The organism is Winogradskyella undariae, assembly GCF_013285155.1.
Taxonomy (GTDB): domain Bacteria; phylum Bacteroidota; class Bacteroidia; order Flavobacteriales; family Flavobacteriaceae; genus Winogradskyella; species Winogradskyella undariae.
In genome coordinates this window covers 1-57,671 of sequence record NZ_JABTEL010000015.1, presented here as the reverse complement: position 1 = coordinate 57,671, position 57,671 = coordinate 1, and the positions used below count along the sequence as shown (strand labels likewise).

Annotated in this window: 42 protein-coding genes (1 of these 42 running past the window's edge); 13 read left to right on the top strand and 29 right to left on the bottom strand. The window is 32.0% G+C overall.

Going from position 1 to position 57,671, the window contains the following annotated elements:
- The 20 genes from HSX10_RS16325 to HSX10_RS16230 form a co-directional block, all read right to left on the bottom strand.
- A protein-coding gene (locus HSX10_RS16325) for a DUF456 domain-containing protein (protein ID WP_173589322.1) crosses the window boundary here: on the bottom strand, positions 1 to 302 show its beginning. It extends 385 nt beyond the left edge of the window; only the first 302 of its 687 coding nucleotides appear in the window; its start codon is at positions 300 to 302; the stop codon falls past the left edge of the window.
- A gap of 788 nt (positions 303 to 1,090) precedes the next feature.
- On the bottom strand, positions 1,091 to 2,299 hold the full coding sequence (locus tag HSX10_RS16320) for a hypothetical protein (RefSeq protein ID WP_173589321.1): 1,209 nt from the start codon (positions 2,297 to 2,299) through the stop codon (positions 1,091 to 1,093).
- A gap of 2 nt (positions 2,300 to 2,301) precedes the next feature.
- On the bottom strand, positions 2,302 to 3,180 hold the full coding sequence (locus HSX10_RS16315; protein ID WP_173589320.1) for an HNH endonuclease family protein: 879 nt from the start codon (positions 3,178 to 3,180) through the stop codon (positions 2,302 to 2,304).
- The gene (locus HSX10_RS16310; RefSeq protein WP_173589319.1) at positions 3,180 to 5,426 is read right to left on the bottom strand and encodes an AAA family ATPase; all 2,247 of its coding nucleotides are present in this window, start codon (positions 5,424 to 5,426) and stop codon (positions 3,180 to 3,182) included. Before HSX10_RS16310 ends, HSX10_RS16315 begins: the two co-directional genes overlap by 1 nt.
- 7 nt (positions 5,427 to 5,433) lie before the next feature.
- Positions 5,434 to 7,230 carry a hypothetical protein gene (locus HSX10_RS16305; RefSeq protein WP_173589318.1) on the bottom strand — a complete coding sequence of 599 codons (1,797 nt, stop codon included), beginning with the start codon at positions 7,228 to 7,230 and terminating at the stop codon, positions 5,434 to 5,436.
- 8 nt (positions 7,231 to 7,238) lie between these two features.
- Positions 7,239 to 8,993, bottom strand: a complete 1,755-nt coding sequence (locus HSX10_RS16300) for a hypothetical protein (protein ID WP_173589317.1) — start codon at positions 8,991 to 8,993, stop codon at positions 7,239 to 7,241.
- A gap of 24 nt (positions 8,994 to 9,017) precedes the next feature.
- Positions 9,018 to 9,419, bottom strand: coding sequence for a hypothetical protein (locus HSX10_RS16295; RefSeq protein WP_173589316.1), 402 nt, complete (start codon positions 9,417 to 9,419; stop codon positions 9,018 to 9,020).
- A gap of 34 nt (positions 9,420 to 9,453) precedes the next feature.
- Positions 9,454 to 10,062, bottom strand: a complete 609-nt coding sequence (locus tag HSX10_RS16290; protein ID WP_173589315.1) for an N-acetylmuramoyl-L-alanine amidase — start codon at positions 10,060 to 10,062, stop codon at positions 9,454 to 9,456.
- Positions 10,063 to 10,152: 90 nt separating this feature from the next.
- A complete protein-coding gene (locus HSX10_RS16285) occupies positions 10,153 to 10,845 on the bottom strand; it encodes a hypothetical protein (protein WP_173589314.1) in 693 nt (230 codons plus the stop codon).
- Positions 10,846 to 10,885: 40 nt separating this feature from the next.
- Entirely contained in the window at positions 10,886 to 17,689 is a 6,804-nt protein-coding gene (locus HSX10_RS16280) for an Ig-like domain-containing protein (RefSeq protein ID WP_173589313.1), read from the bottom strand.
- Positions 17,690 to 17,697: 8 nt separating this feature from the next.
- Entirely contained in the window at positions 17,698 to 24,540 is a 6,843-nt protein-coding gene (locus tag HSX10_RS16275; RefSeq protein ID WP_173589312.1) for a hypothetical protein, read from the bottom strand.
- A 14-nt stretch (positions 24,541 to 24,554) separates the two neighbouring features.
- Positions 24,555 to 26,525 carry a hypothetical protein gene (locus tag HSX10_RS16270; protein WP_173589311.1) on the bottom strand — a complete coding sequence of 657 codons (1,971 nt, stop codon included), beginning with the start codon at positions 26,523 to 26,525 and terminating at the stop codon, positions 24,555 to 24,557.
- On the bottom strand, positions 26,518 to 29,676 hold the full coding sequence (locus tag HSX10_RS16265) for a hypothetical protein (protein WP_173589310.1): 3,159 nt from the start codon (positions 29,674 to 29,676) through the stop codon (positions 26,518 to 26,520). The genes HSX10_RS16270 and HSX10_RS16265 overlap by 8 nt, the downstream gene beginning before the upstream one ends.
- Before the next feature lie 31 nt (positions 29,677 to 29,707).
- A complete protein-coding gene (locus HSX10_RS16260) occupies positions 29,708 to 30,193 on the bottom strand; it encodes a hypothetical protein (RefSeq protein WP_173589309.1) in 486 nt (161 codons plus the stop codon).
- Positions 30,194 to 30,436: 243 nt separating this feature from the next.
- The gene (locus tag HSX10_RS16255; RefSeq protein ID WP_173589308.1) at positions 30,437 to 32,038 is read right to left on the bottom strand and encodes a TIGR04141 family sporadically distributed protein; all 1,602 of its coding nucleotides are present in this window, start codon (positions 32,036 to 32,038) and stop codon (positions 30,437 to 30,439) included.
- A gap of 91 nt (positions 32,039 to 32,129) precedes the next feature.
- The gene (locus tag HSX10_RS16250) at positions 32,130 to 32,801 is read right to left on the bottom strand and encodes a response regulator (protein WP_173589307.1); all 672 of its coding nucleotides are present in this window, start codon (positions 32,799 to 32,801) and stop codon (positions 32,130 to 32,132) included.
- Entirely contained in the window at positions 32,802 to 34,805 is a 2,004-nt protein-coding gene (locus HSX10_RS16245; RefSeq protein WP_173589306.1) for a tetratricopeptide repeat-containing sensor histidine kinase, read from the bottom strand.
- Positions 34,806 to 34,871: 66 nt separating this feature from the next.
- Positions 34,872 to 35,033, bottom strand: a complete 162-nt coding sequence (locus HSX10_RS16240; RefSeq protein ID WP_173589305.1) for a hypothetical protein — start codon at positions 35,031 to 35,033, stop codon at positions 34,872 to 34,874.
- Between the two features lie 210 nt (positions 35,034 to 35,243).
- A complete protein-coding gene (locus HSX10_RS16235) occupies positions 35,244 to 36,014 on the bottom strand; it encodes a LytR/AlgR family response regulator transcription factor (RefSeq protein WP_173589304.1) in 771 nt (256 codons plus the stop codon).
- Between the two features lie 233 nt (positions 36,015 to 36,247).
- Positions 36,248 to 36,901, bottom strand: coding sequence for an N-acetylmuramoyl-L-alanine amidase family protein (locus HSX10_RS16230; RefSeq protein WP_254453257.1), 654 nt, complete (start codon positions 36,899 to 36,901; stop codon positions 36,248 to 36,250).
- A 188-nt stretch (positions 36,902 to 37,089) separates the two neighbouring features.
- Here HSX10_RS16230 and HSX10_RS16225 point away from each other — a divergent pair, with 188 nt between their 5' ends.
- The 7 genes from HSX10_RS16225 (at position 37,090) to HSX10_RS16195 (ending at position 43,979) form a co-directional block, all read left to right on the top strand.
- Positions 37,090 to 37,377, top strand: a complete 288-nt coding sequence (locus HSX10_RS16225) for a hypothetical protein (protein ID WP_173589303.1) — start codon at positions 37,090 to 37,092, stop codon at positions 37,375 to 37,377.
- Between the two features lie 270 nt (positions 37,378 to 37,647).
- Entirely contained in the window at positions 37,648 to 40,050 is a 2,403-nt protein-coding gene (locus HSX10_RS16220) for a TraG family conjugative transposon ATPase (protein WP_173589302.1), read from the top strand.
- Between the two features lie 4 nt (positions 40,051 to 40,054).
- Positions 40,055 to 40,693 carry a conjugal transfer protein gene (locus HSX10_RS16215; protein ID WP_173589301.1) on the top strand — a complete coding sequence of 213 codons (639 nt, stop codon included), beginning with the start codon at positions 40,055 to 40,057 and terminating at the stop codon, positions 40,691 to 40,693.
- 2 nt (positions 40,694 to 40,695) lie between these two features.
- A complete protein-coding gene (locus HSX10_RS16210; RefSeq protein ID WP_173589300.1) occupies positions 40,696 to 41,538 on the top strand; it encodes a hypothetical protein in 843 nt (280 codons plus the stop codon).
- 11 nt (positions 41,539 to 41,549) lie between these two features.
- On the top strand, positions 41,550 to 42,164 hold the full coding sequence (locus HSX10_RS16205; RefSeq protein WP_173589299.1) for a conjugal transfer protein TraK: 615 nt from the start codon (positions 41,550 to 41,552) through the stop codon (positions 42,162 to 42,164).
- 20 nt (positions 42,165 to 42,184) lie between these two features.
- Positions 42,185 to 43,114 carry a conjugative transposon protein TraM gene (gene traM / locus HSX10_RS16200; protein WP_173589298.1) on the top strand — a complete coding sequence of 310 codons (930 nt, stop codon included), beginning with the start codon at positions 42,185 to 42,187 and terminating at the stop codon, positions 43,112 to 43,114.
- Positions 43,115 to 43,145: 31 nt separating this feature from the next.
- Complete coding sequence (locus HSX10_RS16195; RefSeq protein ID WP_173589297.1) at positions 43,146 to 43,979, top strand: DUF4138 domain-containing protein; 834 nt, start codon at positions 43,146 to 43,148, stop codon at positions 43,977 to 43,979.
- A 125-nt stretch (positions 43,980 to 44,104) separates the two neighbouring features.
- Here HSX10_RS16195 and HSX10_RS16190 read toward each other — a convergent pair whose 3' ends face one another.
- From HSX10_RS16190 to HSX10_RS16150, 9 genes are all read right to left on the bottom strand, one after another.
- Positions 44,105 to 45,355, bottom strand: coding sequence for a type II toxin-antitoxin system HipA family toxin (locus HSX10_RS16190; RefSeq protein WP_173589296.1), 1,251 nt, complete (start codon positions 45,353 to 45,355; stop codon positions 44,105 to 44,107).
- Positions 45,356 to 45,360: 5 nt separating this feature from the next.
- A complete protein-coding gene (locus HSX10_RS16185) occupies positions 45,361 to 45,648 on the bottom strand; it encodes a helix-turn-helix domain-containing protein (RefSeq protein ID WP_092470001.1) in 288 nt (95 codons plus the stop codon).
- 75 nt (positions 45,649 to 45,723) lie between these two features.
- Positions 45,724 to 47,310, bottom strand: a complete 1,587-nt coding sequence (locus HSX10_RS16180) for a type IV secretory system conjugative DNA transfer family protein (RefSeq protein ID WP_173589295.1) — start codon at positions 47,308 to 47,310, stop codon at positions 45,724 to 45,726.
- 1 nt (position 47,311) lies between these two features.
- Positions 47,312 to 48,340, bottom strand: a complete 1,029-nt coding sequence (gene mobB / locus HSX10_RS16175) for a MobB family relaxase (RefSeq protein ID WP_173589294.1) — start codon at positions 48,338 to 48,340, stop codon at positions 47,312 to 47,314.
- A 4-nt stretch (positions 48,341 to 48,344) separates the two neighbouring features.
- Entirely contained in the window at positions 48,345 to 48,737 is a 393-nt protein-coding gene (locus tag HSX10_RS16170; RefSeq protein ID WP_173589293.1) for a BfmA/BtgA family mobilization protein, read from the bottom strand.
- Between the two features lie 390 nt (positions 48,738 to 49,127).
- Complete coding sequence (locus HSX10_RS16165) at positions 49,128 to 49,331, bottom strand: hypothetical protein (RefSeq protein ID WP_173589292.1); 204 nt, start codon at positions 49,329 to 49,331, stop codon at positions 49,128 to 49,130.
- 10 nt (positions 49,332 to 49,341) lie between these two features.
- Complete coding sequence (locus HSX10_RS16160; RefSeq protein ID WP_173589291.1) at positions 49,342 to 49,722, bottom strand: DUF6876 family protein; 381 nt, start codon at positions 49,720 to 49,722, stop codon at positions 49,342 to 49,344.
- A 78-nt stretch (positions 49,723 to 49,800) separates the two neighbouring features.
- A complete protein-coding gene (locus HSX10_RS16155; RefSeq protein WP_173589290.1) occupies positions 49,801 to 50,154 on the bottom strand; it encodes a single-stranded DNA-binding protein in 354 nt (117 codons plus the stop codon).
- A 964-nt stretch (positions 50,155 to 51,118) separates the two neighbouring features.
- Positions 51,119 to 51,502, bottom strand: coding sequence for a hypothetical protein (locus tag HSX10_RS16150; protein WP_173589289.1), 384 nt, complete (start codon positions 51,500 to 51,502; stop codon positions 51,119 to 51,121).
- Between the two features lie 93 nt (positions 51,503 to 51,595).
- On the opposite strand from HSX10_RS16150, the gene xerA reads away from it, so the two are divergent.
- The 6 genes from xerA (at position 51,596) to HSX10_RS16120 (ending at position 57,462) form a co-directional block, all read left to right on the top strand.
- Positions 51,596 to 52,726: a site-specific tyrosine recombinase/integron integrase gene (gene xerA / locus HSX10_RS16145; RefSeq protein WP_173589288.1), complete on the top strand. Its 1,131-nt coding sequence runs from the start codon at positions 51,596 to 51,598 to the stop codon at positions 52,724 to 52,726.
- 113 nt (positions 52,727 to 52,839) lie between these two features.
- The gene (locus HSX10_RS16140; protein WP_173589287.1) at positions 52,840 to 53,637 is read left to right on the top strand and encodes a DUF6090 family protein; all 798 of its coding nucleotides are present in this window, start codon (positions 52,840 to 52,842) and stop codon (positions 53,635 to 53,637) included.
- Positions 53,638 to 53,793: 156 nt separating this feature from the next.
- Positions 53,794 to 54,540, top strand: a complete 747-nt coding sequence (locus HSX10_RS16135; protein ID WP_173589286.1) for a DUF6794 domain-containing protein — start codon at positions 53,794 to 53,796, stop codon at positions 54,538 to 54,540.
- Positions 54,541 to 55,181: 641 nt separating this feature from the next.
- On the top strand, positions 55,182 to 55,730 hold the full coding sequence (locus tag HSX10_RS16130) for a hypothetical protein (protein WP_173589285.1): 549 nt from the start codon (positions 55,182 to 55,184) through the stop codon (positions 55,728 to 55,730).
- Positions 55,731 to 55,891: 161 nt separating this feature from the next.
- Positions 55,892 to 56,794, top strand: a complete 903-nt coding sequence (locus HSX10_RS16125; RefSeq protein WP_173589284.1) for an ATP-grasp domain-containing protein — start codon at positions 55,892 to 55,894, stop codon at positions 56,792 to 56,794.
- A gap of 128 nt (positions 56,795 to 56,922) precedes the next feature.
- Complete coding sequence (locus tag HSX10_RS16120) at positions 56,923 to 57,462, top strand: hypothetical protein (RefSeq protein ID WP_173589283.1); 540 nt, start codon at positions 56,923 to 56,925, stop codon at positions 57,460 to 57,462.
- Positions 57,463 to 57,671 lie beyond the last annotated feature (209 nt).

Genomic DNA, 57,671 nt, shown 5'->3' with positions numbered 1-57,671 from the left:
GTAAACTCCCCTTTATCATACCCAGCTGCTACTGCGTATTGGTCAACTAATTCTTGGGTTATTTCAACGCCATTAATTTGCTTTTCTTGAAAGCTATTCTGCAACTCACTATTTACTAATCGTATTGCATCAGCTATTTGCTTGGCAGAACCTTCATATTTTTGGGCAATTTGATCATAAGTGGCATTTTCTTCAAATTCGTTTGTTAATTTATCGGTCGTACAAGAATACATTGTAGGAAACAAAAAAACGATTGTTAATGCATAAGCAATTTTTGATTTAAATTTTTTAATAATTTTCATGTGATTAATTTTATTATTAATGAATTTTTCGAAACCATAATTTTATTTATCAAGTTTTAAACTCGGTCATTTTCATTTCACTCTTGGCTACTCTTTTTTTATTTATAGTTAGATTTTCGCTTTCACATACTCTAACTTAATATGGGTGGCTAGCCCGTTTGTCACCGTCATGTTGTTTTTAATGTGCTATAATAGTGTGGCCTTCTCCATAAACTTGCTTTTTAGGCCATTATTTATACCACATAATGTCTGCTGTTTTATTTTAATTTTTATAGAAATTGAATTCGAAAATTAATGAACATAAATACCTTTATATAATTACACTACAGGTAAGATTTGATTCATAATCTTTTGTTTTTTCTTAAATTTTGCCTACTTGATAAAATTAAAACATAGATTTGAGACAGAACTAAGGGTTCCCATTACTCTTTGTAAGGGGAACCCTATTCAACTTTTTGTTCGCGTTAAAATGGAGATAACGAACCTTTATTTAAAAGAAAATACTTAGGTGATATTTCGTAGAATATTTTTGACTTTCACTTTATAAAGCCTTGTTCAATAAAACTTTCGAGAGTTAGTCTAAAATTTATAAAACTAAAAAAGGTAACGCATCTATAAAAGAGCTGTCTTTTTTACCTATTAAGGCAAATGTAATTGTATTAAAGTAATATCGTCTTCAAGATTAATGGATATATCTGATAAAAGTCTAAAATTTTTGACTTGTACATTTTTAATTTTCATGTTTTTTTTAATATTATAATTAGGACGTTTCTAATGTATTTACACTTTTAAATTTTGTTATTCTTTTCCACTAGCATATTCAAACAACTCGATGAATCAACACCTTTACCCCAAAAAAGCTTATGTGCTCTAATTCCTATTACACCAATATGACTCCAGAAATTCAGTGATTTCGGGTTAATGATGTTAAAGAAAATATTTTGTGTTTCGATATCGGAATTTAAAAGTTTAAAACTGCCATTTTCCTTTTTATCATCTGGTCTAAAGTTTGATGATAAAATGTCTATTTCGGAATATATATTGTACCACTCCTTTAAACTTGAATTATTAGGTAAAGCTCGTTCAGAAAAATAATTTGGATAATAGGTACTTATAAAGTCATGAGGACAACCAATTGTGACTATTCTTTTTACTTCTTTAGTTAACCTTAGTGCTGGCTTATTCCCATAGGGAAATATAGCATCAATTAAAACAATAGTACCAAAGCTATAACCATGAATTTCTACGACATCATAATCATCATTTTCTGAAATTCTTTCTATTAAGGCTTCAAGTTTTCCTATAATTTCTAACTTATTATCGCTTATTGTTAAATAATAATCAAGGCATAAAAATTCTGTAGCTGTATTTGAAATAAAACTTCTAAAATTAGGAATAATGGTGGTTAATAATGCTGTTATTGTCGTAATCCAATAAGAAAAAACCACCCAAGAATCTAAATTGATTACGGACTGACTTAATTGAAAAGCATCATTGGTAATTACCTGATTTAACAATCCCGTAAAAGAGGTCAAAATTGCTGGAAATAAAATAACCGCAAATATTGCAATAAGGCTCAAAATGGTAAAAAAATAAACAGCTTCAATTCTCTTTTTAATATTTAAAAATTGACTTCTAACGAATGTTTTTATCAAGACAATTGATTTACTAAATAATGTAAATAATATCAAAACCAGTTTTAATATTATGTTCTTACTATTAAATTTTTCTGTTAGACTATCTGCATAATAGAATTCATGAATTCGATGAGTCTCCTTCTTATCTTCAATATTAGAATCATATTCATAAATAGATGTTATTTGAGAAATTATATCATTCTGAAATCCATACTTCAACTCTTTTTTTTCCAGTAAATATTTTATGTTTTTATCTGGATTCATTTTATCCATTGATGACATATATCTCTCTGCATAATTATAACCGGAAACATCAGAGTAATCATAACCTAGACCAGGTAAGTAAACAATAATTTTCATGGCTATAAAGATATTTGGAAATTCGCTTCTAAGAATTTATTGATTATTTGTTTAGCTAAGCCTAAATATTCTTCATTTGGTGATAAGAATTGCTTTAACTTTTTAAGCTCCTTTTTTAAAATTTTATCGAAGTATATTTTTTTAATACTAGAACTGTTATCTGCAAAATCACTCACATTTTTTATCGCCTCTTTTACGCGTTGGATCTGCGCTAATATTTGTATTGCCTTTCGTTCTCTTGCCTGAACTAATGGCACTCTTTGTAAAACATATACTCTTATAGACTCCTCTGCCATTTTCTTTTCTTTTCTGGTAGTGGGTTTCGGGACAATTACTCCAGATTCTATATCATATTTAAAAAAGTCTTCTGGATTTTCTCTACATGGATTAATTAATAATCTAAAAGGCTCTTCTTCTGAAATATCCTTTTTGTGATTTTGTATATGAACTCCTCCATCATCTAATGGAAATTGATCCATTTTACCCATTGTCTCCTTTTCTGTTTTTCCAACAGTAAGGTGCTTTAACTTTTGATTACAATTTCTACAAGACAGTAGTAAATTATCCCAATTTGATGCTAACCAATAATAACCAGGTTTGGGATTAGGAGCTTCTGCAATTTGTCCTTTGGGTCTAAAATGTTCTACATCTCCAGAATAAACATGCAAAAACTTACTTTCACAATAAGCGCATTTTTCTTTAAAGAGTTTTATTAAAGTGTCCTTTACTTCAGAATTTGAATAAACAGTAAACTTCATTGGTTTACTAACATTTGCTTTTGAATAATACTCAATAGCCCTACTTGTTTCTTTTACACCGCGACCATTTGGATTGGTTAGTATATCTGGAGGCTGAATTACATTTCTATCGACTTTTATCATTAGTTATCATTTTCAGACATAAACTCCCAAATATTCTTTACTCTATCTAATGCCTCTTGTTTTATACTATCATCGATAATTTTAAATCCTTCTTTTTTTACTTGTTTTGCTAACAATTCGTCAATTACATAATATACTAACTCATCTCTTATATCATCTCCAATATGTTTTTTATTGGGTAGTAATTGATTTAGTTCTGAAACTCTATTTTGCTCTTCGTCAGTCCTATTCTCTTTCGCTAAAAGATTATAATATTCCTTAAAAAGAGCTTCTGTCTCAAAGTCAAGTGTACTATTTAGCCCAAAATATTCGGAAGTAAGTAATTGGTCTACTCTGAAATCTGAAGGATTGGGTAATTTATTTAAGGAAATTATTTTCCCTTCATCATTTCTCTTTAAAACTAAAACCTCATTACTCTCTAAACCTCTTAGGCATAAAGGCTCATGAGTCGTAACAATAAATTGTATTTTGGGAAATGTTTTTCTGAGCCTGCTTACAACTTCCATTTTCCAACGTGGATGAAGATGTGTTCCAATCTCATCAATAAGGACAATTGCTTCAGCTGTTTCAAATGCTAAATTATCTTTTGACAATGTATTAATGATATCCACCGTTATTGCAAAAATGGATTTATAGCCATCACTTAATTCATCGACATCTATTCTATTTTTTGTTTTGGCATAACTTATATATAAAGCATTTTTTGATTTACTTCTCTTAATAACATCGTCTTGGTCTAACATTAGCAAATCTTTTAATGAGAGTGCTACTTGATTAAACATCTTAGATGGTATTTCTAACAACCATTGTCGTGCATCAGAAAGAGAAATCGAATAATCAAAAAGGTTTTTTGTTTTAACATACTCAACATCAGACTCTGGCATTAGATTTCCTTTTGGCAGAAGTCTAGTTGAACCATAACCCAATAGATAGCAAGGTGGCTCTTTAATATTTGAAGTTAGATGTTTAGAGTCTTTGTTAAATGTAATTTCAAAGAACTCATCTTTTTTTGAGCCATATACTTTTATATATCCAGACCATTTCCCATATTTAAGAATCTTACTCGCATCAAGGTTCAAAGAATTCAAATAATTTTGTCCCATTAAAGCTAAAGCGACTGCTTTAATTAATGAGCTTTTTCCAACTCCATTTTCTCCTAAAAACACCAACCAAGGTTCTTTGTCGGTTACGGTGTTTTTTGAGAGGTCTATTTTTAATGAATCAAAACATTTGTAGTTTTTAAGTTCAATCTTATCGATATAAACGTTTTTTAATAATTTTTTTATTTCAAGTAATTCTTTATTCTTGGAGTAAGGGTTTGTTTTTTTTACAAAGTCACTATCTTCAATTGTAGGCCTTTCAAATGACTTTAATTCACCAGAAGGACGATTTACCTGACTAAACGAAATTGACTCTTTAAAAAGTGGTTTTTCTTTTGAATTAATAGCGAGTTCGAATGCTGTTTTTATCTCTAAATTATTATTTAAATTATCATTTAGAAATGCTCTTCTTGCTCCAACAAATTCTTTTTTAGAAGAATAATTTAATAGTTCAACCCAATGATTAGTATTTCTATCCTCTATTATTTTTTTTGTTTTCCTATATTGATTTGATATACGTTCCCAACTATCAAACTCCTCTTTTATTGCAGATAATCTTCCGCTAACAAGCCTTCGTCTATTTAGTTTAAGGATTTCGATAGTAGTTTCACCTTTTTTATCTAAAGGAATAATGTTACCTGTCTTAAAATCATAACCTATATGTTCTACAATTTCCTCGTAACAAGGGTCAATCAGTAAATTATTTTCCTGTGTAACAATTTCAGGAAAATTAGTTATTGGCATTACTCTTTTACCTTCAACAGGAAACCAAGTGGATTTGAATTTCTTACACTCCAAACAGCTAAGATACATGTTATTCCAGTGGTACATTAGCCACCAATAATGATCTAAATCTGTTTGATCTTTATTAAAACCTTTTGCGTTATTTCTTGGTCTAAAATGGTCAAGAAAATCATTAGATTTATCCAAAATAATTTTAGATTCACAATAAGCACATTTACCATTAAACAGTTCATTTAAAGCCTCTATAATACCAAAAGGAGCGTAGTATTCTACAAATCTTTTTTGCGCTCTTTTGGATCTAGGAATTTGATAGAATTCTGTCAATTCAGATATCTTCGTTTCGCATTCTTTTGAATAAAAGAATTTTGGTTTTTCAACTTTATTTCTATCTACGTAAATCATAAAATGTTTAAGGCATCATATTTCTGTTCGCAAAATCTTTTTCCATCGTTTTTATGACGCTATTTACAATTCGTTTCGTGACATTACCTTTAACAATTTTCAGTGCATTTCGCAACAACCATTTTTTTTCAAATCTTGTATTAATTTCGAAACACAGAATTTTACCCACTCTATTTTTTAAACTTGGTTTAATACTATCAAAATATCCCTTTTGTAGTTTAGGAAATTCATCAATTGTATAATAATAGGGGTTGGTATGACCAACGTCTTTATCTGATATAAGATTTAGATCAGGTATAATTGGAAGATATAGGGTGTCTACTCCGTCGTTATTTTTAACTTTCCTTCTAAAAAGATCAATTGCTTCTTGATTTAAATTTCTAAATAAAGGATGGAGATTGTTTTCATCATATTCAAGCATAAAAAAAGCTCTCAAAAAGTTTCTAGCATTATTTCTACCTAAAAAGAAATCATGTTTTCTAAATTCAATATCTAAAAATCCACCAAACCCACCTAAAGCAGAACAAGCCAAGGGAGGGTGGTCTTTAAGTACACCATTTTGTTCCCATTTTACAGGAAAAACTAGAAGTCTTAAATAATCCTTGTAAAACGAACCACTATGTTTGACTCTTACTTGCTCTCTAAATGTTGTGTAGGCTTTAGGAATTACACTCCAAAAGTTTTTTTGAAAAAATGAACCATTAAAAGGGTCTTCAATTGGTGCTGCCTCATCCTGATTATAAAAGTTAGGAAATGGATCTATCATTATGGTTCCAAACAATGGAAGTTCAGGGTTATAATTTGGAGAAATTTCTTCTAAAACTTGAACTACCTCAGAATAGGGCTCGTTATTTATTGTTCCACCATCAATATTTGTAAAATCAAAGTTTTCATCATCAATTTTAATATCAATCGCGGATTTATTTTCTTCACTAATATCTAAGTTTCTTAAAATGCAATTTTTTATATATTCTGTTGATAATTTCCCTTTAAAGTGTCTTGCTGCAAGACCTATAGGGAAAGCGCCTGTGCCTTTTGTACATAATTTAAGTAACGCCTCTGAGTCCTTATCATAAGGGTCAAATTTTAAATAAATATCCTTGTCTAGGTCTTCATCATACTTTATTTTAAAATGTGCCACTATCATATGCTCATTCATTCTGTGACCAGGTGTATGAGGAAAGTGAGATGATAGCATATTTTCAAAATTAAGTTCAAATGGCACTCCTCTTAAACTACAAAGCGTTATTAAGACTCTTAAATCTTCTGATATATATTTAGGCCTTTCTCTTTTCTGGTCTTTTGGTACGAGCTCATCGAAAACCTTATCAGCTATTCTATCTATAGACTTTGAATTGAGTAGAGATGGAACGCCATCATCATTATTTTCAAAATCATCTGTATAAAGCATTTTTTGAAAGGTCGCTACTTTATTTTCTATACTAGTGTCGATATCATCATCAAGCAAAACCCAACTATCATATAAAATATTTCCCGTTTTATCATTTGTTGGTTGTTTTACAGAAGGCATTTTTGAGTATGTGGAAAGTGCTGTTATCATTCCAACCATTCCACCTGCCGAGGCTCCACCTAAAACATTAATACAAACATCGTGCAGTGGAACCTTTTTCTCATATTTACTTAATGGTTCATTTTTGGCTAACTTTTCTCGGATTATAGTTTTTTGATCTTCCCAAAGTTCCAAAGCCTCGATAAGATAATCTATAAAACCCGCAGTATAAGCTCCCGCTGATACTGCACCAGCCATAGTAATTCCTAAGTGAAATGTGTTTTTTTCTTCCATAATTTTAATTAATCAACTTTATTAATAGGAATTCCAGGTAAAGTAAAGGGTAGGTTGATACCGAAAGACCAGTATGGCGTATCTAGTGTAACATTATAATTAATGCCAACACTCAAAATATCTTTAAATGCAGTAAGCATAAGACCTGCACCAAACTCAGGAGTGCCATCGGTATCAAAATCTGGTGTTGAAATTGCCAAACCAAATCCAAAATCTATAAAGTCATTGTATAAGTTAGAATTACGAGAACCAATCTTTAATAGCAAGGCAGCGGAAGGAGCATATAAAAAGCGTTTATCTTCTATTGGTAGAAAATTATTCTCATTGAAGGAATCTGCCATTATAATACCAACAGCAGTTTCAGAACGTAATCCAATGAGTTGCATGGTAAGTGTTCTTTTCTCTAGTATTCGTTTTTTTTGTTCATCGACCTTATCATCACCAGATTTAGGCGTAATTACTAATTGTATCTCTAGACCATCACCATTGTCTCTTTTCCCTGAACCTTCAAGGTTAATATATCCTGTGTCTGGTAAATTATCGAATGAAAATTTATAAACCTCCTCGCCAATAGTCTCATTAGCTATATATCTAGTCTGCTCGAGTTTTAAGGTTTCCAATAGCTTAATTAAGTATTCAACACCTGACTGTATTTCTCCCTCACATTTATTTAGCTTATCAACTAGGGTACTAACTTCATTTTTAATATCTGTAATAGCCAAACCTGTAAACTGAAATCCAGAAATCAAAGTCGGTATATCATCCTTAAAATCATTTAGTCTTTTAACTTCTTCAATAATATCAAAGGGTCTTGTAATACTCCAACTAGAAATATCCTCTTTTGATATTGACAATAAATCAAAAATCCCATTATACTTTTTTTGTAATACCTCAATATCTTTGGTCAAAGCGTCCGTGATATTACTTTCTACATTAGAGTCATCTAAAAAAGTTTTTATATCATATTTTAAGCTAGTAGCACACTCCAAATTAGGAATATAATTTTCTATATCTGACTTTAAACTATCAAAAAAACTTGCTGCACTTTCATTTAAGGTATTGGCTTTTTTAGCAATAGCTTCGAGCTCTTTTTTTTGTTCAGGAGAAATATTGGTAACCCATCTTTGAACTCTATGAAATTCTCGCTCTGAATAAGAGTCAAAATTCTCAATATGAACTCTGTCACCTCCTTGCTTATTTTTTAAAAAAGCCAAAATACTAATGTCAAAGCTTTGTCCTGTATGGTTTGATAAAGATTTACCTAAATTTTTATTATAAGCATTAAACTTTCTGAGAATGTAGAGCTCGTAACCAACTTTTTTATCATCATTATCATCACTTAATGTATCCCATTCATAATATAAACTATTATATCTATTCTCTAAATCAGTATCCTCAATTTCACTCATAAAATCAAAAACATAGTCATTAAGAGATTTATCTTGAGCAGCAGTCCTAATATTTTTCTCTAGTACAGTATATATCTTTTCTTGATTCTCTAAAGCTTTATTTAAAAGATTAATTCTATTCTTAAGTTCTATTTGTTCAGCAAATGATGGGTAATCGTTTTCGATTCTTTTAAGAAGCTCTTCCTTGGATATTTTAACTTCTAAATTTCCGTTTATATCAACAATATTTTTTACAACTTTAACTCCTCCGTTAACGTCCTCCGAAACCTTTAAAATTTTTTGTTTATTTTGAGTCCATCCTATTGAAATAATAAGAAATAAAAAAAAGAAAATTGAGTGTTTTTTAGTCTTCATGTTATGAATTTTTGAACTTGTATATTAACTATTTTTTATGGCCTCTCTAAAAAGTTTGGTAAGTCTAAAAGGGCTCAATGAGCCATTCAGATGGATTCTGGTATTTACCTTTCTTGGATGTTTGGTAAAACAAAATGCTTTAATTTCTTTATAGGGTGTATCTACTTGTATAATATCAGCCGTTTTTAATATTGGCTCTAATTCATTTTTCAAAGTAGTGTGGTTTCCTATCCACATTACCACTAAGGTCTCGTTTGTCGTAATTTGTCTAGTCAATTTATCTGCTAGAATAAGTCCTTTTTGTATGGAACTAGAATCGCCTAGAATAACCATAATTATTTTATCACTGTCAATCAGTTGTTGGTACATTCGGAGCGCTAGCGCATCATCATTTAATGGGATTTCGGTAGTATTTTGTAATGACATAGATTTATTGCGTTATTTTAATTAATATTCTCGTTCAAGGAAAACTTTCTTTAAAGATTTCCACTTTAGTTCTTATGATAGCGCTGACATGAAAATCAATTATTTTTTGCCTTCCCTCTTTTGTGTTTAAGATGGAGTCAAACTCTTCAAAATTGTCCATGAAGAAGTTTTCTGTTAGAATAGCGGGCATTTTTGTTTTAGTAAGCACATAAAAACGACGTTCTTTGTCTAGGTCACCATCCGAAAAGTCAGTTCTTAATATTCTATTTGGAAATACCTTATGATACTCTTCTCCAAAAGCTGTAGCTATTTTGTCACTCTTAGTATCGCCTGGAGATGTGAAAACCTCACTTCCTTTTCCACCACCAGCATTGCTATGAATGCTTAGATAGAAACAGTTGTTTGAAGGGAATTTATTGGCACGTTTAACACGCGTTTCTAAACGCACGTCCCAATATTCTGGTGCTATGTTTACGTAAGGAATTTTATAGTAAGTAAGTTGCTCAATAATACCATTTACAATGGCTCTATTAAATTCTCCTTCATAAATAATTCCTTTATCCAGCCAGTCTTTTCTCTTGCCAGCAGTTTGATATTTACCGTTTATTAAAGCACCATGCCCATTGTCTAATAATACAATCATCTCAATTTTAATTATCAAGAGATTAAATTACAAAAAAGGCTTTCCATTGAAGTAATGGAAAGCCTTAGAATTAATAAGGTGTTTTATTATTTAATCCGTTAGAAACGAAATTCCAGAGATGCTAGTCATAGTAGAGTTGTAAGAATAACATATAACATCTCCAGTAGGATAAACATCTGTTCGAAATACACCATTCGCTCTATAAGAATTAAAGATTATTCGCTTACTTGGTCTATATCCATTCGGAAGTTTAAAAATTGTAACTGTACCTGATGCTGTACCGCCTTTAACGACTCCCTCTATATAAACCACATCATTCTTCTTCCTATATCTAGCGCCATGATAAGTTGAACTATGATTAGTTATACTATTTAACAATGTAGGTGTTTGCCAACCTGTATCAAAATCTGTAATTACCTCACCAGTAAGACCGTTAACACTTTGAACTGGCGCAGCTGCAGGAGCAAAGTTTGCAATGGCATTTTTAGTACCAACTGGAGTCACATAGGCATCTACATTTGCACCATTCAGTTCTTCAACAAGTGTTGATTTCCTCACAATACCTCGATTCGAGGTCGTTGAATTTGGAACATGTGTCTGAACAGCTTTCAAAGTAGTTGCTGGTGTCATATATTTATCATCATCTGTACCCTCCTGAGCATCAGATAAATTTGCCTTATCTTCACTAATATTTAACGAACTATCAATTAAATCTTCATATTCTAGTTGAGTCGGTTTTTTTCCTGTTTGGAAATAAATCTTTAAGTCGCTTCTATTTGACATATCTATTCTTTTTTTGTTAACTAATTTATCTTGGCGTTATCTAATTATCTTGGTCTTCGTCTTCTCTAACTATATTTGTGTTCTCTATTATCATATCTCCAACACCCTCATTCTCTGCTATACTATTTACGTTAGGAATGGTTAGTATTTTATCTTCTGTACTTAACATACTTGCAGAATTTTCGGAAACAACTTTAAAATGATGGTAAATAGGATTACTATCTTCATTTTCAATAATAAGTGAACCATTGTTTAAGGACGTGTCTGCTAATAAAAGTTGCAACTCAATCTCATTGGAAGTAAGCGTATGGACATTAACCCAATTACCTTGGTTATTCATTTTATATACATGGTATTTGCCATTGTGCACTTTTTTATACCACTTAAGAATTACATGGTTTATTACATTCGAATCTTCCGTATCGAGATCAAAATTATAATGTAGTATTGGAGATTCTGGATTCGCATTTTCTACAATACTACTTATTAAGAGTTTAGAAGCTTCTGAAGGTGCATATTCTGTTATTAAAGAATTATTATCACCTACGGTATTACTACCATCAACATACTGAATCTCTCTTAACGAAGTTACTCTATAATAGAGTGGATCTCCATAAGGAACATATCCTAAGTCCGTGAACTCATCTTTTATTTTCCAAATATTATTAAGCAATTGATTATCTGCATCTAAATCAATTGTTTGTATTAAATCCATTGTCCTTACTGATAAGGCATTCTTTGGATTCAACGTTCTATACAACTTTAATTGCTTGATGTTTTGAATTTTTGGATAAGCATTCACCTCAACTGTTACACTCGGAAGAATATTTAAATTGGCATTTTTTAAAATTGGAAGCACTCTTTTAATTTCTGGAGTTTGCGGTGGTTTAGTATTAACCAGCTTAATAGGCCCTAATATTGGACTGTAATCTCCTAATTGCATGGTGTTACCCATTTCCCTAATGGCATAGAAGTAAAGATTATCAGAAGTGCCATCTAGATTAAAATCTGTAAACAACACTCCAGTCTCCATATTAGGAAATTCTGCTTGCAAATCTTGAATGGTTTCTTGAGACATTAGTTTTGCCATTGGTGCCATATCAAACTTAGAATCTGTAGGTGACAACAATGTGCCATTATCATCACGAACAACCTGTTTTTTAGGTATTGGTTGATAATTAGACTCATTAATATTATCATATACTATCGGAATCTCTGTCAATGGAGTAAACACATTGAAGATTACCGATTTTATATAATCTTTAAATGTAACAGAATCATCAATTCCTTCTAATTCTAGTGATGGGATAACAATTTCTGTTAAACTTAATGTCCCAATATCCCCATTAATGGTGTCATTATCTGGATCACCTAAGTCATATAAATCATAGCTTGTGCCATAATTATTGTTTCTATATTCTAAAATATCATTTATAGATTTATATAGTTGGTATTTATCTGGATTAGGAAAACGATAGCCGTCTTCATTTTCAGGGTATTCAAAGAATTCATTATCTGTTTGAAATGTTTCGTCATACTCAAAATCAAAGCCAAGTAAATTTTGCCAGCGTTTAACCAAGTGAAATTTCGGGTCAATATCTTCCTTTAATTTTGCTTTAATTTTTAACACGGTAGCAGAATTATACAATGCATTTAAAATTGCATCATCATTACTTCTGTAAAATTGAACACCATGTGGTATGTGCGTAAATCCTGGTTTTAATGTAAAAGTAGACTTACCAAAGGTATCAGGTCTTGTTGCATATACAAATTCTTCACCGTTAGACATTAGTGGTGTTTGAGGTCTAATAATTTCTTGCGCGAAAAACTGTGCTGGTTGACTAATTTTAGATCTATACCATCCATTGCTATTTACAGCATCATCAGGATGCGATGGGTCTTCTGTTTGTAATCCAAAAATTGAATATTTCAACCCTTCACCTGCGCTTGGTAAAATAGCATCCTCTGTTAAATGGTGTGCTACATCATGATATAAATATAATCTATAACCTGGATAAAAGTTTACCTCTTGTTCTCCAATTAAAATTGGATCAAATCCATCGACTAAATTAACATCAGCGACATTTACAGGATATTGCGGATCTATAGCATAAATCACCAAGTCTTCACCAACACCGATATTTTCTATTTTAACAACTTCTAAAATTTTACGTTTTTTAGTAGGATTATTTTGGGTATGTATCCTTACAATTCCTTGATACCAATCTACATTATGGGACATATATTGTGGATGATGGGCTAAATCATATCCAGGAAATGTAATCTTATACATTCCAACATGCCGCATTTCAGTAATGACATTGCCCTCATTATCAAATTCTTCTGGTAATTTAGTTTGCAATCTTAATTCTTCAGTAATGATTGCTGCATCCCACCATATACCTCTAGATTTTTCAAGAATCTGCTCAGGGACACCACTAATACTTTCTTCTTCAAGTATTTCTCTATGGATATCACTTAAAGAATCATAACCTATATCAATTTGAAAATCTAATTTATTAATTGCCGTCGATGAGCCTACTTGCCAATTACTATCAGTCAGCATGTTTTCAACCGCATTAAACATAGTAATACCATTGAATACTGGCAAAGCTAAGGGTAATGTTGGGTCAGGATCAGTACCATTCAACATCGCTTCTGACACTAATTGTTTGTAAACATTAAAAATTGGACCTTCTCCAGAAATATTAGATTCTATTACTTCATGAACAATATATTTAATAGTGTTAAACATAAAAATACTTCCCACATAATGTGATAATTGACTCGTTTCAATATTAGGGTTGATCGTTTCTCCTGTACTATTTAAAACATAGGATTCTGTTCTGATTACTGCTAAAGCATTATTAGTGTGTTCTTGTATAGATTTTATCTTTCCTGCAACTGTCGCTGGTGGTCTATTTCTAAAGAAAAGATTAATTTTATCCGCAAAAACCTCCCGACTATCTTTAAATATTGAATCTTTATCTTCTACTGGATCAGAATAACCACCCATAGATTCATCATTAATTTGATAAACAAGTCTATCTTGATTTATATGATGATCGAAAGTCAGTCTAATTAAGGTTTTATCTATAGCTTCAGCTTCGACTAAAGTATTATGCATTTCCTGTTCATTTGCAGAGGTTAACATCAAAGGACTTTCTTCAACTACCAAACAAGCCTTAATATTACTTGGAGGCAATAGTCTATTTTGAGGCTTAAAAAGGGTTTCTAAATCCCAAAAAACAGTACTCATTTGTGATCTACCAAACCAATTTATTCCGTACGAGCCATAGCGATGCCAGCCTTCCTCTCTTTCTCTATGAAGAAATAAGGTTTCATTAGCATCTGGTAACATTAAAGGTACAGTTTCATAACTCGCTGAAGTTAAAGGATCATCAGTTGAATAATTATAAAACTCAGAATTGTTAGAAAGTTCTGGTTTTCTCCAACTAGCAGCATCAGGGTTTCCTAATTCAAAGCGCTTATACTCTATACCAGCATAAACTGGTTCTGTAAACTCAGAAGTACTAAATTGATTTTCAGTTTCGTAGAAAGCTACGTTGGTTTGACTGTCCAAAAGTTCCTCATTAATCAGACTAATAAAACGCTGTTTGCCATCATATAAATACCCTTCTTCATCTAATAAGTTTGATATATTATTATCTGAATTGGTAGTACCTAAAATAGGTTCTAACAAATTCACAGGCATTGGTAATCTTTCATTTACCATAGCTGTTGGGAGAGACAGGTATAAGTGTTGTATTTCATCATTATTAGTTTGACCATTTGAAAGATCACTTATTGTAAAATACTCCGCTACATAGATATATTTCTCTTCAATTTGGCTAAGATTTATTGCGCGATCTATATGTCCTAAACCTAATATTCTAGCCAAATGAAAATCCATTGAAGCCAATTGAATTAAAGTTAAATTAGAAATATTTTGCATGTCATCTTCTTGCTCAACCCCTTCTGGTAAAATATCACTGAAAGGAATGGCTTCTTCTGCAATAGGGTTATTAGGGTCGTCATCACTTATCTCAATAAAACGTCTAACAACTGTTTTTAAACGTCGATCATAATATTCGAAATACTCAGGATCAAGCACATATGATTCTACTTCTTGTCCATTCCATCTATCTAAGTAATTAGCTTTATTAACGGTTTCTCCATCATTAAATCTTGGCCAGTGCCCATTAATTGGTGCTGAACCTGATAGATCTTCTAATCTATTTATTGCTTCACTATCACTTGTTGTTAAAGCATAAGCTCCTAATGAAGTCCATTTATCTTGTGATGTGTAATATTCTAAAGAATCTGCATACAACTCAAATCTTATTCTCTTTATATTATTAGATTTTGTTTTAAATCTAATAGTTCTAATATTTTCTTCAACAAAACGCCCTGTACCAGTAAAGGTTCTTCTTGCTGTCAGATATTTTATTGCACTTAAGTTATTATTTTCTACACTTAAAGTTTCTGCCTCAATAATGGTTGAAGGAGAAGAAGGTTCTAACTCAACCGCAAAAGACAGCGTTGTTTTATGATCTATTTCAATAAGTTCTTTTCCATAAGCCTGTATAAAACTATAACTTGAAGTTAATGGATTAATAGATGCTTTAACTTCGTTATATTTTTGCAAATTCTTAAAATATACATAAAATGGATTTCCGCTAATATGGTATATCCAAAGCTGATTGTTATTATCAACTACGTTAGGACTAGCTTCCTGAAAATCTAAGTCTAAATATTGAGGCACATAAAGAGCTCTGTAGATTCGCACAAAATCATCCGTCTTATTGAAATTATTATTGTTAGTCGCATGATTACCTTTTGGTAAATGCGTATTTCCTAAATAACCTTTAAGAATCCATCTTAAGTGCATACCACTAAGACTTCCGTCATTCCCCTTTGAACCAGCAGCTTGCATATATAAATTTGTAGATTGCAACCTACTAGTTGGACTTATAAAAAAGCGTTTATATATATCAACTGTTGCAGTGTTTCCAATAGCTTCGTTAGATCCAACTTTAAAACTAAGAATAACGTTTTCTTGATTATTGCTTGATGATTGTAAAACAGCAGTGTACACACCACCACCTTCATCTTGCCCATTACTTACAAAAATAGCCGAATAATTATTACCATTGGCAAATACAATAGTCACCGTTTGGTTAGTAGTCACTGGATTTCCGTTACTATCCAATAAGTTAACAGTAATCGTAGAAGTGGAAATCCCATTTGCCAGTATTTGAGTCGGATTGGCATAAATAGTACTGACACCTAAATCTACATCACCATTATTATCATCACAATTTTTAGAAATTGTTACATTAGCTGTTTGTGCTGCACTATTACCATTTACATTAAAGCTTAATGTTGCTATACCGATACCTGTAGCCATTAAAATCGCAGAATAGGTGCCATCATTATTATTAGTAGTAGCACTAATATTACCCAAGGAGGTACTAATTAAAACTGTATTACTTCCATTGGTAACCAAATTACCATTTAGATCAATTAACTGCACATTTACAGTAGATTGACCTCCAGAAGGTAAAATACAATCTGGATTAGCGATAATTTCACTCTTTTTTAAATCTACAATTGTAGTAGGACAATACTCTATTTTATTTGATTCTATTCCATTCTTACTTGGTTCCGTATTAATAATTTCATAGTTGGTATCTTCTAAAATAATATCAATCTTCTTTAAATCATTTTTTTCATTTACAGTGATTGGTGTTTTTAGCACTTTTGTTAGGCAGCTATCCAAAGCTTCATTGGTTAAGCAAATAGAGGTTTGGATAGAGCGGTTATAGATGACACAGTTAATTTGTTGAGTTTCTATATTATTATTAATAGAATTCACCTGAGTAGTTCCATCTGCATCAAAAGATTTTACCCAATTAAGTGTAAGACTCTCATCAAAATGATATAAAACATCACCTGAACTTGATGAGGAAATTCCAAGCACATAAAACCCATTCTTACTAGACATCAGTCCATTTGTATATACCTCTTGTGATTGAAATTTTTTAATTGTTAATGAAGTCAAATTATCAATCAATGAAATGTATAGACTATTTTGCTTTTTAGCGTAACCTGAAATTAAAATTTTACCGTCCAAATCTAGAATATCGGAAATATAAATATCAGGGTTAGTAACAAATACAGTTCTAGGTAATTGTTTCAAATCATTATTTAAATCTATAATTATAGCATTCTGATGTCCTATTTTTTCTTTTTTGATACTACCTGCAAGAATAACTCCATCTTTATTAGCTGTTAAACTCGTTAACAAAAAATCATTTTCTTTATCAATATCAATAGATTTCCCTTTCAATAAATTTCCGACTTTATCGAAAATTCCAATATAATTATCTGCAATATTGGAAGCTGTTACAGCACCTAATTTTGAAAATGCAAAATAAAAGCCAGATAAATCTTTTAGTGGTTCTAGAAAGAGTTCATAATTACCATCAAATTTAAAATTGCCTTGTTTTGACCAAAGAATATTACCTAACACGTCAATACTAACAAAGAAAACATTAGTAGAGTCTTGCACTAAAATAATATATTGGAAAGCACCTTTATCTAACTTATCGCTATTAATTTGAATTATTTGCTTGAACGAATTTTGATCTACACCTTTTTGCCAATATACATTTTCCCAGATAGCATCTCCAGTAATACTATCAATGCATGTAACCAAACCTTTTTGTTCAGAGTCTGTACCAATTGCTAAAACAAACCTTTTTCCGTTTTCAATAAACTCCTTACTGAAAGCGTATCGATTTTCTACTTTATCTCTACTATATCTATTTATAAATGTCATTTGGACTTTTAGTTTTCAGGGTTTAATATTAAATTCACAGTAACAGGAGGATCAACAATATCATATTTATTTCCATCCCACAGCTTATATTGAAAGCGAATATCCAAACTATCAGTTGTTAATTTTTTACTCGAATGCATAATTAATGCTTGAGAATAATCTTTTGAATATAGAACTGTATATGCCAAATCCCTCTGAGACTCATTTAACGCAACCGCAATAGTACCTTGCTCTTCAATAGCTTGAGAATTATCAATACCTCTAATAATTTCTAACGGAATTTTAGGATCATTAAATGGTTCAGGATTCCTTATTAATAACCCAATAGCTTCATTATTATTTTGATTTCTTATTACATTAAATTCTGTAGTAACTGGTGGGTCTAATGGAGGCATTCGTAATACCCCAACTAACACTCGATCTAAATAATCAATGTATTGAGATTCTAAATCATCATTAGTAGTATTTTGGCCTCCAACTATAGCAAACACATCATCAATTATCAGACTTGTAAGGTCAAGATTGACATTAAACAATGCTTGGGTTGTTGGAATCCCATTCTCATCTGCTTCTAGAACATAACTGTTTATCTGCTCATCAAAATTCAAATAACGTGAGGTTTGGAAAACATAATTATGAATCTGTTTTGTGACGTCTTCAAATGTATTTGTGAAAATAGCCGTGTACATTTTACGTGGCTTTAAGTTGTGTAAATTAACAGTTGTGTATTGACTTGCCGGTTTTATAACTTCACCAGGATTAAAATTACAGTTACCTCCTTGAGCCTCTACAAAATGTTGCATATACTGAAGCATTAAGGGCATCGGCGGAGCAGTATCAACATCCCATTGCTCAACAGTTTGAGGAATGTTATCCACAATGACTTCTGGTGGCATTGGGTGCTCCATAAGAATATTTGTCACAGGATCTTGAATGAATACTTTTAATGCTTGCAATCCATTTGTGTTAGTAATTGTCGGTAAATGATAATTTCCATCAACATCTTCTGTTCCGTAACCATTCCAAATGTCTTTCAACATATGCGCTACGTAAGGCTTTATATAGAACAATAATAATTTGGCATAATCTTGACTGTAAAATAATGGTTTTGACTGAAGTAAATTACCATCAGCATTTGGATATGAACGTCTATAGTCTATATATTGCTCTATTGATGTTAAAGCATATTGATCTGGGTTGGTTAACTTACCATTCTCATCTCTATTAATTATTTCATTAGTACTCGTATCGTACTGATTTCCATAGACAACATTTGGTGCATTATGATAATGACCAATGGTACCTGCAGTTTTAAATCCATAATGATATTTAAACGTTTCTAGACTTTCATCATCATTTACAATATCCTTGACTTCAAACGCGATGTAATACCTTGTATTTGGTCTCCAAATTGGATCAACTACTTGATTAATACCTGCAACCATGGCCTCATAATCTAGTTGTATCGCAGCTTGGTCTGGTATATTTAGGTTATAAGTCCAATCTTCTACAGATTTCCAACAAATTGAGTGTAAAAGTGTATTGCACCTTAATTGCGGTTCATTCGCTTGATCTTCACAATTACAATTTCCTAATTGACTTATCAGGGAAACGATTACTTGTGTATATATAACAGCAACGTTATTGTAAAGCGTTAAGGCTTGTGACTCTGTTAAATCACTATTCCCTTCAAAATAACTTATTAATGTAGCATAGGTATTAGATAAATATGTAAGATTTTGAGCAAGATAATCTTCAATATCCATAGCACTAATAGTAGGGTGTTGATATTCCGTATCAAAAGTTTTTACACTCTCAATAATAGTACCGATACAACTAAGATTACTTTGGACCTCATTAATAGTAGATGCAGGTTGAATACAATCTGTATAAACAGTATTTAAGGCCTCATAATAATTACAAAGTATATCATCCTCGTCACAATCAACATTATTTTGAGAACAATCACAATTACCTAAAACATTCAGTTTGTTAATAATAATCTCTGCTTTTTCTCGCATTTGATAATATCTATCTACATCTGGATTTTCTGAAATAGCTTCTAAAAGTGTACTGTATTCGTTTAATGTTGGTTGGAGATTAGCTTCTATAAATTCTTGGGGGAGACCACTATGTATGTTTTCTACAAATAATTTATACTGAGATATAAAATCCCTGATTTCATCCCTAGAATCTATTTGTTCAGGAAAACTTCTTTTAAAAATTTCAAATAAGAGATCGTATAGCCCACATATTTTTTCATCTTTTTTACAATCCCCTTCTACAGGCACACAACTTTGGTGTTGTATCGTTTCTAACTGATTTAATAAATGAAAATAGTTTGCTGCATCCAATGGCACCTCTACATTTGCACCCTCGGGAGTGCCACTACCTAATTGTTCATAGGTGTCATTAAACAGCTGCTCTATTTGTTCATAGATACCATCTATATCAGCTTGTATAGCACCTAAAACTGGTTTAATCTCTATTTTACTTATAGGGATCATCTCTTCGTTAATATATGTGACTCCATCATTATTATTAGATAATTGGGACTGAGAATAGGTAATTGATTCAACCACTTCATATTCGATTAAATAGCCACCTTCAGGAAGAAAAGATTTATAATAAGTCACTTCAACTGATTGAGCATTAGTACTTATTTTAAACGAAATTTCAACGGAGGGCTGTGGGAATTTAAACTCTAAAGTACTCGAATTAGGAAACTGTAAGGATTGACTAAAACCAAAAGTATTAGCGTCATTAACTACAGTAGCAACCGAACTCATTTCGATACCATTGACATTTGATGACTCCCCTTGAGATATATCAAAGAACAAATCTTGATGGGAATGGAAATATGGGAAATGATTAACGGTATTATAACTAGTGTTTAATGGTATATTTAACCAATTAGCACATTGGGCTGTTCTTTCTTCTCCTTCACAGAAAAATGTGGCATTTGTTAAACCTAATTGTTCTGGAATAAACCAACCTGGCTCCCCTTGTTCTGCATAAGAAAAAGGAGACGTTGCTAAAATTCTTATCGCATTATATTCTTTACTCGATTTTTGCCAATGACCTATACGTAAATTAGAAAGATCCAATCCTACTGGAGCTGTTTCTGCATTAATAATCGCTTCATAAGGATGATATGGCTCCCAAGCATTTCCTTCTTCATTAGCGGCCATAATGCTTATGTTAGTGATCTGATAGCGGTGTTTTACTTGTCGTAATTCATTACCTTTAATCACTTTTACTGGTGGAATTAAATCCTCGTAATTTTCTGGTGGGTTGTTATAGCTCCCAATAATTTCAGATATTTCACCAGGTAATACTGCTTTATCAAATTTGATATCTATATAAGTATCTAAAGGTATAATTGCACCATCTAATAAATCAGTAGTAGCAGGTGGCTCTTCTCCAAAATTAATGAGTTCAAAACTCTCTCCAGTAAGCATATTTATACCTTTCACCGCTTGATCTCTTAACGCTTCTGCTATAGCTGGGATAGTTTTAGTATCAACTTCTCTACTCTTCTCCCATTTCATTTTAACGGTAGCACATACTTTAATCTTAATGAAAGCTATTTTAATGCGACCACATACTCTAATCTCGGCATATATTAAAAATGGTTTTGCTGCTTCTGCTGCAAAGTGCACAAAGAAGGATACTCCTACCGTAATAATTCCAAATAAATCAACTTTAGCACCAGCATCAACGGTCATAAAACCACCTATTTGTGGTCTTTCAAAACTAATGAAACCACCAACTTCAGCTAATAGCCACGCTTTAACGCCAATAGGTCCAAAACGTTCTTCAATATCAAATGAAATCCTAGCACCTGCTTCGATACCACTTGCAGACAGCATTAAAAAGCTCTCCATCTCCACAAGGGTTAATACCTTCGCTGTTATTGGATCTTCACGAGTTCCCATATTGAGAAACCATCCTGAAGGATTATCCCAAAAATACCCAGCTTGCATATACACATGGAGGTCTATAATTTCACCGCTATCTTGTGGTAATTTAAAATCAACACCTGCACCAATCTCTATACCGTTTTCGGCTAAAATCATATAAGCAAAAAACGGTGGCTCTCCTGTATCGTCTAATCCCCATTCTTTACTTAGAATACTTGCTCTCCCATCAATCATTAACATACTTGGAATAGACAATAACACCATTACTCTTAGCGATATAACATCGCTGGCTCCCATAGTCGCAATAGTAACACCTGCACCTATACTAAATGCATTTGTTGCATTTTCTGATTTGTCTGGTCCATTAAATTTATTAACATTAATACCACGCTCGGGATGTGTGTAATAATCATACCACTTATCATCATGAGAATGTAAACCAACAGCTTCTTTTTCAGCGACATACCTAAAACCTGCTATACCTCTAAACCCTGTAATCCCTAATCCTGTGGATGCTAATGGAATTGGTATAGGAATATCTAAATAGGCATCTATTAAAAATGCTGGTGGTTTTGGTTGTAAGCGCATATCTGCACCACCTGCCATTTTAAGTTTTGGTAATTTAAGTGATACACCACCTGCGTATTCTACTTCGTTAATGGATAACCAACCTTTAATAATTGCTGTTGCAGCAGATGCTGTTGCATTGCCAGGAATGGTTAAATCTACTTCTATAGTTTCTATTCTAATGTAAGAATGAGCTTCTTTTGCTGCTTGGTAGCCTGCATCTCCTTCATTGCCTACTGCTGGTCCATTATCTACCGTATAAAAATATTTTACACCTTCTCCACGTGCCTCTACACCAATATTCCCTAAACTAATGCCACCATCAAATCCAAAATAATTATAGCGACGCATTACGCCATTGTGCTCTTCTTGAAAAGAACCAAAATTGATACCAGTAATAGAAACCTCTACTGGTCCAAGTTTTAATGTAAAGTTGGTTGGCACAGAAATCGCACCTCCAACAATTTCAAAACTACCATCGCTATAAATACGTAGTCGTTCTATTTTTATTGATTGGTCTCCTATAAACTTTTTGATAACTTCATTAGTGAATGTAATATCACAGGCTGTACCAATATAAAATGGATCGTCACTACTTTCCCTACCCACTTCTAAAGAATTAACCTGAATATTTAAAACTTCTGGTATAATTATAGGTCGAAAGCCATCTTGTTCTGATGCCGTAACATTAAAACCGCCATCATCATCTATATGACCAAAAATATCAATATTAGCAATTTCACCAGTTGAATCTTTTAGCTTAGGAATTTTTAAACCTCCTTGAATGTTGGACTCTACAATATGACCTTGCTGAAACGTCATATCGAAACTTGTAAACCAAATCTCGAAACCGTTGTCGCCAATGCGCTTACTTAAACGTGGTCTATTATTTTCATCGCTATCATCGTAAAGTATATTTAAATAGGAATAATAATCTGATACATTTTCAAAAATTGTTGGTTCCGTTTCTCCAACTTTAGTAAGGCTCAATGGAAATACAAACTGCGTAGCGTTATGTGTCTCTAATTGGCTTTTTAATTCTGTATGATTATTAATTGGTGTAACTACTAGGTTTTCTGCATCATTATGTGTGGTTTTTATCGGATAGACAAATTCAAAATAGTCTTGGTAATAATTAAGTATTGTACCATCTGTATTTCTAAACGTTTGGGTTTCTAAAGCTACAGTTCCAGAAACACCACCAGTACCTATTAGCATGTTGTAACCAGCTACTTTTGCGGTAATACCGCCTACAACTTCATCATCATTAAACCATGTTGGTGGTAACGTAATAGCAGCATATTCAACATAAACTCCCTTAAATGTATCTGGTCTTCCATCTGCTGTTGCTTCTGGTACGTTTTTGTCTGTTCGGAAATCAAACTTTAGGTTTTGGATTTCTATTATAAGACCTGTATTACCTATTTGAGATGGTGTTAAATTAAATGAATCTAATTGATTGAATTCAAAACCATATTCAGAACTAAATGCTAAACTACCAGCATTATACGTTATCATAGATTTAATAGACTCATCTTCAACAACTTCTAATGTTGCAGGATTAATTGGTTGTAACCATGTTCTTGGAAATTCGAGCGCTAAAAACAAATTGGTAAGAGACGCATAGAATTTCGGTAATAGGAAATGAGATAGGTTATCAACATTAAATTGTCCGAAAAATGAATAAAAGATTCGTTCTATTTTATAACCAATGGATCCAAAATCATCATCTGCTAAAAAGTAATCATTCAAAATGAATTCAAAAACACTATAGTCATTTCCATTAGAAGACAGTTGCAATATTAAATCTTCTATAATTTCAATTTGACCATTTAGCTCATTAAACACTAATGGTGTTGGAGGATTGTTATTAGCATTAAAATCATCAACAAATTTCTGAAGTGGTTCTTCAGTGCCATCTTCACTATAATCTGGATAAAATGTATCTATCACACTATTAAAAAGTTGATTTTCATCTATATCACCTATATCAAGAAGTAAATAGAAGATTGATGAAAATGAAAAATCAAAGCTGCTTATATCAAAGCCATTAATATATTTTAATAGTGGCCAACTGTAAGTAATATACATAGGGAAATCTGACGTTTCTCCATCTACAAAGCTAGGATTTAGCACTAAAGCAAATCCATCATCACCACCAAGGTTTAATGCTAATCTAGTTTTACTAACAATTTTTATATTGTAATGTGCCTCTTCACTATAGTAGCTTTTTTTTGAATAGAAGTCTCTAAAATAGAGTTGAGAAAATACAGTATCCAATCCACTTTCAATAAACCCCAAATTTGATGGTAGTTTATCTAAAGAAATTAAAACTGAAAGAGGTGGTAAATATCTTGACATAATATGATACTGTATTATTGTTTAATGACATTAATTTTTCCATCTAACGACACTTTTATTATATGGGTTTTGCTAATGCCAATTTTATTTTTATTATCGTATTCGAAGGCTTCATTTTTATAGCCTTGATATATCTCAATTTGATTGTTTGTATTGATGTTAAAAAAACGAAAGTTACCATCACTATAATCATTTAAAACGTTTATTATGTTGGCCAAATGAGTCCTTGGATCATATAAGATCAAGACCCCTTTTAATATTCCATAATCATTATAAATACTGAGGTAAACCTCGTAATTCTTTATTTCAGGCAATTTAAAGTCGTTAATATCATCGCTGTCAATTTCTATGTTTGAGCAAATCCATGATTTTTGTAGATTTTGCAAAAGCCCTTTATCCCAATATTCTACGTAACCAAGATTGATTTTATTGAGGTTACTAGTAATTGGAAGCGTATAAAAACTATGCTTTCTCTCTTTATTTCCTGGAAACTGATAAAACTTAAGTGTAGAGTCTAATAACTTTAAATTATCTTTAAAGGCACTCAATTCCTTTAAAGCAGGTGAACCAAATGGATAAGTTGAAACCAATGGCTGTATTTTATTGAAAACACTATCTCTTTTGGTTGAAAATTCTTCTTCATTGTGTTTAAATCTTAGGCTTACGGAATTAAGCCCATCCTTATTATATTTTTCTTTATCAATGGCATCGTCTAAAACACATTCTTCATTTACGACCACAATGCCATTGCTTAATATTTCAATAGTGAATGCATTTACCAACCAACTATTTGATCCTCTATAAATGTAAATTTTATTGTCATTGATATAAAAAAACTGAGTGTTTAAAAGATAACCTTGCCCTCCACTTTTCAATACAAACCCAGGTATAATAACACTGTGCTGTTCTAATCTATCATACAACATAATATAACCTGTACTCTCACAATAGTAGTCTTCACCGAAACAACAATTGTCTGCTTTTTTTAGATGGACACTACATTCAGAAGGGTAATTTGTAGCTGTTGTCGTATAATACACTTCATATTTTCCTATATTAGAAATGCGCGTTTGAAAGCCAACATATCGAGGATTAATCATTTGATACTCGCTCTCTATATCTATACCTAAATTGAGATATTCATAAGTACTCACAGGAGGCGCTAACTTTTCTACATAGTTTTCGCTCAAATCTTCACCTGCAGGAGGATGAAGCTTTAAAAAATACATCCAAGTATCATAAATGGTTTTTCGAGCTCTAATGTTTCTAGTATCATTAGTGAGATCTTGATTTGTACTAAATGAAACTTCGTTTTGATTATTTGCAATGAGCTGTCCTAATGCTTTAGGTCCAAAAGGCAATATGGAGTCTATTGGGTTTACTATACCTTGTAAACTATCTTTTCGTTTAATATAAGCAGTCCAATTAGTTGTGCTGTCTTTTTGATGTCGACTAAATGCTAGCTCTTTGTAATAAATGCTATCGGTGAATTCTCCTTTTATTAGTTTTTGAATCTCATCCATATCAAGAAAATGGGAATAATTTACAAGACTACTTATTTTATCTCTTCGTGATTTGTATAATTCATTATAGATAATCCAATCTGATAGGGAATCTTTATTAAATTTTAACACCTCATTAGGTAGTAAATAATATTTGAATGAGCTAGGTATATTTTGTTTGTAGGTGTTTAAATTTCTTTTGAGTATAGTGATTTCTTTTTTTCTATTTTGAGTTATTAAAATGTAGTTTTTTCGATAATCAATACTATCTTTGAATTTGTCAAAGTTATTTATTAGAGAATCTACTTCTTCTGGCAAGAGGTACCATAAGTAAAGGCTGTATTCATTATACAATTCTTTTTTTAAAGAATCTTTCTCTGAAAGTACAACATCATTAGAGGTTGACTTTGTGTTATTACAAGAAAAAAACAAGCAGCAAAACACTAATGTTAACAAGTCTATATGTAGATGTAATCTATTCATTATTCCTAGGCCTTAATAAAGGTATAAATCTCTGCGCATGAATATGATCTTCATGATGTGGAAACCTTGTCCCTCTATAATCATCTTCCAAAGTATTAATATAATTTGCTGAAGTTCCGTATATTGCACCGCCATTTTGTCCTATTAAAAAACTATTAAAGCCATAAAACCATAAAGCATTCATCAACTCACCGTCCTCTTGAATAGCTTCTTCTTCTGTCAAATCTAGAGAGCCTCTAAGATCTAAAGAACCTTTATATGACATATCAAACGCAAGACCATTGACATGTGCTCTACTTGGGTAAGATGAACCATCTGGATATGCAAACCCTTGAGATTCAACAAAACTAGCATCTTCATTAAGTTCAAAAAAACGTATTAGACCACCCATTACAGCAGCAGCCAACAAAGTATTTGCATACAATCTTACAGTAGCAGCATAGCGCATATCAATATTAAGGTCATCATTTGTAAAACGAAATGGGTCATATAGTGCATCATTTAATCCATGATAATTTCTTTCCCCATTTGTACAGTTCCAAATCTCACCATTTCCGTTATTTGTAACCATTCGTACCATAAAAATTTTTCTTATTCTGTCTGATGAGGATTTATCCTGAGAATATCGTTTCGTACCATAAGGTCTATTACAAGGTACGGTAGTTGGACCAACAACAATATCACCAGTTGTATTGTTTTTTTGTACCAACCCAGCACTAACACCATCAATTCGATTACCAGCATCATTGTAATTTATAACCTCAGTATATCCAGTTGGATGGCTACCCAAATTATTACCGATATATTTCATCTTATCAGCCATCACAAATTCAAGATTACATATGTCAGTTATATTTGCTTCTTCAACTGTTGCAACCGTATTAGCAGCATTATAATACTTATAATATATATTTGTAGAATTGGTACCGTCTGCATTTAATAATAGTGCTAAGTCTATATTATCGCTAATCTTGATAACGCCATCATTATAAATATGAAACTCTGGTCTATTAGAACCTGGAGTAATTTCTTCATCAGCAGAAAATTCTGCCGAATGGAAAAACTGATTATCTCTACTGTATAGAACGATATTATTAGCTTGATAGCTCGGATTTTCAATGTCTCTCATACCATTCTCATCTAAGCCTTCCAACCTAAGTAAATATTTGTAATATCTATATTGGATATCATCATCATCTGCCTCAGTAGTATGATATGGTGTATTTGCCGTAAAATCTATCATTAATTCTAATTTGATGAATCTTTGATGCACACTATTTAAACCCGTTTCCTGAATAGCTGCCAACTGATCTCTACTAAGCCCTAAAAGCATGCAATTTTCCTTATGGTTTTCCCCCGAACTTCCTCCTCCTGCCAAACCTCCACTGTCAAAAAAATTAATTCCAATAATATTAATAGTTTCATCGGCTTCTATTTCATAGGGCTTACAGATAAATTTAAGTCGGTTCCGATGATAATTGAACTCAGTTGTTTCAAAATTTAAATTGTGGTCATAGGTGTTGAGATATTCTTTTTCAGATGTTTCAGCTGAATTCTCATAATCTAAACGAGCATACATTAACACTCGTTCATCATCCCAATAAGCGCCATTAATCATATTGAGTTGAAAATTGCCTGTTCCATCATTGTTGTAGGGCTCTCTCACATAGATTGGGTTGGCACTTTCTACCCATCGACGTTTATTGGCAATATTACCTATAGTAGGAATATCTATAGAACAAAAGGTAGAATCATAATAATGTTGATTTCTTAATACGGTATTAGGTGCTGCATTAGCTCCACCAATTTCAGTGTTATACTTGGTTTTAAAGTAATAAAGTTTACAATAATTACTAATATAATTCCTAGTACTACCATCTTGAGTATTTGGAAATCTTAGTCTAAACTCATTAGTCCAATCTAAACGGTCATTATCATCATCATCATCTGGATTATCAATAAGTGTCTTTGTTTTAATGTAATTACTGGTAGGTTCCGTCATTTTGGTTGTTACTGGATTAGCAGCTGTTCCTCTAATGTTAACCTTCTCCATGTACAGAATTGGCTTTAGATTATCATTAATACGTAACTTTAAACGCAAAGAGTTTTCATTACCTGTGGCATGCTCACTTTCTAAGATCAATATGGGCCATTCATCTGTTAAATATTCTTGTATAATATAAGGATTAGACGTTCCAGGATTAACCTTTACTTGAACGTTATTATCATTATTTTCAGCTGTATCCCTATAATTTTGATACAAATTATAAGAATATCCTTTTTCGCTTCGTATATCTAAATACAATTTATTTTTTGTAAAAAATTTAGAAATTAGTTTAGTATATATAAATGTTTCTTCATCTGTTGGATCGGTATCTGTCTCAGAAGTATTGTCAGTACCATCAGTATCGTAATAACTCACTTTTTCCATGAAATACATTCCGAAAAAAGCTGCTGGATCTATAAAGTGTAATATTTCCTCTCTTTTCACTCTTTCATTATATCCCGCTAGTCCATTTACATCAATTTCATAACTACCAACACTGGCATACTCATGTGAAGCGACAAACCTATTATTGTTCAAAAGTATTTCAAAACCTATATCAAAATCTTTAGTGAATGTCCCAAACCATTCACCTTCATTAATATAACAAGGCACTACATCCGGAACATCTTCATCAAAAATTCTATCAATACTATCAAAATCTGCAGGAATATTATTGTTATCTAAATAACCTAAGTTTTCATTAGCTGGGTAGATATCTGGTAATGACCAAATCCTGTTTATTAAAGTGTTATTATCGTCTGAAGCATCAATAACATTATTATCACCGCCAACCAACGAATCTCTTTTTATGCCTCTATAGATATAATACTTAACATCTAAAGGCAAGTCAATACTATTACTTGGTTTTAAAATAACATTGACGAGGGATGCATCTTCTAAAGATTGTACAATGGCAATACTCCCATTTTGGCAAGCAAATGCTCGAGCCTCATTAGTAAGCTTAAATTTGGATGTAATGTTATATTTTAATGTTGCATCAACACCACTTTGCGTGCCATCACTATTTAACACTATGCTTACTGGACCATAAGAATGGTATTCGTTTTGTAAAGTTAAGTTAGAAGGATCAATAAAAAAATACATAAAAAAGCGTTGAGTTTATTAATAATTAATTCTATTCTATTCCATAAGCTTTAAACTCACCATTCTCTATAGTAATAGTTGTGTCGTCATCATTGGTTACTGTAGCTGTGAATGTGCCTTCTATATACTCACCAGTAGTTTGAGTTAAATTCATTGTGCCACTTTCTGCAAAATCGAAGTCGAAATTTAAAGCATCTGATGTAAATGACACTTGGTATTCAGCAGTGAATGAATCTTCTACATCAAAAGCGCCATTAGATATAGCCAATGGCATCCAAAGTGCTATTTGTGTATCTCCTGGATCTGTAAGACCAGCACCATTATTACCATTAAGTGTAATAACACCAGATTCCGCAGTAAGGATATCTGTAAAGTTGTAAGCTGTACCATCAATTGTAAATTTTATATAAGTGTCTGGATTTTGATTTCCAGAACTATCATCGTCCGAGCTACAAGATGAAAGTACAAGACCAAGAATAACAATTAGGCTAAGTAAATTGAATTTTAAAATTTTCATAATAATAAAGTTTAAGAACTTCACGAATCCATATACCTTTATATGATTACGTTACAGTTAAGATTTGGTTAATATATTTTTCTATTTTGTAGATGTTTTCTACTTGATGAAGTTAAAACAAAAATTTCAAAGACAAATAATGGTTAACCTTACTCTTTGTAAGGGTTGCAAAATTTAACTATAATTTAGCTTTATATTAATGTTTAAATTGTGAAGTAAACTCCTTAGCTTGAAGTTAAATACTTAGGTGTTATTTCTTAGAATATTTTTGACTTTCACTTTAAAGCCTTGTTCAATAAGACTTTCGAGAGTTAGTCTAAAATTTATTAAACTAAAAAAAGGTAACGCATCTATAAAAGAGCGGTCTTTTTTATCTATTAAGGCAAATGTAATTGTGTATTCACTTGGTTTTAATTGCTTTCTATCTAATGGTACAATATTTCTTGTGGCTTTCATTTTACCTAGTCGTGCTCTAAAATTCTTTCTAAAGCTATCGTCTCTTAAGATTGCTGTTGATGAAATTCTGCCCTGAGCAAACAAGTGACTTAATGTTGATGAACTCGACCTTGGTTTAACATGAATAAACTCCTTATTAGAGATAGATAAAACATCGCAGACCTCTATATTAGATCGATTGTAATAATCTGATTTCACTAAGTTTTTATCAAACAATAGATAATCTTTATTAGATGCTGCAAGAAGCTCGTTATACTCACCTTCGCTAGCGTCTTTAGCACATGGAATGTAATTTAATTGTGATTCTTCGATTCCTTTTACATAATTACGAATATCATCTACATAATTCTTATTAATTTGATACCATTTACCTAAAGTGAATAGATAAATAGCATCTTTATATTCGACTTCAAAATTAATAAACCTCCAAAAAGGAGCAGAGGCACGAATTTCGTTATTTACATATTTTAAATAGATTGAAAGTCGCTTTATGACATCCCAATTTAGATCTTGTAATTTATCAGCTTTGTATAAATAGAAGTCTGAGATATCTAAATCCATTTTTAAATCATCATTTACCGATGAATATGCATAACCTTCATAGTTTTCCCAATTAATTATGTTAGGAGATGCTAAATGGATATTTGTTGTGTCTTCATTTTTTAAAGCTTCAATTAGCAAATCTCTTAATTGATCTATTAATTTAGGATTTTTCTCTTCTTTTAAATTATCAATCCAGTCAAAATTCTCTTTGTATTTTTCACTTTCGTAAGCTTTTATGAGCTTTTTTAATTTGTCTGGAATATCAAAAAAATTAATTTTTGGAGATAAATAGACACCTTCATTACCTGTAATAATGCTTCCTAAATCATTTGAACTTTTACTAATACCAGCTGTAACACCTCTTAACAAATCACTTATAACATCTAAATTAAAAGCTTCTGGTCTCGATTTTCTACTAGACTGCATTTTTGTGAGAAGTGCCATATCACTAAGATTAGCTTTATCTATACTTATAAATTTTTCTGAATCGAGTAAGTTTAGTGCAGTGCGTAATCCAAAATCTCTTTCTATAAGTTCTTCCTTAATAATATGCTTTCCGTAACCAAAAGCTATGGCAAAAACTCTTCCTTTAACTTTAAAGAATAGAACAGCTCTATTTGAAGCGTTTTTTAGTGACGTAATTTTAGTTTGAGAACCTTCTTGCAGTAATTGTTCCCATGAAGGCGGATTGGTTCTTGTGATCCCAATTATAATTAATCCTTCCGCATTTGCCTGAGTTTTAATTTTATGTTCTTCGTAATCATTGAATCCTTCTTTTAAAGCATTGGTAAAGTCTTTTAAGTAAGATTTTAATAAAAAAACACTAAGCTTATGATTTTTCTTCATTGATGGAGGTCTTGTTATTACAAAACCACAACTTAAAACAAATTAAAATCGATCCAGTAATGACAAACCTTACTAATAATAAGGCAAATAATCATATAAAACCTTTCTCTTTAGCAATAGCAATTAATACCTTATCTTCTCCTCCAGACACATCAAACACATCTTTTAATTGTCGCTTTCTCCTTTCTATTCCTCCAATAGACATATTGAGAATATCAGGAAGTTCAATCATTTTTGTCCCAATAGATAGCTGATATAACAACTGTCTATCAATATAGTCAATACTAATATCGTTTGTTGCCAACTTGCGGAGCAATCGTTTTACCGTTTTAGTATAGGCAGGAATATCTTCTAAAACTTCTTCGATAGCATTTACTAAGGCTTTTGGTGTTAAATCATTTTTTATAAGTAGCCCTTCTGGGTTTAAACTTTTAAAAATATTATTGATTCGATGATTGTCGTTGTACGTCGTAGCAACTACAATTTTAGATTTCGGAGCGTGTTTTCTAATTTCCAATCCCAAATCTTCACCAGACAGCAATTTATTATCTGAAGACTTAGGGAGCTTAATATCTAGAAGAATGACATCGAAATAGAAGTCTTTTGATTGTAATATAAGATTATTAGCGCTATCGATTGTAGTTACTTCAGTTATAGTAAAATCATAGCGATTGCCTCCCTTGGCAATTTTCTCAAAGGCTAATTTAAAAGATTCAGCAATTTGCGGATGATCATCGACTATTAGTATATTTAAATTTTCCATTTATATGTTGTATGGTATTTTTATCTCAATGACTGTTCCATTATTTGGTTCTGACATGATTTTTACTTTTCCACGCAGGCTCTCCGTTCTAGATTTAATATTCATCAACCCAATTCCCTTCTTAGCATTTGTTATGTTAAACCCTACACCATCATCCCTTATAACAACGACTAAGTTCTCATTATTATATTTAAAAAGCAAAGAGACCTGATTTGCTTTTGAGTACTTTATGATATTCTGGAGTGCTTCTTGGACAATTCTATATATATTAATTTTTATGGTTTCGTTGCTATCATTCCAAAAAAAAGAATCCTCACTATCTATAAAATATTCAAAATTTCCCAAGACGCTTTTTTCTTCAACTAAGTCTTTGATCAGAGATATATAATCAGCATTTGAAGATAAAATTTCATTTTTCAACTCATGCGAAATATCTCTAATCTCTTCTTCTATTTCTCGTAGATTGTGAATGTATTTCTGATGTTTTTCCAAATCGTGTGACTCTCCATTTAATTCTAAAAAACCAAGCCCCATTCTTGTTCCAAAAATTTTACCTAAAACACCATCGTGTAATTCTTCAGATACTCTATGTCTTTCCTTTAGGCGCCCTTCTTCTAATTTAGACTGTTGCTTTAACATTAATTTATAGATTTGCTCATTAGCTTGTTGTTGTAACTGTTCTTGTTGCAACTCTTTATTCTTAGATCGTTGTACTTTTATCAAATACAACAATATTAAAATTGATACAATAGCAAAACCAAAAGTTAAAATCAACGTTTTTTGTAGTGCTAATTTTTCACTCTTTTCTATATACTCATCCGTTTCAAATTGTATTCTTGCAAATTTATTTTTTAATGTTCGCTCGTATCTTTGTAGGCTTTCAGTTAACTCTACGTGCTTTTTTAAGTAATGACTGGAGTTTACTTTATCAATTCTAGAAAGCAGTAAAAGCGAGGTCAAAATGTCATTATTATTCTTTGATTTATTAGCTAGCTCATTGGCACTATCAGCATACTCAAGTGCGTGTAAAGTATCACCGATTTTGAAATAATACTTGGCAAGATGAATTTTATTAATAGTAATGCCTGAAATATTATTTAAACTGTCTCTAATTTTTAGGGCTTCCATTAAATCCTTCTCAATACCTAAAGTATCTCCGTTAAGCAATTTTGAATAGGCTAAATTATCAATTAACCTTGCATATAGATGTATGTCTAGTATTTTTAAATTACTATTATTAAGGGCTTTATCAAAAGTTTGTATTGAAGATGGATATTCTTTTTTAGTTTGATAAAGCAGGCCTATGTCATTCAAACTGCGCTCATAATAAGATTTCTTATTCTCTAGATTCTGAAGAACTTTGATAGATTTATTATGATATTCAATTGAATTTTCAAAATCCCCTAACTCTGAGTAATTATTACCGAGTGCGTTGTAACATCTATATAGTGCTAAATTTTTCCCTAGCCGCTTATAGGTAGAGATAGCTTGAAAAAGTTTGGATTCACTACTCGTGTAATCTTTTAATCTGCTCTGTATAAATGCCATATTATAAAGCATTTTGGCAGCATAATTTTCAGATTCAATCAGTGAATAATATTTATGAGCTTGGAAATAATGATAATATGCAGAATCTAACTTTTCTTGTCTAGCATAAAACGAACCAGAATTCCAATGCGTTTCAGCAATACCCATAGAATCCTCAAGTTTAACAGACAGTTTTACAGCTTCTTCATTTGCCGTTTTAAAAAGTAATGAATCAGAGTTTTTAAAAGCCTGAAAAGCTATTTTTAAAACATTTACTTTTTTTAGTGAGTCATTATGAATTAAATCATTTAAAGCCTTTGCCTTAGACAAATTCTTATTATGTTTAAGATAATAATTGATACTATCATTTGTTGACTCAATACCATTTTGATTTGGTAAGTTTTGATTACATGAAATCAAAGCAACCCAAAAAAAGCAAGTTAATAATAGTATCCTGTTTTTATTCTTTTTCAACATAAAACAAATGTAAAGAAAAAGCCCTTAAATATTATTTAAGAGCTTAAATCAATAGTGATAGAGAAATTAGTTATCTCTATCATTATCTATTTCACCAGAGCTATTATCACCAGTGGCATAAATATCCTCAGTAGCTACAGGTTCTTCATCTAAAAGACTTTCTGGAGTACAAGAGAAAAATAATATTGTAGATAATAATAAAACGAATAGATTTTTTGGATTCTTCATAATTTAAAATGTTAGGTTATACAAATAGGCCACCCTTTGAAATTAGGTGTGACCTGTTATGCATTGAGACTTATTTAATTCTCAATACATTATGAAGAAGCTTCTTATATGATAAACCTAAGTAAGAAAACTATTATAAGAATGACTTTTGAATCACATTAAGTGAACGATAGGGTTCCGAGGGTGAATAGCGCCTATAGAAGAGCGAAATTAATTTAAATTAGAAATAGAAATATCAGACAATGACTCTTTTATGAATTCAATATTATCAATATATGTTTTCGTAAAGGGTAGCTTATGTGTTGTATTGGTAACTGTACATTTTGACTTACCATAGTTGATTCTCGATACATAATTCTTATTTATTATATAACTCTTATGAATTCGAAAGAAATTATTAGGTAAAGTACTCTCAAATACTTTTAATGTCTTAAATGCACTAACTACAGTACCATCTATCATATAAAAGTCAGTTGTATTATTATCTGCTTTTAAAAATAATATAGTGTCTGTATTTATATACCGAAAGTCTTTATAAGATTGTAAACAAAGATTTTTATTAGTTTGAAGCTTTTGTTTTTTTTTAAATTTCATTAATAGCTTTCTAAGCTCTAATTCCAAAATGGATTCCATTAAGTAATCCTTAAAATCATGTTTTAGCGCTTTATACGCGAATTCAAAAGAGGTGGAGATTCCGACAAATTCTGGAAGAATTTCAAAACAACTATTTAGTTCATTAACAAACTCGAAAGGATTCTCTAATGCGTCGTCAAAATTGATGAAAATCAAGTCAGGTTTTCTTTTGAGAATAATTGTCATCGCATCATTGTAAGACGTCGAATTTCCAAATGAGTTGAACATTGAAAAATCTCTCGTAACTTCTTCAATTCGATTAGAAATACTCTTATCATTATTTAAAACAAAATAGCTATACAAAATATTACCTTTTCTTTTTAGGAAATATATTAAATATCTAGGCATTTCTAATAAGGTTTTCCATTAGTCTTTTAAAGGGTTTTATTTTATCTAACAAGTAGTTTTTAGCAGATTATTTTTTTCTAAGCATAATACTATTTGACGAAAAACCTAAGGAGTTAAAGATACTTCTCGTCACTAAAAGTATTCTATATTGTAGTTCTTTAACTTATGAATTTCTTTTAGAAAAGTTTTAATTACTTCTTTTAACGTCTTAACAACCGCTTCTAATAACTCCTTCATTTTTCAAAATATTTCCATAGAATTTCTATGATAACCAATGCTATATAACTACTATATTTTTTATCAGCTAAAAATGTTGCTTCATCAAAATGAGACAAAAATCCAAGCTCAACTAATACAGCAGGACAAAATTCATACAACCCTCTCAAAACCTGAAAATTAGCAAACTTCACACCTCTAGATTTTAGTCCTATTTTCTTAGAGAATACTCTCTGTAAATGATAGGCCAACAGAATTGAAGCTCTTGAAAAATCACTTTCGCCATCCCAAATATAAATTTCAGCACCTTCAGCTTTCGGATTCCTTGAAGCGTTACAATGTATTGATAATAACACATCAGCTTTTAGTTTTTTGGCTAATTCTGTTCTATTACGTATTGAAATTAAGGTATCGGAATATCTAGTTAGATAGATTTCCATAGGGTTTTCCATTATATTGTTCAGTCGAATTATTTCCATAGCGATATTCAGAACAATATCCTTCTCATATACACCATTTACTCCAATGGCTCCAGAATCCAGTCCACCATGTCCAGGATCTATAACTACTGTTGTTTTGTTTTCTTGGTCTTTCTCATTCTGCGTATAAGAAAGATTAAAAAAAACCAGGCAGAGTAGTAATACTATAATTTGATTTAACGTATACATCATAATCATTTTAGATTACACAATATTCAAGGAATCAACCGCTTCCTTAACAATCTTCAAAAGTTTAACACCACTTAGCGTTAAAATTTAGAGATTTCCTTCCGTCAGCTTCATTTCGTAATAGATTTCATAACGTATTAATCAAAACCTGCCATTTAGATCCCTTCGATAAATGGCTAAATCTAGCACTTATGAAAAAATTAATGTTTACGCTATTCGCATTTTTACTGACAACAGCCACAAGCTTTGCTCAGATTGGTGGTATTGAAGACTCCGTTAATGATGTTTCAGATACCATAAGAACCATATTTCCCATTATTTTGGGAGTCATTTTTTTAATTGGCTTCCTCTTTAACGCTGGTCATTTCTTTGGAGAAAACGCAGATCTTAAAAAGGGCATTACCCGAGTTCTCGTATTTGTATTGATTGCAGGTGCAGTGGTAGGCATCTTTACTTACCTCATAGGCATCGTTGTCTAATGAAACGGTTTGAAGTCTATAAGAACATAAGAAAACGGGCAGTCATTTTTGGATTGCCCATTGCTCTATTTGCCTTAATGATGATGGTTGTTCTAGCCTCATTATTAATCATCATTTTCTCATTCAGCTTTGGGATTATAATTGGTCTGATGTTTTTTAATGCCAGCTTATATGTGGCTTTAACACGGATCACAAACCATCCACAGCTTTTCCAGATGACAAAAGCCTTTCCAAAACTTATAAGTAACAAAAGAATTTCTGATTTAAATTATGAACACGATTAACCTTTCAAAATATTACCCCATTGTCGCTATTAAAGACCATATGGTATTTGCCAATAATGGTAATGTGGTATTGTGCTATAAGGGGCATCTGCCAGAAATCTATTCCTTATCTGAAAAGGATTTTGAAGATATACACAGTGCATGGTTTCAGGCGTTCAAATCCTTACCTATTGGCACCGTGGTCCATAAACAAGACATTTATCTCAAAAAAACTTATAACTCAGACCCACTTCCAAACACCACCTTTCTCGAAAAAGCCACACACGCGCATTTTAAAGGTCGTGAGCATATAACACACCATTGCTATTTGTTCTTCATCTTAACCAAGAACAAGGCTCTTAACCATCCTAAATATGTCAACCCTTTCAAAACAATTTCAAAAGGCATTGCACAAGAACTAGATGAAAATATTAAAAGCTTCTCCAACGCCGTAAACGATTCCGTTTCCTTTATCAACAACAGTCGTAAAATGGAATTTCTTCCACTACCACCAGAAGCTATTCAGCAATTAACACGTCAATATTTCAATGGTTTCAATGAGGGGTTCGACACGGACATTTTATTGGAAAAGAAAAACGTCACCATAGGCGAAAACCATTTTGATGCGCTTGCCGTCAACAGTGAATTATGCTTTGGGGACAATGTACAAAGTAGCAAAACCAATGAGAAATTTACTTCGGACGATTTTGTATTTCATCAAGGATTTATTGATGGTATAGGGCTTACACTTAACGAGAATCACATTGTTAACCAGATTCTTTATCTGGACGACAAGCAAAAGTGGCGTAAGCTATTGGATAAGAAAATCGAGGAACTTAATAAGAGTTCCAATTTTGGTTCACAAAACAAAGTCGTTCTAGGAAAAATTCAACACATTCTAGATCAAATTAATGCCGATGATAATTCACGAATCATTCGTGGTCATCTCAATATTATCTATTGGTCAAAAGACGCTAAAACTTTAGATAAGATCACCTCACAAATTAAGACTGAATTTAAGGAATTGGATATCATTCCTTATTATCCAAGAGGTGAAGAACGCAAAAATTATATCCTGAATAGTTACTGTTGCTTTTCATCCAATTTCTCAAACAACGATTTATACGTTACCGATTTGAAACACGCGCTTTGTCTATTCATTAATAACACCAATTACAAATCCGATAAAACCGGCATTATTTTTAACGATAGAGAACATAACATTCCGGTATTAAAAGATGTTTGGGATGAAAATAAGAAGCGCATCAAAGCTCGTAACTTCGCCATTTTCGCTCCCACAGGTGAAGGCAAATCGTTTTTAGCTAATAACATCTTACGGCAATATTTTGAAAGTGGAGTACGATTAGTCATCATTGATTTGGGGGGTTCTTATACCAAATTTGCCAAACTCTATCCTCAAAACTATACCGTATTGCGTTATGAAAGCGGACAAAACTTAGGGATCAATCCCTTTTATATCAGCGAGGTCAAAGATCTGACTCCAGAACGCTTAGAGGATTTATCCGTATTTCTATTTGAACTGTTTGCTTCCGATATAAAAGTCACCAAAGCACAATCGGTTTCGGTTAAGAAAATATTGCGTCATTATTATCATCACACTTCTAAACAGCATTCACTCGAAGGCTTCTACAATTATATAGAAAAGCACCAGAACGATCTTCTGAGTCGCTTAAAAATCCATCCCGACTACTTTAATGTGACCAGCTTTTTGCACGTTATGTCTGAGTATGTTGGCGATGGTCTATATAGTTTTCTATTTGAAGTAAGCGAGGATCAGACGTATAAAATAGAAGATAAACGCTTAATTGTTTTTGAGCTAGATGAAGTGAAAGACAATAAGGAAATTTTATCGGTAATGTTGAAGTTAATTAAATCGGCGATCCAAAGAACCATATGGAAAAACAGAGCCGAAAAAGGCATCATTTTATTCGATGAGTTCGCGAAACAACTGAAGTTTGACAATGTCTTAGAAAGTGTTGAATTTTACTATCAAGCGATACGAAAACAAAATGGAGCTATTGGGATCATCCTACAATCCATTAATCAACTTCCAGACAATGCAACCTCAGCTAGTATTTTAGAAAACACCCAAGTTATCTATAGTCTGAATAATGAAAAAGGTTATGAGGAACTTGTAAAAAGACTCAATCTATCAAACCATGATTTAAACCAATTAAAATCCATTAAAAACAATCTTTCTGGTTCACGGAAGTATACTGAAATGTTCATCAAAATCGGTAAAGAAAGCAACATTTTCAGGCTCGAAGTCCCGAAGGAAGTCTATGCCGCTTACTTAACTGATGGACAAGAAAATGAAGCTATAATGGCAATTTATGACAAGTGTCAAAATATGGAAATGGCAATTAAAAAATTCACATCAAAACTATAATATTATGAAATTATCAAACAAAATTCTCGAACACTTAAGCTATAGACTTGCTCTAGGTAAAACAAAAATCAAAACATTAGTTTTGGGGGGCATCTTTAGTATTACTCTTTTATGCCCTGGTAGGGCTACTGCCCAAGGCATGCCCACCTATGACAACACCAATTTTGTTAGTCTTGTCAAGCAATTGGTAGAATCGGGCAAACAAACTGCGCAAATGATTAAGTCTGTACAATTTTTGAAAGACGCCAAAGAAGCGATAGAAAAAGTATCTAGTGTCGTACAACAACTCCGAGCGGTTGAGGAAATTGCACAAAACAATCAGCGTCTAATTCAAGTGATGCAAACTGATTTGCAGGACATTTTGAACTCGCCTTATATACAACCTGAAGAAGTAACTCGAATTGCAGAATCCTTTGATGCTATAGTTCAAAACGCTTTAGATACCGTAGATTTTATTGACGAAGTCCTATCGAGTGACCATCTAAAAATGACGGATGCAGAACGTGCTGAAGTTCTCAGAAAGAAGGAACAAGAATCTAAAGAAATGGTTGTGAACATCACGATAAAAACGAAGCGCTACAGCGCTATTATTTCCTTTAGAAAAATGCAAGACAAAGTTAATAATCGCGAAACAAACTTTTAGAAATGACCGCAGCGATTATTTTAGGAATTGGACTTGAGTATATCGATACGATTTTTCAAACCATACAAAACAGCAGCTTCTCGCAATACACTATTGCAGGAATGAAAACGCTAGCGGTTTTATTTTTCTTAATCAATATTCTAAAAAAATACAATGAAGGTGTTGCGGATAAAGATGGGTATTCGTGGGGCTTAAGTCCTGGTGAGCTCGCAAAGAATTTTGCTGTTGTGCTCTTGGTTATTTTCTCAACGCAGGTGTTAGGTTTTTTTGATGGCATATTAGTAGCCATTGAGGGGCAATATAGAGGGACTGCACCTGCGTTATTACCATTACAACTACAAGATTTACCACTTGAAGAAGATGTAGGCTTATTAGATGCTGCAAGTATGGCAATGACCCTACTTTATGAAGTTTTACTTACACCACTCTATGGATTCAAGCTCTTAGCCTTTATACTAAGCACCATGCTTTGGATTTTGGATCTATTTATCTACCCCTTGTTTTTAGCAGAACGCTTCTTTCTATTAGGAATTATGCAAGCCTTTTTCCCTTTGGTTATAAGTCTCGCCGTATTTGAAAAATTCCGTTCACTTGCCTATACCTTTTTTAAACTCTATGCAGCCGTCTATATGTTAGTTCCTGCTTTCTTCTTAGTCAATGTATTTATCAATGCGATCTATACGGAATTAAACACCAATTTCTGGACCAACTTATTTGGGACCGATTTTGGTCAAGGCTTTTTTGCACCCGTTGTAGAATTAGGCACCGTTGGCTTTATAGTTTTCTTAAAATTTAAACTCTATAAGCGCGCCACATCATTTACGCTAAGACTATTTACCAGCTAATCCATCTCAATATGAAAACACCCTACAAAAACATCTATAACGTATTAAAGCTCAATCGATTTATTGTTTTAGCCGTGGTTATTTGCGCCTTACTATCGAGCACTTTTTCCGTTTGGGTCGCATTTAAGACCCATAAAAACGCCATGAATAGTGCTTTTGCCATCAATACAGATGGTAGCATTATTCCCCTGAAACTCATTAACCAAAAGGAAAATTTTAAAGTGGAAGCTTTGGCACATTTAGAACTGTATCACAACTACTTCTATAATATTGATGCCAGCAATTATGAAAAAAATTTGGAAAAGGCGCTTTGGTTAGGCAATAGTTCTGTAGATAATTTGTATCGGCAAAAAAAAGCAGACGGTGTTTATAACCGATTATTACAATATTCCTTAGTTCAGAAAGTACTACAAATTACTTCAGAATTAAAGGAACACAATGGCTCATATACGTTTACTACAACCACCATTTTTGAAATTAATCGAGGCTCTATTGTCGATACCTATGAATTAGTTTCCACAGGGAACTTAATTAGCGTTGACCGGAACTTCCCAAACAATCCACATGGTCTTCTGATTACCAATTATTTTGAGAACACCTTAAAAAAGCTAAACACTAAAAATTGAGTCACTAAAAAAATCCGCAAATGAAAGTAGAAAAGAACAAAATAGTATTTATAGCAGTATTAGCCATTGTGTTCATATTCCTTATTTCTTATAGCCTAATGCTCATGGGAGATGACGAAAATGAAAAGGACAGTCTTGAACAGACGTTGATTCCTGATTTAGAAGACAACCAGAAAACATATGATTCTAAATTAGATGCGCTTAATGATTTAAAAGAAGTACGCGAAACCAACGCTCCTAGTATCTATGATGAAAAATTAATGGACTCCATGGGGTATTACGATACAGAACTACCAGAACGTCATAAAAAACGCATTATAGACAGTATATACGCCGCTGGAAAAATTCAATATTCAGAATTAAAATATCAAAACTTTGGACGACATAACGTAAAAACGAAGCCCCCAATAGCCATTGATTCTTCAGAAATAATTAGGGAGTTAAAAATACAAGCTAAAGAATTGGGCTTGGAACATCAACTATTTTTTGCGGCTGCACCAAAACCAAATACATTTTCAATCATCGGTCATACGGATACAACCATTTACGCCGTTGTTGATGGAGACCAAATAGTAAAAGCAAATACGCGATTGCGAATGCGACTTACTCAAGCTGCATTAGTCAATGGAAAGCAAATGCCCAAGAACACACTTTTATTTGGCTTTATAAGCTTTCAGCCCAATCGTGCTTTAATAGAAATTGAGAATATCAATCATCATCCCACAAAACTAAAAGCTTTCGATTTACAAGATGGCAGTGAAGGCATTTATGTGGAAAACAACTTCAGAGCCGAAGCGACCAGTGAAGTTCTGGACGATGTTATAGGAGATATCAATATTCCAACAGTTCCACAAGTCGGTGGCATTACAAAAGTATTGAAACGTAGTAATCGAAATGTGAAGGTTACCGTACTGAACAATTATAAACTTATTTTAAAACCAAAATTATGAGCTCACAATGAGCATTTAAATACACACTCTTATGAAAACGTATATGAGCATTCTAACCCTTATTATCACTTCCGCTTTTATGGGAGCCCAAACATCAACAACACTTGACACTATTTACGCCAACGACACCAAAAATGTGGCTCTCTTTTTCCCAGAACCTATCCGCCAAGGCATCACAGGTTCAGATAATTTTGTATTTACCTACAATCGTGATAAAGAACAGTACTTCGGTTTATTACAAGCCAAACAAGGCAAAGAAAGCAACCTATTAGTCATTAACAACAACGGTTCCATATTTTCCTACATTGTAAAATATAAAGCACAGCTTTCTAAGCTTAATTATTTTATTCCACTAGCCTCAAGTATTGGGAATGAAAAACCAAAAGTTAAAGATTCTATTCAAACTGAAACTTCTGAAAAAAGTATTGAACACGACACTTATTATTATCAAAAATTCTGTTCATATTTACTAGATTTAAAACAACACTTTGGTTATTTTACAAAGCGACATAGTCGTGTGATTCTGAGTCTTGAAAATATAGTTTTTGATAAAGAAGCGCTTTACTTCGTTATTCAAATTCGGAATAATTCTACTTTAGATTATGATTTAAACTTCTTAAAACTTTCCATTGAAACGCGACAAAAAGGTAAAAAGAAATCATTACAACGTTTATATCAAGAGCCTATTTTTAAACATCATCTGCCTTCTAAAATTGCTGCCAATGAAACGGTAAGATTTATATATGCTATGCATAAATTTTCACTTTCGAAGGATCGAAGAGTTATTTTAGAATTGAACGAGAAACATGGCGAACGTAATATAGAACTTAAAGTATCGCATAGATATATCAATAACCCCAATTAATACGGTAATGAAAGGCACCGCTATGCTCCCATTGGAAGATTTTTGACCTTTTTTGTATCCAAAAAACATAAGAGTTACAATTTTTAAACATAGAGTAAATATTTGCACCTCCTATTTGGATACACTTATTTCCTAAAAGCCGCAGACATTAGCGTTATCTCCGAGTTTTTAATTCCGATGTCCTTTGCCACTGCCTTCCAATCTTTAACTACGGTTAACACGTCAGTAAGTATGCCATTCATTTCTGTATCATTTAACCTAAAATACGCGCCAACACTTTTAGCAAGGTCAAAGCTTAGAGCATTATCGTCCATATCTAAATTCAAAGACAAACCTTCTTTTTCTATTGAAGGATTTAAATCGTACGCTGGTGATAAAATCCAACCTTTAGCCGTTAATAGAAATCCATGATTACGCATATGATCATCCGTATTAGAAATCGCAATATTGAATACGATTCGACGCCAAAGTTGATGTAAATTAGCGTCTACATCGGCACCATAATTCTCTATAAATTCAACAATTTCAAGATAACTTGGTGCAGAATCTTTTATAATATCTTCTGTGTTTCCTGTCATCGTCATTGCAGACGCGAAGTGAATACGTTTTCTATTGTTTCTATCAAAACGTCTCGTTAGAAAGGTGTGGTATTCACCACTAATCTTTTCTATTTTAGAATCTGCCATTTGAATTCCTGCAGCAGTCGCTAATTGATATGCTAAAAACTCCCAAGCAGCTTTATCAACGGTATCGGTCTTTGATGGAAATTTTGCAATCCAAAGATTCTTCTTGGCATCCAGAATATTCGCCTTTGGTCTTGCGCCACCTAGAGAAGATCCAGGCGCTATTAAAACGGCAATCCATTTTCTTATAGCATCACTATAATCATCACTTTCTAATTGATTTACAGCCTCTTGAAGTTCACCAAGTGAAGACCAAGGAGGTGTTGGATTTTGGTTGTCATTATCTAAAAAAGGACCATCTATTTTCGTTTTAAAGCGCAGGGCTCCCATTCGACTCTCATCATAAACTCCAAGAAGATAATCAATTTCATAGAGGGCACTTGCTTTTTCATTCTTTGCCCTAGCCTCTTGCGCCGCCCTACGCTTCATTAAGGTCTTCCCCCAAGTGTCTGGCATACTATCCAAAAAAATCCCAAAATTATCCTTGTTGTTAGGATATTGAGGTCCCGAATAAAAAACGATATCGGGATCTAGTAATCGTTGCGCATCGGTCTTTAGCCAATCTTTATCATACTCAAAACTAAAGGCCTTTTTACCTTTCGCAAAATGCGCAGAAAGCACACCAACAAGGGTTGGAGTTTCTAAACCATCCCAGTCTGCAAATACGTATATGTCAAATTTTCCTTTAGCCATTTTGTTTATAATAAATCAAGATCCTGTAATTTTCGTCCAAACTCATCATCAACGGCGAGCTTAAGAAAATCATCCTGAAGATTCAACACTCTAAACACATTAAAATAGTGCCCTATTGCTACAGCTGGGTCTCCTTTTTCAATACGATAAAGTGTTGCTCTGTGAATACCTGCACGTTCAGAAACCTGCTCTGTTGTTAACTTTCTTCTTTTTCTTGCCAGCTTTATATTCTCACCTATCTGTTCAAAAATCTTCTGATATTTAGGAAGAAGAATGGTTTTCTTAGAATTCATTTTGTCGCTTATTTAAAACAAATATAGATATATTGCTACAAATAAGCGACAATAATCGACACACTTTACGCCTAATCACTTAAAAATTGATTGTACCTCTTCATAAATCCTATCAAAATTAGCTTGTAAGTCAGCCTCAGAATAATCCCGTGACCTTCTTGGTAATCGTTTTTCAATTCTAGGTAATTTAAATTGAACTTTTCTATCCTTTCCGTCAGCGAACGTAATAAATTCACCTTCTTTTAGTCTAAAAAACACATCAGCTCTAATTTTGGAGACTTCACGTTCCCCTGTTGTAATTCGGGTGTCAAAATTGAGATTATGACCACGATTAACACTAGTGGTTTCTTTCTTTACAATTTCAAAAAAGCGTTCATAATATTTCGCGGTGTCTGGATCGTTTACCTTTCCGAAGAATTGATAGGATAAATTACTTAAAATCGCTTTACTCGCCTTATCTCCATACATCATATCGTTTTGAATTTTGTCTTGCATCACGTAAATCGTCGCAATATCATAGCTTCTTAATGTAGCAGGAATTCTGTGCATATTTAAAAGCCGAATAGTTGGTGCTTCTTCCATTAAGAGAAATGAAGCATTTGAATTTCTCACACTCATTTGCTTCGTAATGGTATGAATAATAGTAGCAATAATTGGCGAATACGCAGTCTCATATTTTGGAGTATTAACGACTGAAATCACAAGCGGTTGCTCTTGCGTATTAATATTAAGAGGAACATCATCTGCAGACAGGATCATAAAAATACGTTGTGTACTTATTTTTTTAAGCGCATTAGCCAAAGTACTTTTTACTCCTGCGGTTTGTCTATCAGAATCCTTACCACTAATAAAAGCATCCGCCATCGCTCTAGATGTTGTATTAGAACTTAAAAATGCGATTAAACTATCGGTATCTAAAAATTGATACATTGCTATTAAGTGGGGCAATGTACACAGGTGTGGATAGGAGGTACGTAATTTCCAAATCAGTCCACCGATTAGTCCTTCAGCGGCATCATTAAAGAATTTTGTTGTGCCTATACTCCCCGACTCTCTTTGTTCTAATAGGTTTTCGATTAGTACTCGTGCGACTTCGTTTACGCTTTCCTCATTAATCATATATCGCGGTGCTATTGGATTTACACGATCGTAAATAGTATCGAATGAAATCACATTAAAATCAATTTGTTTTTTTTCAAATAAAGGGAATGCCATTTCTGTAATTTCAAGGTTTTTATAATCGTGAATGACACCCGAAAATTTGTAGTTGCTAAAATGCTGAAGAAAATTAAAAACGACACTCTCTGTTTTCCCACTTCCTGCAGCACCGATAATTGAAGCGCCTCGTTTGATATTATTAATTTTAAAACTACCCCGTTTAGTTTTAAAATTAACTTGGTGCTTAGCATCAAAATTATATTTTTCCTTGTGAAGAAACACATATAAAACGGTGTTTATAAGCAAGAGTATACAGCCTATAAAAAGCAACACTATATACCATTGCTTTTCGTAGTAGCTGAAATTAAAAAGTAGTCCTAAACAAAGTACTGTCCAAATAAGATTCACAAAAAAGGCATATTTAGTTATTTTAAAAAGGCTATAAAACAACAAGCTCATTCCACATATCACTCCAATAACAGCTATAATTCCCTTTATCTCCATATCATATACCAATGGAACTTGATTTAATTGCCACCTCCACACCACGTTTTAAATACCTAATGGTTTTAAGAGCTAACTGTACTTGACTTGTTGGAATACTAGCCATAGGCACACCAGATTTTGATAGCATTTTAAAAGCAACTGCTTTTTCACTTACTGGCAGGCCTAATAGTGTTGTAAAGTAGAGCTTCGGATTTTTAATAAAATCTTTTTTCGATTTATAGGATGCCACATAGTTCCGTTTGTAGCCAAACGTTTTATCAAAAGTGCCTTCTGCTTTTGTAAAAAAGGCATCTCTATCAAATCCTCGTTTCACTAATTTTCCGTTCATCATAACTTCCGACGCTTTGTATTTAGATCCAGGAGACAAACTCACAGAATTTGAGGTGTCTTTTCGACTCACGATGATATGAATATGACTTTGATTACCCGCTTTTTTCATGCCTTGAACAATTCGTTTTCCATTCTGTTGATATGGAGCTTCAGCCTCCAATTTAAGTATATCGGATTTCATCTGTTTCGTATCACCTTCTAATTGACCTTGCTCAATTTTTCGAATATCCTGTTTTAACTGCAATATTTTTGTAGCAAATGGTTGGTTCTCTCTTACTTGTCTATCTGTGCCTTTAAATTTACGTTGGTGTTCAATTTTAGCAAAATATTTTATGTTGTCGACAGTTATCGGTTTACCATTAATTTCACGATTGAAGGACTTTGCATAATCAGTCATTAGAGCTCTGGTATATCTTTTTAAATCTTCAGAATTATTTTGTAAGTTTCGTAACTCTGATTCACTCGGATTTATGGTAATAGAATAAAATTTCGGTTCTTTCTTTTTGAGTTTTGCTGTATTACCATCAATTTCTTTCATGACTTCTTTAGCTTCTATTTCATCTCCATATTGATTAAAAAAATGCTCGACATCGTCTTGCTCCAAGCCTTGATTTTCTTTCTCAAGATATGCAACAAAATCCACAGAACTTTGCGAATACTCTCCTCCTAATTTTTGAGCTGTGATGGTGATATACATATTCTTATAATTGATTATTAGACTCTTTTTTTTCTACAAACTGAACGTTCTTTTGTTTGAGTTCTTTTTCTAAAATGCGTTTCTTTTCTGCTGGCTCAAATTCCATAAACAAGGATTGTAACATGGCAGTTGTAGGTTTATCATGGTACTTTTCAATGTCTTTTATGATGGCGATTACCGCATTGATTCGTTTCTTGATTTGACTTTCTAAGGTTTTCATATGCGGTCCTAAAGTTTCGTTTGGAGATATCCCATTAGTTTCAAAAAAGTCGAGCATCATTAAAAGTGTCATTGATTTTGAGTGCGACATTTTTTTACAAAATTCATTAAATTTTTGAGCCACTGAAGTTTTAATACTTAGGCTATCAAACCGTTCTTTTTCATATCCTTTATCCATATTTCCTTGAAAAATTTGTTGTTTTTATTGGGCTAACAGCTTTTATCCGTGAAAAACGATGCTAAAACTTCAAAAACCAAAACAATCAATCGCTGTAAACTATTGATTTTACTCGTGTTTTGGAAAAACTAAAAATTGAAACATCGCGCTAGCGTGTTACCCTCTTGCTATTCCTTTTCGTCCAGCGCGCTGGACAAAAAAATACCATTACATCCAAAAATGTAATGGCTTTTACCGTAATACGAATTGAAATTTGATTTTTTATGAGTGTTCTCTTTGAAGTTTAAAAGTATCTTTAGTAAACCACTCTTTTTGTTGCAGAATATAAAATAACAGGGGGGGGAAAAAGACCTTTAATAAACTTAAAGGTCCTGGGTTAATAATTCGATCTTAAATATTAAAAATATAGTCATAAGAATATAAATTTCTTAGAGCTTCTTCTTCCAAAAGTAAAAGTATATCATATTCAACATGATGTTCTTTGGCGTAGCGTTTCAAATCATTTCCAAATTTATGCTCAACATCTTTTTTGGAAACTGAAACCAAACGTTTTTGGGTTTCGTTATCGAGGTTTGTATAATTTAGATATACCATAACGCATATTTTAATATTCGCTTGGAAGCATAAGCGTATTATTTACAAAAAATAATCGCAATTCATCCAAAGGAAAATCGGTTACATTATATCGGTGCGTTTCAAAAACATTGTCATTTCCATCACTATAATTAATGATGGCTTCGCATTGCTTTTCAATCTGTTCCTTTTCAGAAAGTCGCTTAAAATCAATGGTAATAAAAGAACTTCTATTTGATAAATTTTTTGCAATTACGGATGCATCTGTAATCAGCCAAAAGCATTCCGTTTCATTAGCTAAATATTTTAATCCGTCAGTAAAACGCGTTCCAATTAATGGAATTTTAAAGACGATTTCGGTACCGCAAAAATGTTGTAAATCGGCTTTTATTTTGTTAACTTGTGTCTTCATTGTAATTCTATTTAGTAAGATTAATAATGAAAAAGAGAGCGCATCTTTTGGATAGGAACGCTCTCTTTTAATTTTTAATTATTCAGTAGCATTAGCGCCTTTAATTCCTAAAAGCAAGATTTCACCGACGAACACTTCGGTAACGTATCTCTTTTCTCCGACTGCGGTTTCATAGGAGCGTGAGGTTAATTTCCCTTCTAATGCTACTTCTTTTCCTTTGCCTACGTATTTCTCTACGATTTCGGCAATCTTTCCCCATGCTACAATAGTGTGCCATTGGGTGTCTATCACTTTTTCTCCCTTAGAATCTTTGTAAGATTCATTGGTTGCGATTGAAAATTTTGCAACTTTCTTACCATTTTCAAGGTTTGTAATTTCTGGCACGTTTCCTACGTTACCAATTAACTGTACTTTGTTTTTTAGAGTACTCATAATTAAAAAATTTAAAGATTAATATTGACCTATCTGAACGATTCAGAAAGGCTTTGTTATTGATTTACTTATTATATCCAGAGCGTTTTCCTTTTTTTTGTTTTTTAACTTTTGTTCCGCTTCCTTTTTATTTATTTTGTAAGATTTCATAAGATTCATTTTAGATTTACTTCCCATAGAGCCGACGCTGTTACCTTCTTTTGTTGCTTAGTGCTTTCGATATTCAGCTTTGTTTAGACATATAAAAAGTGCGAGGGTAGCCTGCGCTTAGCATTATCGAGAAAGGAAATATATTTTCTCTTGAAGATAGCTAGCGAAGCTATTAGAAGTGAGCCTGGTTATGCTGTCGTTCAAAGCTGAATGTTGTTATTTTGCTGTCAAAAAAAGGGATGACGGTGTTGGATTAAGGAAGTGATTCTAAAGTCTTTGTGAAATATAAAATCATAGGAAGTGGAACAAAATGTAAATATATTTTTATTCTATTTAGCGAACTTGATTCACGCTTTTTACGTGAGAATAGAGTGTTCCTTTCCAGCAGAGCGGAAAGGGTTAACGGAATGAAGCGTCAAAAGTGGGGATTAGGTTCAAGACCTTTTTTAATGAAGCTCTTTTATCGGAATGAAGCTTTTCGCGGCATGTAGAGAAATGTGCTGAATGGAATACGATGAATTTTTATACCTGCGCGTTTAATGTAAATTATCAAAATAAAGATGCAAAAAATCGTTTATTCTAAGTAAGATTAATTATGACTTTTAATCATTCAAAATTTTACTGTAGCATCAGGATTAAACCTAAATACTCTAAAACATATCCCCTATCTGTTGCCATTATTAAAGATCCTCTATAACTAGCGTAATAAGAATCATTCCACAAAAATGAGTCTACTACTATAATTATATTCTATAGAACTTGATTGTACTGTTCTAACATTTTAAATAAAGTCATAATATTCAATAAGGGCTTTCTATTTCTGAACCATATAATCCTGCCATTTTATTAGTACATATTTATGGACACCATGCTCTGCTCTTTTTAAAAATCCATATTCATACACAAAAAGATAAACATCACCTTTTATGTTTTTCCAATAATGTGTGAAAAAATTTGGATCAAATCCTTCTTGAGTAAGCATGCTTGACCGAACTATAACTTTACCGCCTTTATTATATTCCTTCAATATTTTTCTGTTAAGTTTTAGCTGATTGTCGACTATATTATAAAAACGTTCCGGTTTTTCTTTTGCTTGTTGATATTGATAAGCACTTTTACACTGTGGGTCGCAAAATTTCTTATCGGTTCTTCCCTTTAACTCGTTCTTACAATATATACAAGTTTTATAAAATCTCATGTTCCTTATATTAAGTGTATGTTATACGTATCCTATTCGAATAAGATACGATTAAATCATTTACATCCAATACATTGCATTAAACAATACTTTATGGAAAAAGGAAGGAGCGTTACTTTAAAGCATCTTTTAATAAAAGATAAAAGATATATCGGCTTACAATTCAATACAGACAAAATTATTCAGGCACTTGTTAAAGAGTTGCCTAACGTAAGATGGAGCAATGAATTTAACATGGCTTATATTTTAAACTCAAATGAAAACCTTAATAAAATATTTAATATTTTTAGTGGTGTTGTTTGGGTGAATTGTAATTACTTTTTTGATAAAAAACCAATAAATGATACTATTGAGCCCATGGATATCACGTGGTTTAGACAACGATCTCTATCAAATAATTTTCGACACTGTCCTACTTCGTACTTAGATAAGTTACAATTAAAAAAATACGCTAATAATACTGTAAAATCTTATATTCTTGCTTTTGAAACCTTCATAAACGATCACAAAGCCAAAGAATTGATACAGATCAATGAAAATGATGTTAGGAACTATATTCTCAAATTAATTCAAGAAAACAAATCTGATTCTTATATAAATTTAGCTATCAACAGTATCAAATTTTATTACGAATCTGTATTAGGTATGCCAAATCGTTTTTATCAAATAGAAAGGCCTAGAAAGGCAAAAAAATTGCCAAAAGTTCTATCAAAAGAGGATGTTTTAAAAATCATTACAAATACAAATAATTTAAAACATAAATGTATTGTAAGTCTTTTGTATTCCTCTGGGATTAGAAGAAACGAATTAATCAATTTAAAAATTACAGATATTGATAGTAAGCGAATGCTAATACTCATTGAAGCCGCTAAAGGTAAAAAGGATCGTTATACGTTACTTTCTAATACATTATTAAAAGATTTACGTGACTACTATAAACAATGGAAACCAGAAACTTATATTTTTGAAGGAGCGTATGGAAAACAATATTCCGCACAAAGCGTTGGCCAAATAGTAAAAAATGCCGCAATAAAGGCAGGAATACAAATTACTGTCACACCACATATGCTAAGACATAGTTTTGCAACTCACCTTTTAGAAGATGGCGTTGATTTAAGACAAATCCAAGTTTTATTAGGTCATAGCTCTACCAAAACAACGGAGATTTACACCCATGTTGCCACGACTACTTTTAAGAAAATTAAGAACCCTTTAGATATTTAAGAATATATAAAGGATATATATAACATATGTTTTATATATCTTATATTTGGGTGTATATAGAACATATGTTCTATATACTATTGTTAGCCTTCATTATGACCAACAAATAAACAATGATTAAAATTTTTAGAAAAATTAGATACGACTTAATGGAGAAAAACAAAACTGGAAAATATTTGAAATATGCAATAGGAGAAATTATACTTGTGGTTATTGGGATTCTAATTGCTTTGAGTATTAATAATTGGAATGAAAATCGAAAAAATCGAAAAAAGGAAAAAGTTTACATTACTAATATTCAAAGAGATTTAAAAGCTCAATTAGTGATTCTAGACCGCGCAACAAAAGGTGAGTTATTAAGTTACGCAAATCTGTCAAATGCTCTGAAATCATTTCATCAACACAATGGATTTGTGGTTAACACTGAGAGCCTTTCAGAAATTTCAGCTGTAAATGACCGGTTTACTTTTAATATTATTGATACAGCTCTAGATGAGATAAAATCTTCAGGAAATTTAGATATCATACAAAAAAATGAAGTAAAAGATAGTTTACTAAAGTATTACAATAAATTAAGGTTGTCTGGACAAATTATTGCAAGCAACAACCTTCAAAATGACAATTCGGCAATGGCCAAAAGTTTAGCTTTAACGAGTGTTATGGGTGATGATACGGATGCGTTTGTAAATTTCGATGCTGGAATAGCCGATACTTTTAAAAAGGTTCCAGATAATATAATTCAACTAGTATCTAAGTCAATTAATATTCCTGAAAACTCTTTGATACTATATAACCTAATAAATTACAAAAGAGGTGTTTCTTATTTTCATATTAGTCTATATAAAAAGACAGAAAAGAATATCTATGAATTAAACAAGTTATTGCTAGAGAATTATTCTTTTCTTGAATAATAACGAAAGGCTAACAACGTGTATAATCAATTGCTTGATTATCGCCTACTTGGAAATTCCTTCGGAATTTCCTCTGGTTCGTTTTTGTTTACTAACTTAGTCCTAGCCAACGCAACTGAACCATACACGAACACGTTGCCAGTAATTTGAGAAAAATTGAGAAAACTAATAATAATTCTAACAATACTTTCTTTTCTATCGTGTAATAGAAAAGACGAAATTCCGAAAGAACTGAATTATTCTTTTGAGTATTTAAATGAAGTTTGGAGTCCTGAAAATATTGAAAGTTTCAAAAACATCAAAGAAAACGACACAACGCCAAACAATTTGCATTTTGGAATTGGATTAAATTTGAGGAACAATTTATTACGCCACCACGCCAAATCGGATTCTATAGTGGCATATTTCAATTCTTTGGGCATAACACACTATGATTATATGTCTGGACTAATATTATATTCTTACCATCAATATTTGAACGGCGAAAATGTTTACATCCAAGACAAAGTGAATGAAATTATCGAAAGTGAAAAGCCATATAAGGAATGTATGGAAAAACAAAGGGTAATAGGTTTAGAAAAATATAATCGGTTTAAAATAAGTGACACAATTAACGTAAAATTACCTGTTAGCGAAAATAATAGTGCCGTAGATTATGGATGTCCAAATTTGGATTGGAAATTTCGAGATTCCATTGATTTATCTATCGACGGAATTATAACAAATAAATATTATTCAAAAGATTCCATCGATGCGTATTTGAAAGTAAAAATTTTAAATAAAAATCATCCAAAAACTGAAATAATGATGGAAGATTTAGTTGTTAATGACGAGTTTGAAATTCAATTAATTAATAGCGCTTGGAAAATAAAAACTACTGGCAACACCGTGTATAAGCCATAGCTTGGTCATCGCTCATCTGGAAAATTCTTGGGAATTTTCCAGCGAAGTTTTGTACCTTTAATGGTTCGTGCCGAGACACGCAACGGCTCATACACATCAACGTTAGCACCAATTTAAAAAAAATCCCGTAAATGATTGAAATATTTAAGGAATTAAGCGATTACAGTAAGTATTTCGAAAATCAATTGAATTTATCTGGAACGATTTTAGGTTTATTAATTGCAACAAGTACATTTATTTTACAAAGTGGATTTACTTCTTTTAAATATAGTAGAAGTATGTTTCTAAAATACTATGTTGAACAAAGCAAGTTTATATTCTTGAGTTTAGCATATAATATCATTTTTTCATTAATCGTTTTATATCTAAACCTTAATTCTTACACTCTATTTTTTATACATATTATTTTTGCATTGACGTTCGCAAAATATTTTTTAGACTTCTATTCTCATAAAGGTTTTATAAATACAATTCATTCAACAAAATACAACCCTCATAAAAGTCCTTTATTGAAATATTTTCGATACATAAAAAACTTGGGATTTATTCCTAATATTTTGATTTACGGAACTATTTATTTGGTTTTCTTTTATCCATTACATTTCAATTATCCTTTTCAGCTAAATCAGAACCAAATATATATGACAACTGTAAGTTGTTTTGCTTTTAGTATCCTAGTTGTAATTAGAATTATTCCCCAATTTTTCGAATTTTCTGAACAGGAATATAAATCAAAAACTAAAAATGAAGTAATTGACAACTTAGACGCAGACGTTTCAGAAGAAAATAAAATCCTGAAAGATATTTTAATAAAAAATGGACGAACTGAATTACAAGAAAGCAGGAAAATAGAGAATTTTGAAAGCTTAACTATTTATATGCCTGAGAATAAAAAAGAAGCTTTTTTTGTAATTAATGCTGAATTTAAGAATAAAGACATATTTGAAATTGTTGAATCATTACAAGAATATAGCTTTGAATTTTACAAAGAGCTTTCTAGCATTTCAGTTGACATAAATAGTTTTGTTTTATCATACTTTGTTAAAATTGACAATGATAAAAATAGAAGCTATTTCTTAAGGTCAAATAGAACAGAAATAGATAATTTGAAATCTAAATATCATACACCAAAAGAGTTTATTGACAATTTAGATAATAAAGTAATAAATGAGTTGTTAAGAAATATTTGAAAAAAACTGGTGCTAACACCGTGTATAATTAATTGCTATGTTCTTCCCTACTTGCGAATATTCCTGCGGAATATTCACGGGTTCGTAAAAGTTTGCTAACTTAGTTACTTAACCACGCAACTAACCATACACAAAACCGTTCTACGCAATTTGCCAGACCAATGAAAATCATATTTAACGACAGCGTAATTGATAATAAAATAGTCGAACCTGACTATGAATCTGAATTTAATTCTGCGAAAGAAAACGGATTTGAAACTGAAATATTCAGCTTTGAGGAAATAGAAGATGGAAATATAAATAATGCACTGAAATTCATTAAAACTTGCGAAAAAATTGAATTAGGGATTTATCGAGGTTGGATGATGACACCGAAAATTTATGAACAGTTTTACAATGGACTTCTAAAAAAGAATATTCAGTTGATTAACAATCCAACAGAATACAAACATTGCCATTACTTACCAGAATCCTATGACAAAATAATTAAAGAAACACCAAAATCCAATTGGACTAAAGACATTTCCAAAAACAGTATTTTAGAGTTATCAAGTGAATTTGGAGATAAGCCGATTATTGTGAAAGATTATGTGAAATCGGAAAAGCATAATTGGAATGACGCTTGTTTTATTCCAAACGCATCTGACAAAAATAAAGTTTTGGAAATAGTCAATCGATTTATTGAATTACGAGGAGATTATTTGAACGAGGGATTTGTTTTCCGAGAGTTTATAGAATTAGAGTTTCTAACTGAACACTCTAAAAGCAAAATGCCATTAACTAAAGAATTTAGAATTATTTTCTTAAATAAGAAAGTTGTTCAAATTTTCAATTATTGGGACGAGGGAAATTATGATTCTGAAAAACCTGATATTGATTTCTTCCAAAATATTGCAGAGAACATAGAAAGCAATTTCTTTACAATGGACGTTGCGAAAAAGAAAAATGGAGGTTGGATAATAATGGAATTAGGAGATGGACAAGTTGCTGGACTTCCAGACAATGCGAATAGGAATAAATATTATAACGAACTGAATAAAAACTGCGTAGAACACCGTGTATAATTAATTGCTTCATTGAGCCTACTTGCGAATATTCCTGCGGAATATTCACGGGTTCGTAAATGTTTATTAACTTAGTCGCTAAACCACGCAACTAACCATACACAAACACGTTGGCAAACATTTGAAAAATGAAATACCTAAAATATTTATTTCTTCTTTTTTTAGTTTTTGGTTGCCAAAAAACAACTGAAAAACATGTTGCAATCGGAACTTGGAATAGGTGCAATAAAGATGGTAGCTACATCGAATATAAAATCACCGACCAATACATGCTAATATTAACAACTAATAGACCCAACGAAATAATTATATTCGGAAATAAGATTTTAGACGATAAAATAATTTCATACCAATTAAAAAACGGAACAAAAATACTCACGGACAACGATACATTAGTGACGATAAAAGAATCCTCAAAAAAAGTTGTTTTAATGAGTACTTGGGGATTTGATAAATACGAACTAAATAAAGCGGAATTTAATTTTGATAAAATTGATTCAACAAATTTAGAACAATGGAAAGACAAAGCTTTGACGGAATTTAAAAAAAGAGCTGAATCTGTAGCTTGTCCTGACTTGAGAACTGAAGAAGAAAAAATCATAATTCCGACTTTAGATCTTGACGACTCTTTAGAAGAGGAAATAGAAATCGAAAGTTTTGAAAAATAAAAACGATTTGCCAACACCGTATATAATTTATTGCTAGTTCTAGCCTACATACGAAAATCCTCGTGGATTTTCTATTCGGTTTTTATTTGCTAAATTACGTGCTTAACCACGCAACAAACCATATACAAACACGTTGCCACACATTAAAAAAAAACATCGTAAATGATTAATCTGATAGTTGGAAATACTGGTTCTGGAAAAACAACCTA

Excerpts from the sequence above, each read along its gene's own strand:
- HSX10_RS16140 (WP_173589287.1), top strand. The coding sequence starts at position 52,840 with ATGATTAAAATTTTTAGAAAAATTAGATACGACTTAATGGAGAAAAAC.
- HSX10_RS16205 (WP_173589299.1), top strand. The coding sequence starts at position 41,550 with ATGAAAACACCCTACAAAAACATCTATAACGTATTAAAGCTCAATCGA.
- HSX10_RS16245 (WP_173589306.1), bottom strand. The coding sequence starts at position 34,805 with ATGTTGAAAAAGAATAAAAACAGGATACTATTATTAACTTGCTTTTTT.
- HSX10_RS16260 (WP_173589309.1), bottom strand. The coding sequence starts at position 30,193 with ATGAAAATTTTAAAATTCAATTTACTTAGCCTAATTGTTATTCTTGGT.
- HSX10_RS16185 (WP_092470001.1), bottom strand. The coding sequence starts at position 45,648 with ATGAATTCTAAGAAAACCATTCTTCTTCCTAAATATCAGAAGATTTTT.
- HSX10_RS16295 (WP_173589316.1), bottom strand. The coding sequence starts at position 9,419 with ATGTCATTACAAAATACTACCGAAATCCCATTAAATGATGATGCGCTA.
- HSX10_RS16155 (WP_173589290.1), bottom strand. The coding sequence starts at position 50,154 with ATGAGTACTCTAAAAAACAAAGTACAGTTAATTGGTAACGTAGGAAAC.
- HSX10_RS16270 (WP_173589311.1), bottom strand. The coding sequence starts at position 26,525 with ATGAATAGATTACATCTACATATAGACTTGTTAACATTAGTGTTTTGC.
- xerA (WP_173589288.1), top strand. The coding sequence starts at position 51,596 with ATGGAAAAAGGAAGGAGCGTTACTTTAAAGCATCTTTTAATAAAAGAT.
- traM (WP_173589298.1), top strand. The coding sequence starts at position 42,185 with ATGAAAGTAGAAAAGAACAAAATAGTATTTATAGCAGTATTAGCCATT.
- HSX10_RS16125 (WP_173589284.1), top strand. The coding sequence starts at position 55,892 with ATGAAAATCATATTTAACGACAGCGTAATTGATAATAAAATAGTCGAA.
- HSX10_RS16180 (WP_173589295.1), bottom strand. The coding sequence starts at position 47,310 with ATGGAGATAAAGGGAATTATAGCTGTTATTGGAGTGATATGTGGAATG.
- HSX10_RS16170 (WP_173589293.1), bottom strand. The coding sequence starts at position 48,737 with ATGGATAAAGGATATGAAAAAGAACGGTTTGATAGCCTAAGTATTAAA.
- HSX10_RS16210 (WP_173589300.1), top strand. The coding sequence starts at position 40,696 with ATGACCGCAGCGATTATTTTAGGAATTGGACTTGAGTATATCGATACG.
- HSX10_RS16310 (WP_173589319.1), bottom strand. The coding sequence starts at position 5,426 with ATGATTTACGTAGATAGAAATAAAGTTGAAAAACCAAAATTCTTTTAT.
- HSX10_RS16305 (WP_173589318.1), bottom strand. The coding sequence starts at position 7,230 with ATGGAAGAAAAAAACACATTTCACTTAGGAATTACTATGGCTGGTGCA.
- HSX10_RS16165 (WP_173589292.1), bottom strand. The coding sequence starts at position 49,331 with ATGGTATATCTAAATTATACAAACCTCGATAACGAAACCCAAAAACGT.
- HSX10_RS16320 (WP_173589321.1), bottom strand. The coding sequence starts at position 2,299 with ATGAAAATTATTGTTTACTTACCTGGTCTAGGTTATGATTACTCTGAT.
- HSX10_RS16235 (WP_173589304.1), bottom strand. The coding sequence starts at position 36,014 with ATGCCTAGATATTTAATATATTTCCTAAAAAGAAAAGGTAATATTTTG.
- HSX10_RS16225 (WP_173589303.1), top strand. The coding sequence starts at position 37,090 with ATGAAAAAATTAATGTTTACGCTATTCGCATTTTTACTGACAACAGCC.
- HSX10_RS16285 (WP_173589314.1), bottom strand. The coding sequence starts at position 10,845 with ATGTCAAATAGAAGCGACTTAAAGATTTATTTCCAAACAGGAAAAAAA.
- HSX10_RS16160 (WP_173589291.1), bottom strand. The coding sequence starts at position 49,722 with ATGAAGACACAAGTTAACAAAATAAAAGCCGATTTACAACATTTTTGC.
- HSX10_RS16130 (WP_173589285.1), top strand. The coding sequence starts at position 55,182 with ATGACAACTGTAAGTTGTTTTGCTTTTAGTATCCTAGTTGTAATTAGA.
- HSX10_RS16300 (WP_173589317.1), bottom strand. The coding sequence starts at position 8,993 with ATGAAGACTAAAAAACACTCAATTTTCTTTTTTTTATTTCTTATTATT.
- HSX10_RS16240 (WP_173589305.1), bottom strand. The coding sequence starts at position 35,033 with ATGAAGAATCCAAAAAATCTATTCGTTTTATTATTATCTACAATATTA.
- HSX10_RS16315 (WP_173589320.1), bottom strand. The coding sequence starts at position 3,180 with ATGATAAAAGTCGATAGAAATGTAATTCAGCCTCCAGATATACTAACC.
- HSX10_RS16120 (WP_173589283.1), top strand. The coding sequence starts at position 56,923 with ATGAAATACCTAAAATATTTATTTCTTCTTTTTTTAGTTTTTGGTTGC.
- HSX10_RS16280 (WP_173589313.1), bottom strand. The coding sequence starts at position 17,689 with ATGACATTTATAAATAGATATAGTAGAGATAAAGTAGAAAATCGATAC.
- HSX10_RS16275 (WP_173589312.1), bottom strand. The coding sequence starts at position 24,540 with ATGTCAAGATATTTACCACCTCTTTCAGTTTTAATTTCTTTAGATAAA.
- HSX10_RS16215 (WP_173589301.1), top strand. The coding sequence starts at position 40,055 with ATGAAATTATCAAACAAAATTCTCGAACACTTAAGCTATAGACTTGCT.
- HSX10_RS16220 (WP_173589302.1), top strand. The coding sequence starts at position 37,648 with ATGAACACGATTAACCTTTCAAAATATTACCCCATTGTCGCTATTAAA.
- HSX10_RS16190 (WP_173589296.1), bottom strand. The coding sequence starts at position 45,355 with ATGGCTAAAGGAAAATTTGACATATACGTATTTGCAGACTGGGATGGT.
- HSX10_RS16250 (WP_173589307.1), bottom strand. The coding sequence starts at position 32,801 with ATGGAAAATTTAAATATACTAATAGTCGATGATCATCCGCAAATTGCT.
- HSX10_RS16195 (WP_173589297.1), top strand. The coding sequence starts at position 43,146 with ATGAAAACGTATATGAGCATTCTAACCCTTATTATCACTTCCGCTTTT.
- HSX10_RS16255 (WP_173589308.1), bottom strand. The coding sequence starts at position 32,038 with ATGAAGAAAAATCATAAGCTTAGTGTTTTTTTATTAAAATCTTACTTA.
- HSX10_RS16265 (WP_173589310.1), bottom strand. The coding sequence starts at position 29,676 with ATGTATTTTTTTATTGATCCTTCTAACTTAACTTTACAAAACGAATAC.
- HSX10_RS16230 (WP_254453257.1), bottom strand. The coding sequence starts at position 36,901 with ATGATGTATACGTTAAATCAAATTATAGTATTACTACTCTGCCTGGTT.
- mobB (WP_173589294.1), bottom strand. The coding sequence starts at position 48,340 with ATGTATATCACCATCACAGCTCAAAAATTAGGAGGAGAGTATTCGCAA.
- HSX10_RS16150 (WP_173589289.1), bottom strand. The coding sequence starts at position 51,502 with ATGAGATTTTATAAAACTTGTATATATTGTAAGAACGAGTTAAAGGGA.
- HSX10_RS16290 (WP_173589315.1), bottom strand. The coding sequence starts at position 10,062 with ATGATTGTATTATTAGACAATGGGCATGGTGCTTTAATAAACGGTAAA.